58 protein-coding genes and 1 pseudogene (1 of these 59 only partly in view) are annotated in these 56,923 nt (G+C 69.7%); 53 read left to right on the top strand and 6 right to left on the bottom strand.

Going from position 1 to position 56,923, the window contains the following annotated elements; genetic code table 11:
- The 42 genes and pseudogenes from J0911_RS06610 to rplQ all read left to right on the top strand — a co-directional run.
- Positions 1–117, top strand: the end of a protein-coding gene (locus tag J0911_RS06610) for a S8 family peptidase (RefSeq protein ID WP_207274648.1). Its footprint begins 1,344 nt before the window's first position; 117 of the gene's 1,461 nt are visible here — the last part of the coding sequence; its start codon lies beyond the left edge, outside the window; it ends in the stop codon at positions 115–117.
- 10 nt (positions 118–127) lie between these two features.
- Positions 128–2,710, top strand: coding sequence for a CHAT domain-containing protein (locus tag J0911_RS06605; RefSeq protein ID WP_207274647.1), 2,583 nt, complete (start codon positions 128–130; stop codon positions 2,708–2,710).
- A gap of 377 nt (positions 2,711–3,087) precedes the next feature.
- The gene (gene rplJ / locus J0911_RS06600; protein ID WP_207274646.1) at positions 3,088–3,618 is read left to right on the top strand and encodes a 50S ribosomal protein L10; all 531 of its coding nucleotides are present in this window, start codon (positions 3,088–3,090) and stop codon (positions 3,616–3,618) included.
- An 81-nt stretch (positions 3,619–3,699) separates the two neighbouring features.
- Positions 3,700–4,089, top strand: a complete 390-nt coding sequence (gene rplL / locus J0911_RS06595) for a 50S ribosomal protein L7/L12 (protein WP_207274645.1) — start codon at positions 3,700–3,702, stop codon at positions 4,087–4,089.
- Between the two features lie 398 nt (positions 4,090–4,487).
- A complete protein-coding gene (gene rpoB, locus J0911_RS06590; RefSeq protein WP_207274644.1) occupies positions 4,488–8,000 on the top strand; it encodes a DNA-directed RNA polymerase subunit beta in 3,513 nt (1,170 codons plus the stop codon).
- Between the two features lie 59 nt (positions 8,001–8,059).
- Positions 8,060–11,941: a DNA-directed RNA polymerase subunit beta' gene (locus J0911_RS06585; protein WP_207274643.1), complete on the top strand. Its 3,882-nt coding sequence runs from the start codon at positions 8,060–8,062 to the stop codon at positions 11,939–11,941.
- Positions 11,942–12,354: 413 nt separating this feature from the next.
- The gene (rpsL, locus tag J0911_RS06580) at positions 12,355–12,729 is read left to right on the top strand and encodes a 30S ribosomal protein S12 (protein ID WP_123815741.1); all 375 of its coding nucleotides are present in this window, start codon (positions 12,355–12,357) and stop codon (positions 12,727–12,729) included.
- Positions 12,729–13,199, top strand: coding sequence for a 30S ribosomal protein S7 (gene rpsG, locus J0911_RS06575; RefSeq protein WP_192860854.1), 471 nt, complete (start codon positions 12,729–12,731; stop codon positions 13,197–13,199). The genes rpsL and rpsG overlap by 1 nt, the downstream gene beginning before the upstream one ends.
- Positions 13,200–13,282: 83 nt before the next feature.
- Positions 13,283–15,385, top strand: coding sequence for an elongation factor G (gene fusA / locus J0911_RS06570; RefSeq protein WP_207274642.1), 2,103 nt, complete (start codon positions 13,283–13,285; stop codon positions 15,383–15,385).
- Between the two features lie 119 nt (positions 15,386–15,504).
- The gene (gene tuf / locus J0911_RS06565; protein WP_207274641.1) at positions 15,505–16,701 is read left to right on the top strand and encodes an elongation factor Tu; all 1,197 of its coding nucleotides are present in this window, start codon (positions 15,505–15,507) and stop codon (positions 16,699–16,701) included.
- 469 nt (positions 16,702–17,170) lie between these two features.
- Positions 17,171–17,479: a 30S ribosomal protein S10 gene (rpsJ, locus tag J0911_RS06560; RefSeq protein WP_043498203.1), complete on the top strand. Its 309-nt coding sequence runs from the start codon at positions 17,171–17,173 to the stop codon at positions 17,477–17,479.
- A gap of 17 nt (positions 17,480–17,496) precedes the next feature.
- On the top strand, positions 17,497–18,150 hold the full coding sequence (gene rplC / locus J0911_RS06555) for a 50S ribosomal protein L3 (protein WP_192860857.1): 654 nt from the start codon (positions 17,497–17,499) through the stop codon (positions 18,148–18,150).
- A gap of 7 nt (positions 18,151–18,157) precedes the next feature.
- Positions 18,158–18,856, top strand: a pseudogene (gene rplD / locus J0911_RS06550) (50S ribosomal protein L4); the annotation flags it as partial.
- A gap of 30 nt (positions 18,857–18,886) precedes the next feature.
- Complete coding sequence (locus J0911_RS21270; RefSeq protein ID WP_372434851.1) at positions 18,887–19,138, top strand: helix-hairpin-helix domain-containing protein; 252 nt, start codon at positions 18,887–18,889, stop codon at positions 19,136–19,138.
- Positions 19,135–19,437: a 50S ribosomal protein L23 gene (gene rplW / locus J0911_RS06545; RefSeq protein WP_207274640.1), complete on the top strand. Its 303-nt coding sequence runs from the start codon at positions 19,135–19,137 to the stop codon at positions 19,435–19,437. The genes J0911_RS21270 and rplW overlap by 4 nt, the downstream gene beginning before the upstream one ends.
- Before the next feature lie 32 nt (positions 19,438–19,469).
- Positions 19,470–20,306 (top strand): 50S ribosomal protein L2, encoded by an 837-nt coding sequence (rplB, locus tag J0911_RS06540; RefSeq protein WP_207274639.1) that lies wholly within the window; start codon positions 19,470–19,472, stop codon positions 20,304–20,306.
- Between the two features lie 14 nt (positions 20,307–20,320).
- Positions 20,321–20,602, top strand: a complete 282-nt coding sequence (gene rpsS / locus J0911_RS06535; protein ID WP_192860861.1) for a 30S ribosomal protein S19 — start codon at positions 20,321–20,323, stop codon at positions 20,600–20,602.
- Positions 20,603–20,673: 71 nt separating this feature from the next.
- Entirely contained in the window at positions 20,674–21,030 is a 357-nt protein-coding gene (gene rplV / locus J0911_RS06530; RefSeq protein ID WP_207274638.1) for a 50S ribosomal protein L22, read from the top strand.
- 2 nt (positions 21,031–21,032) lie between these two features.
- Complete coding sequence (gene rpsC, locus J0911_RS06525; protein WP_207274637.1) at positions 21,033–21,863, top strand: 30S ribosomal protein S3; 831 nt, start codon at positions 21,033–21,035, stop codon at positions 21,861–21,863.
- A gap of 2 nt (positions 21,864–21,865) precedes the next feature.
- Positions 21,866–22,285 (top strand): 50S ribosomal protein L16, encoded by a 420-nt coding sequence (gene rplP / locus J0911_RS06520; protein WP_192860864.1) that lies wholly within the window; start codon positions 21,866–21,868, stop codon positions 22,283–22,285.
- Positions 22,285–22,524 (top strand): 50S ribosomal protein L29, encoded by a 240-nt coding sequence (rpmC, locus tag J0911_RS06515; RefSeq protein ID WP_207274636.1) that lies wholly within the window; start codon positions 22,285–22,287, stop codon positions 22,522–22,524. The genes rplP and rpmC overlap by 1 nt, the downstream gene beginning before the upstream one ends.
- A gap of 7 nt (positions 22,525–22,531) precedes the next feature.
- Positions 22,532–22,816, top strand: coding sequence for a 30S ribosomal protein S17 (rpsQ, locus tag J0911_RS06510; protein WP_192860866.1), 285 nt, complete (start codon positions 22,532–22,534; stop codon positions 22,814–22,816).
- Positions 22,817–22,952: 136 nt separating this feature from the next.
- On the top strand, positions 22,953–23,321 hold the full coding sequence (rplN, locus tag J0911_RS06505; protein ID WP_207274635.1) for a 50S ribosomal protein L14: 369 nt from the start codon (positions 22,953–22,955) through the stop codon (positions 23,319–23,321).
- Positions 23,322–23,323: 2 nt separating this feature from the next.
- Complete coding sequence (gene rplX, locus J0911_RS06500; RefSeq protein WP_207274634.1) at positions 23,324–23,668, top strand: 50S ribosomal protein L24; 345 nt, start codon at positions 23,324–23,326, stop codon at positions 23,666–23,668.
- Positions 23,668–24,240, top strand: coding sequence for a 50S ribosomal protein L5 (gene rplE, locus J0911_RS06495; RefSeq protein ID WP_207274633.1), 573 nt, complete (start codon positions 23,668–23,670; stop codon positions 24,238–24,240). The genes rplX and rplE overlap by 1 nt, the downstream gene beginning before the upstream one ends.
- 1 nt (position 24,241) lies before the next feature.
- Positions 24,242–24,427: a type Z 30S ribosomal protein S14 gene (locus tag J0911_RS06490; protein ID WP_013837851.1), complete on the top strand. Its 186-nt coding sequence runs from the start codon at positions 24,242–24,244 to the stop codon at positions 24,425–24,427.
- A 70-nt stretch (positions 24,428–24,497) separates the two neighbouring features.
- Positions 24,498–24,896, top strand: a complete 399-nt coding sequence (gene rpsH / locus J0911_RS06485) for a 30S ribosomal protein S8 (RefSeq protein WP_207274632.1) — start codon at positions 24,498–24,500, stop codon at positions 24,894–24,896.
- A 19-nt stretch (positions 24,897–24,915) separates the two neighbouring features.
- Positions 24,916–25,452 carry a 50S ribosomal protein L6 gene (rplF, locus tag J0911_RS06480; protein WP_207274631.1) on the top strand — a complete coding sequence of 179 codons (537 nt, stop codon included), beginning with the start codon at positions 24,916–24,918 and terminating at the stop codon, positions 25,450–25,452.
- A gap of 2 nt (positions 25,453–25,454) precedes the next feature.
- Entirely contained in the window at positions 25,455–25,826 is a 372-nt protein-coding gene (gene rplR / locus J0911_RS06475) for a 50S ribosomal protein L18 (protein ID WP_207274770.1), read from the top strand.
- Between the two features lie 31 nt (positions 25,827–25,857).
- The gene (rpsE, locus tag J0911_RS06470; protein ID WP_207274630.1) at positions 25,858–26,523 is read left to right on the top strand and encodes a 30S ribosomal protein S5; all 666 of its coding nucleotides are present in this window, start codon (positions 25,858–25,860) and stop codon (positions 26,521–26,523) included.
- Positions 26,523–26,705 carry a 50S ribosomal protein L30 gene (gene rpmD, locus J0911_RS06465; RefSeq protein WP_201845197.1) on the top strand — a complete coding sequence of 61 codons (183 nt, stop codon included), beginning with the start codon at positions 26,523–26,525 and terminating at the stop codon, positions 26,703–26,705. The genes rpsE and rpmD overlap by 1 nt, the downstream gene beginning before the upstream one ends.
- A 2-nt stretch (positions 26,706–26,707) precedes the next feature.
- Positions 26,708–27,169: a 50S ribosomal protein L15 gene (gene rplO / locus J0911_RS06460; RefSeq protein ID WP_242636341.1), complete on the top strand. Its 462-nt coding sequence runs from the start codon at positions 26,708–26,710 to the stop codon at positions 27,167–27,169.
- A 267-nt stretch (positions 27,170–27,436) separates the two neighbouring features.
- The gene (gene secY / locus J0911_RS06455) at positions 27,437–28,732 is read left to right on the top strand and encodes a preprotein translocase subunit SecY (protein ID WP_207274629.1); all 1,296 of its coding nucleotides are present in this window, start codon (positions 27,437–27,439) and stop codon (positions 28,730–28,732) included.
- A 77-nt stretch (positions 28,733–28,809) separates the two neighbouring features.
- On the top strand, positions 28,810–29,367 hold the full coding sequence (locus tag J0911_RS06450) for an adenylate kinase (protein WP_207274768.1): 558 nt from the start codon (positions 28,810–28,812) through the stop codon (positions 29,365–29,367).
- A gap of 150 nt (positions 29,368–29,517) precedes the next feature.
- The gene (gene map / locus J0911_RS06445; RefSeq protein WP_207274767.1) at positions 29,518–30,357 is read left to right on the top strand and encodes a type I methionyl aminopeptidase; all 840 of its coding nucleotides are present in this window, start codon (positions 29,518–29,520) and stop codon (positions 30,355–30,357) included.
- Between the two features lie 55 nt (positions 30,358–30,412).
- The gene (locus tag J0911_RS06440; RefSeq protein ID WP_207274628.1) at positions 30,413–30,814 is read left to right on the top strand and encodes a hypothetical protein; all 402 of its coding nucleotides are present in this window, start codon (positions 30,413–30,415) and stop codon (positions 30,812–30,814) included.
- A gap of 240 nt (positions 30,815–31,054) precedes the next feature.
- Positions 31,055–31,276, top strand: a complete 222-nt coding sequence (gene infA / locus J0911_RS06435) for a translation initiation factor IF-1 (RefSeq protein WP_123815718.1) — start codon at positions 31,055–31,057, stop codon at positions 31,274–31,276.
- Positions 31,277–31,288: 12 nt separating this feature from the next.
- Positions 31,289–31,402: a 50S ribosomal protein L36 gene (rpmJ, locus tag J0911_RS06430; protein ID WP_003956441.1), complete on the top strand. Its 114-nt coding sequence runs from the start codon at positions 31,289–31,291 to the stop codon at positions 31,400–31,402.
- Between the two features lie 169 nt (positions 31,403–31,571).
- Positions 31,572–31,946 (top strand): 30S ribosomal protein S13, encoded by a 375-nt coding sequence (gene rpsM, locus J0911_RS06425; RefSeq protein ID WP_207274627.1) that lies wholly within the window; start codon positions 31,572–31,574, stop codon positions 31,944–31,946.
- An 80-nt stretch (positions 31,947–32,026) separates the two neighbouring features.
- Positions 32,027–32,416, top strand: coding sequence for a 30S ribosomal protein S11 (gene rpsK / locus J0911_RS06420; protein ID WP_123815716.1), 390 nt, complete (start codon positions 32,027–32,029; stop codon positions 32,414–32,416).
- 179 nt (positions 32,417–32,595) lie between these two features.
- Positions 32,596–33,615 carry a DNA-directed RNA polymerase subunit alpha gene (locus J0911_RS06415; RefSeq protein WP_207274626.1) on the top strand — a complete coding sequence of 340 codons (1,020 nt, stop codon included), beginning with the start codon at positions 32,596–32,598 and terminating at the stop codon, positions 33,613–33,615.
- Between the two features lie 76 nt (positions 33,616–33,691).
- Positions 33,692–34,201: a 50S ribosomal protein L17 gene (gene rplQ / locus J0911_RS06410; protein ID WP_207274625.1), complete on the top strand. Its 510-nt coding sequence runs from the start codon at positions 33,692–33,694 to the stop codon at positions 34,199–34,201.
- A gap of 198 nt (positions 34,202–34,399) precedes the next feature.
- On the opposite strand, the gene J0911_RS06405 is transcribed toward rplQ, so the two are convergent.
- Positions 34,400–35,158: an ROK family protein gene (locus J0911_RS06405; protein ID WP_307864948.1), complete on the bottom strand. Its 759-nt coding sequence runs from the start codon at positions 35,156–35,158 to the stop codon at positions 34,400–34,402.
- Positions 35,159–35,330: 172 nt separating this feature from the next.
- Between J0911_RS06405 and truA the strand changes: the two genes are divergently transcribed.
- Positions 35,331–36,248, top strand: a complete 918-nt coding sequence (truA, locus tag J0911_RS06400) for a tRNA pseudouridine(38-40) synthase TruA (protein WP_207274623.1) — start codon at positions 35,331–35,333, stop codon at positions 36,246–36,248.
- Positions 36,249–36,278: 30 nt separating this feature from the next.
- Here the strand turns inward: truA and J0911_RS06395 are convergent, their stop codons facing one another.
- Complete coding sequence (locus J0911_RS06395; RefSeq protein WP_207274622.1) at positions 36,279–36,692, bottom strand: DUF5709 domain-containing protein; 414 nt, start codon at positions 36,690–36,692, stop codon at positions 36,279–36,281.
- A gap of 268 nt (positions 36,693–36,960) precedes the next feature.
- Between J0911_RS06395 and rplM the strand changes: the two genes are divergently transcribed.
- The 4 genes from rplM (at position 36,961) to J0911_RS06375 (ending at position 40,384) form a co-directional block, all read left to right on the top strand.
- The gene (gene rplM / locus J0911_RS06390) at positions 36,961–37,410 is read left to right on the top strand and encodes a 50S ribosomal protein L13 (protein WP_192860881.1); all 450 of its coding nucleotides are present in this window, start codon (positions 36,961–36,963) and stop codon (positions 37,408–37,410) included.
- 43 nt (positions 37,411–37,453) lie between these two features.
- On the top strand, positions 37,454–37,939 hold the full coding sequence (gene rpsI, locus J0911_RS06385; protein ID WP_207274621.1) for a 30S ribosomal protein S9: 486 nt from the start codon (positions 37,454–37,456) through the stop codon (positions 37,937–37,939).
- Positions 37,940–38,173: 234 nt separating this feature from the next.
- Entirely contained in the window at positions 38,174–39,538 is a 1,365-nt protein-coding gene (glmM, locus tag J0911_RS06380) for a phosphoglucosamine mutase (protein WP_207274620.1), read from the top strand.
- A 162-nt stretch (positions 39,539–39,700) separates the two neighbouring features.
- Entirely contained in the window at positions 39,701–40,384 is a 684-nt protein-coding gene (locus tag J0911_RS06375) for a DedA family protein (protein ID WP_207274619.1), read from the top strand.
- Between the two features lie 31 nt (positions 40,385–40,415).
- Here the strand turns inward: J0911_RS06375 and coaA are convergent, their stop codons facing one another.
- Positions 40,416–41,399 carry a type I pantothenate kinase gene (gene coaA, locus J0911_RS06370; protein ID WP_307864947.1) on the bottom strand — a complete coding sequence of 328 codons (984 nt, stop codon included), beginning with the start codon at positions 41,397–41,399 and terminating at the stop codon, positions 40,416–40,418.
- A gap of 122 nt (positions 41,400–41,521) precedes the next feature.
- On the opposite strand from coaA, the gene glmS reads away from it, so the two are divergent.
- The gene (glmS, locus tag J0911_RS06365) at positions 41,522–43,432 is read left to right on the top strand and encodes a glutamine--fructose-6-phosphate transaminase (isomerizing) (RefSeq protein ID WP_207274618.1); all 1,911 of its coding nucleotides are present in this window, start codon (positions 41,522–41,524) and stop codon (positions 43,430–43,432) included.
- Positions 43,433–43,462: 30 nt separating this feature from the next.
- Here the strand turns inward: glmS and J0911_RS06360 are convergent, their stop codons facing one another.
- Both J0911_RS06360 and J0911_RS06355 read right to left on the bottom strand, forming a co-directional pair.
- Positions 43,463–43,813: a holo-ACP synthase gene (locus J0911_RS06360; RefSeq protein WP_207274617.1), complete on the bottom strand. Its 351-nt coding sequence runs from the start codon at positions 43,811–43,813 to the stop codon at positions 43,463–43,465.
- The gene (locus J0911_RS06355) at positions 43,810–44,859 is read right to left on the bottom strand and encodes a TIGR03560 family F420-dependent LLM class oxidoreductase (protein ID WP_207274616.1); all 1,050 of its coding nucleotides are present in this window, start codon (positions 44,857–44,859) and stop codon (positions 43,810–43,812) included. The genes J0911_RS06360 and J0911_RS06355 overlap by 4 nt, the downstream gene beginning before the upstream one ends.
- Positions 44,860–44,996: 137 nt before the next feature.
- On the opposite strand from J0911_RS06355, the gene J0911_RS06350 reads away from it, so the two are divergent.
- The 5 genes from J0911_RS06350 to J0911_RS06330 all read left to right on the top strand — a co-directional run bounded on the left by J0911_RS06350 (position 44,997) and on the right by J0911_RS06330 (position 56,337).
- Positions 44,997–46,652, top strand: a complete 1,656-nt coding sequence (locus J0911_RS06350; protein WP_307864946.1) for a bifunctional ADP-dependent NAD(P)H-hydrate dehydratase/NAD(P)H-hydrate epimerase — start codon at positions 44,997–44,999, stop codon at positions 46,650–46,652.
- A gap of 98 nt (positions 46,653–46,750) precedes the next feature.
- Complete coding sequence (locus J0911_RS06345; protein ID WP_207274615.1) at positions 46,751–47,071, top strand: hypothetical protein; 321 nt, start codon at positions 46,751–46,753, stop codon at positions 47,069–47,071.
- Positions 47,072–47,345: 274 nt separating this feature from the next.
- Positions 47,346–49,676, top strand: a complete 2,331-nt coding sequence (locus J0911_RS06340; RefSeq protein WP_207274614.1) for a LuxR C-terminal-related transcriptional regulator — start codon at positions 47,346–47,348, stop codon at positions 49,674–49,676.
- A 422-nt stretch (positions 49,677–50,098) separates the two neighbouring features.
- Positions 50,099–54,793, top strand: coding sequence for a choice-of-anchor G family protein (locus tag J0911_RS06335; protein ID WP_207274613.1), 4,695 nt, complete (start codon positions 50,099–50,101; stop codon positions 54,791–54,793).
- Positions 54,794–55,011: 218 nt separating this feature from the next.
- On the top strand, positions 55,012–56,337 hold the full coding sequence (locus tag J0911_RS06330; RefSeq protein WP_242636340.1) for a copper amine oxidase: 1,326 nt from the start codon (positions 55,012–55,014) through the stop codon (positions 56,335–56,337).
- 12 nt (positions 56,338–56,349) lie between these two features.
- On the opposite strand, the gene J0911_RS06325 is transcribed toward J0911_RS06330, so the two are convergent.
- Complete coding sequence (locus J0911_RS06325; protein ID WP_207274611.1) at positions 56,350–56,832, bottom strand: glutathione peroxidase; 483 nt, start codon at positions 56,830–56,832, stop codon at positions 56,350–56,352.
- Between the last annotated feature and the right edge of the window lie 91 nt (positions 56,833–56,923).

Raw genomic sequence — 56,923 nt, 5'->3', positions numbered from 1 at the left:
CTCGCACAGCAGCTTCTCGACCAGCGGTACGGAGGCGAGGAGGGGCACCGGGTGAGGATGGCATGGCGGGCGGTGGAGGCCGTCACGGGTATGCCGGAACCTGTCGCCGCACGATGAGGCCGGGGCCATGACGGTGGACGACTCACGGCTGGAGTCGCTCGCCTCCCGGCTCAAGGAGGCGCGGGAGCTGAACAAGCGGGCGCGCTGGGCCGCCGGGGAGGCGGCGTTCCGCCGCGTGCTCGACGAGATCGAGGCGATCGACGTCGAGCGGCTCCCGGACGCGCGACGACGCGTGTGGGACGGCCTCGCCGTGCGGGGCCACCTGGGCCTCTCGAACTCGGTGCTCATGCGGACCGACTCGCTCGACGACGCCATGGAGCTGTGCTTCCAGGCCGAGAAGCTCGCCCAGGCGTCGTCGGACACGTCGCTCGCGACCTTGGTCCAGCTGCAACGCGGAGTTCTTCTGATCCGCACCGGCAGTACACGTGCCGCGCTCGACCACTTCTCCCAGGCCTGCGAGAACGCCGAGATGCTCGAGGACGAGGAACGGGCGATCCTGCTCCTGAACCGGGGCAACGCCCACAGCGAGCTCGGCATGTTCGACGCCGCCCTGCGGGACTACCAGGAGTCCTACGAGCACGCGGCACAGTCCGGCAACGTCATGTCCACCTCGTTCGCGCTGGGCAACATCGGCTATGCCCTGTACGCCATGGGAGACCTGCCCGGGGCGCTCGCGTCGATGGAGCGATCCCACGATCTGACGCCGGACCGGGACGACGGCATCCCGCTTCTGGCGCGCGCCGAGGTGCTCTTCGACAGCGGACTGCTCGAGGACGCCGAACGCCTCCTGCGGACGGCCGTCGAACAGCTCGCCACGGTGGGATGGCGGGCGGACCACGCCGAGGCCGAGTGGTTCCACGCCCGGTGCCTGCTCGGGCTCCGCCAGTACGACGCGGCTCGCCGGACGGCCCGGCGCGCGAGCCGGCGGTTCGCCGACGCCGGCAATCCGTCGATGGCGGCGCTCGCGCAGGTCCTGGAACTCGAGGCAGAGCTGGGAGCCACCCGGTTCGAGGCGCCGACCTCGGCGGTCGCCCGGCGTCGGGCGGAGTCGGCGCTGGAGGTGGCGCGAGAGGGCGACGGAACCGGCGCGTTCCTGGGCTACCACCCGGGCCACGCCGCCAGGCTCGTCGCCGCACGCTGGCTCGTGCTCGCCGGGGACATCCTCCGAGCCCGCCGGGAGTTCGACGTCGTCGGGAGGGACAGCCCCGGTACCCCGCTCACCTTCCGTATCCAGCGCCTGGTCGTGGCGGCGCAACTGGCCTTCGCCGAGCACAACCGCGCCCGGGGGCTTCGCGCGGTGCGCCAGGGGTTCCGGCTGCTCCGCGAGCACCGGTCACGGCTCGGCGCCGTCGAGTCCGTGACGGCAGCCGCCGTGCATGGGGTGGACCTCCAGCTCGTCGACGTCGGGGCGGCCCTGACGACAGGACGGCCGCACGCCTTGTTCGACGCGCTCGAACGAGGCCGCTCGACCTTCGCAGGCGCGGGCCGCGTCACACCGCCCGACGACCCGGCCGCCGCCGAACTTCTCGCCGAGGCGCGGGGCCTCCTCGGCCGCGCCCGGGAGCTGCCCGCCGACGGCGTCCACGCCGCCGAGCGCGAGGAGCTCACCCGCCGTGCCGGCTTGCTCCAGAACCAGGTGCGCGAGCGTTCCTGGTTGCACGCCGGGGACGCCGAGGTCGACCAGCCCGTCACCGCCCGCGAGACGGTGCGCGCTCTCGGCGCCGGTGCCGTGGTCGCCAACTTCGCGGTCTTCGGCGGTCGCCTGCGCGCCGTCCGGCTCGACGGCCACGGTGCCGCCCTCCTGGACCTCGGCGAACCCTCCGGCGTCGAGGAACGGGTACGCCGCGTCCGCGCCGACATCGCCGTGGCCGCCAACGAACACATCCCCCCACCCCTGCGCGCCGCGGCTCGGGCCTCTCTCGACCGGTCCCTCAAGAAGCTGGACGACGCCGTCCTGGCACCCCTGGGGGCGGACGAGGACCTGCACGTCGTGGCGCGCGAACCCCTGCTGGGCATTCCGTGGGCGGCGCTGCCGTCCCGGCGCGGGCAGCGCACGTCCGTCAACTCGCACGTGGCACGCGGCCGTCGCGACGCCCGTCCCGGTACCCGCCGTCGCCTGCTCGCCGCGTCCGGGCCCGGCGTCGCGCACGGAGCCGGCGAGGCGGACGCGGTGGGCCGGCAATGGCCGGGCGCGACGGTGCTCACCGGACGGGCCGCGACCACCGCGGCGGTCCGTGAGGCGTTCGCCACGCACGACGTCGTCCACCTCGCCGCCCACGGCCGGCACGACGCCGACAACCCCCTCTTCGCCTCGATCGAACTGGCCGACGGCCCTCTGTTCGCCCACGAGCTCGACGGGATGCGGCTGCCGGCCTCCGTGGTGGTGCTCGCGGCGTGCGAGGTCGGCGGCTCCTCGGAGGTGGTCGGGGGAGAGGTCCTGGGACTCACGTCGGTCCTGCTCCGGCTCGGCGCGCGGGCGGTCGTCGCGGCGGTGGCACCCCTGCCCGACGCCCTCGCCGCCCGGGTCATGCCCCGCTTCCACGCCCACCTCCGGGCCACCGACGACCCGGAGGCCGCGCTCGCGGCAGCCTGCGCGGAGGCGGACCAACCGGTCCCGCTGGTCTGCTTCGCCGCCCTGGAATCGCTGTGACGGTGCGGGGAGCGAGGTGCGGAGCGATGTCGTGCCGGTACGACGGCGTCGCTCCCGCGGGGCCGCACTCGCCCCGGGCGGCCGGGTGTGGTGAGGCGCACGCGGCCGCCGACCGCCGGCGTCGCGCGTCTCGTGTACTCTTGTGCGGTAACCACAGACCGCCGGTCGTCCGACGTTGCCCGGAAACGGGGAGCAGAGGGCCGAAGTCCCGCTGACACGCGGAGGCCTGCGCAGGTGAACGACGACGATCCGTGCGGCCCTCCGGCCGTATGTGTTCCGAGCCCCGTGCGCCTGCGCCGGGGCTCTTTTGTGTCGGTGGGGATCGTCCCGGGCCCCGTGCCCGAGGAAACGGCGGTACCACCACCGGAAGGATTGCCATGGCGAGGCCGGACAAGGCAGCCGCCGTCGCGGAGATCGCGGACAAGCTCCGCGAGTCCAACGCGGCCGTGCTGACCGAGTACCGCGGGCTCACCGTCGCGCAGCTCAAGGATCTGCGCCGGTCGCTCAGCGGCAACGCAACCTACGCCGTGGTGAAGAACACGCTGACGGGGATCGCGGCCAAGGAGGCCGGTGTCGAGGGTCTCGACGCCGACCTGAAGGGCCCGTCCGCCATCGCATTCGTGACCGGGGACCCGGTCGAGGCTGCGAAGGGTCTGCGTGACTTCGCCAAGGCGAACCCCGCGCTGGTCATCAAGGGCGGTGTCCTCGACGGGAACGCCCTGACCGCCGCGGAGATCACGAAGCTCGCGGACCTCGAGTCCCGCGAGGTCCTGCTGGCCAAGGTGGCCGGCGGCCTGAAGGCCACGCTGACCCGTGCGGCGTACGCGTTCACCGCCAAGCCGACCCAGGTCGCCCGCATCATCGATGCCCTGCGTCAGAAGCAGGAATCGGAGGGTGCCGCCGCGTGACCCGCGGTGGTACTGCGAACACAACCCCCTGCTTCTGGCGGGCGCACGCCCGCGAAGCGCTGAAGTGAAAGGAACGCCATCATGGCGAAGCTCAGCACCGACGAGCTCCTGTCCGCCTTCGAGGAGCTCACGCTCATCGAGCTCTCCGAGTTCGTGAAGGCCTTCGAGGAGAAGTTCGACGTCACCGCGGCCGCCCCGGCCGCCGTGGCCGTTGCCGCCCCGGTCGGCGGCGACGCCGGCGCCCCCGCCGAGGAGGAGAAGTCGGAGTTCGACGTCATCCTCACGGCGGCCGGCGACAAGAAGATCGGCGTCATCAAGGAGGTGCGCGCCCTCACGTCCCTCGGCCTGAAGGAGGCCAAGGACCTGGTGGACGGCGCTCCGAAGCCGGTCCTCGAGGGTGCCAGCAAGGAAGACGCGGAGAAGGCCAAGGCTGCCCTCGAGGGCGCCGGCGCCACCGTCGAGCTCAAGTGAGCCACGAGGTCGTGTGACCTCTGCCCGCCTCGGGCAGGTGATCGCCCGGCGCGGCCCGCGCCGTCGTCGGGTGGTCACCATGAGACACGAGGCCCGCACACCCGGACTCCCGGGAGTGCGGGCCTCGTCCCGTCTTGTCGTGTCGGTGCGGATGCGCACCAATTTCCGGATCAACCTCGATTCGGCGTGCGCGACAGGCGACGAGTAGACATACTTGAAGTGAATAGGTATGCTAGCGCTTTGCGCCCGCGTGTGCCCTCGACGCCGCCACACCGCTTCCCGAACGACCTGGTCAAACCCTTGGACGGGGTGTCCACGGACCATCGGTGAAGCCGGCCGAGCTTCCTGCCGCACCCGAGCGTACAGCGTTCACCCCGTACTGCAGGGAAGGACCCCTCTTGGCTGCCTCGCGCACCCCTTCAGCACCGTCCGCCGACGCCATCGCGAACCGTACCGCCTCCCGCCGCGTCTCCTTCGCCAAGATCCACGAACCGCTCGAAGTTCCCGACCTGCTCGGTCTGCAGACCGAGAGCTTCGACTGGCTGCTGGGTAATGCCGACTGGCAGGCCCGGGTCGAGGCAGCGAAGGCCGGTGGCCGGAACGACGTTCCCGAGGCCTCCGGTCTGGAAGAGATCTTCGAGGAGATCTCGCCGATCGAGGACTTCGGCCAGTCGATGTCCCTGTCGTTCTCCAACCACCGTTTCGAGCCGCCGAAGTACTCGGCCGACGAGTGCAAGGAGAAGGACTTCACGTTCGCCGCCCCGCTGTTCGTGACCGCGGAGTTCGTGAACTACACGACCGGTGAGATCAAGAGCCAGACCGTGTTCATGGGTGACTTCCCGCTCATGACCGAGCGCGGCACCTTCATCATCAACGGCACCGAGCGTGTCGTCGTCTCGCAGCTGGTGCGCAGCCCGGGTGTCTACTTCGAGCGTACGCCGGACAAGACCAGCGACAAGGACGTCTTCTCCGCGAAGGTGATCCCGTCGCGCGGTGCGTGGCTGGAGTTCGAGATCGACAAGCGCGACGCCGTCGGCGTCCGCGTCGACCGCAAGCGCAAGCAGCCGGTCACGGTGCTGCTCAAGGCACTCGGCCTGACCGAGGCCCAGATCCGGGAGGAGTTCGCGGACTTCCCGTCGGTGCTCGACACCCTGGAGAAGGACCACGTCCACACCGAGGACGAGGCTCTCGTCGACCTGTACCGCAAGATCCGCCCGGGCGAGCCGCCGACGGTCGAGGCCGGCCGCACGCTGCTGGAGAACTTCTACTTCAACCCCAAGCGGTACGACCTGGCGAAGGTCGGTCGCTACAAGCTGGGCAAGAAGGTCGGCACGGACGCGCCGCTGACGGAGTCGACCCTCTCCGTGAGCGACATCGTCGCGACCATCAAGTACCTCGCCGCCCTGCACGCCGACGTGGACACCATCCCCGGCACGCGCAACGGCGAGCCGGTCGACGTCCGCGTCGAGACGGACGACATCGACCACTTCGGCAACCGCCGCATCCGCGCCGTGGGTGAGCTCATCCAGAACCAGGTCCGTACGGGCCTGTCGCGGATGGAGCGTGTCGTGCGCGAGCGCATGACCACGCAGGACGTGGAGGCGATCACCCCGCAGACGCTGATCAACATCCGACCGGTCGTGGCGTCGATCCGCGAGTTCTTCGGTACCTCGCAGCTGTCGCAGTTCATGGACCAGAACAACCCGCTGGCCGGGCTGACGCACAAGCGCCGCCTGTCGGCGCTCGGCCCGGGCGGTCTCTCGCGTGACCGCGCCGGCATGGAGGTCCGTGACGTCCACCCGTCGCACTACGGCCGGATGTGCCCGATCGAGACGCCGGAAGGCCCGAACATCGGTCTGATCGGTTCGCTCGCGTCGTTCGGGCGGATCAACCCGTTCGGCTTCATCGAGACGCCGTACCGCAAGGTGGTGAACGGCCGGGTCACCGACCAGGTCGAGTACCTCACCTCCGACGACGAGGACCGCCACGTCATCGCGCAGGCGAACACGGCGCTCACCGCGGACGGCGCCTTCGAGACGGACCGTGTCCTGGTCCGTACCAAGGGCGGCGAGACGAACGACGTCCCGGCCACCGAGGTCGACTACATGGACGTCTCGCCGCGGCAGATGGTGTCGGTCGCGACCGCGCTCATCCCGTTCCTCGAGCACGACGACGCGAACCGCGCGCTCATGGGCGCGAACATGCAGCGCCAGGCGGTGCCGCTGGTCCGCTCCGAGATGCCGGTGGTCGGTACGGGCATGGAGCGTCGCGCCGCGATCGACGCGGGCGACGTCATCGTGGCGACCAAGCCCGGTGTCGTCACCGAGGTGTCCGCGGACCTGGTGCTGGTCGCGAACGACGACGGCACCACCGGTTCCTACCGCGTGCACAAGTTCATCCGGTCGAACCAGGGCACCAGCTACAACCAGCGGGTGCTCGTGGACGAGGGGCAGCGCGTCGAGGTCGGCTCGGTCCTGGCGGACGGTCCGGCCACCGACGAGGGCGAGCTCGCCCTGGGCAAGAACCTGCTCGTGGCGTTCATGTCGTGGGAGGGCCACAACTACGAGGACGCGATCATCCTGAGCCAGCGGCTCGTGGAGGACGACGTGCTCTCCTCGATCCACATCGAGGAGCACGAGGTCGACGCGCGCGACACGAAGCTCGGCCCCGAGGAGATCACGCGGGACATCCCGAACGTCTCCGAGGAGGTTTTGGGCGACCTCGACGAGCGCGGCATCGTCCGGATCGGTGCCGAGGTCGGCGCGGGCGACATCCTGGTCGGCAAGGTCACCCCCAAGGGCGAGACGGAGCTGACCCCCGAGGAGCGCCTGCTCCGCGCGATCTTCGGTGAGAAGGCGCGTGAGGTGCGCGACACCTCGCTGAAGGTGCCCCACGGCGAGTCGGGCACGGTCATCGCGGTGCGCGAGTTCAACCGGGAGGACGGCGACGAGCTGCCCGCCGGGGTGAACCAGCTGGTGCGCGTCTACATCGCGAACCGCCGCAAGATCACCGTGGGCGACAAGCTGGCGGGCCGCCACGGCAACAAGGGCGTCATCTCGAAGATCCTGCCGGTCGAGGACATGCCGTTCCTCGAGGACGGCACCCCGGTCGACGTCATCCTGAACCCGCTGGGCGTGCCCGGCCGGATGAACGTGGGTCAGGTCCTGGAGACGCACCTCGGGTGGGTCGCCAAGCAGGGCTGGGACGTCTCCGCGGCCGAGGACCCGAACGCCGCGTGGCTGGAGAACGTGCCGGAGATCGCGCGGTCGAGCAAGCCGGGCGACCCGGTCGCCACGCCGGTGTTCGACGGTCTGCAGGAGGACGCACTGCGCGGCCTCATCACGACCACCCTGCCGAACCGTGACGGGCAGCGCATGGTCGGTCTGGACGGGAAGGCACGCCTCTTCGACGGCCGCTCCGGCGAACCGTTCCCGGAGCCGATCTCGACGGGCTACATGTACATCCTGAAGCTCCACCACCTGGTGGACGACAAGATCCACGCCCGTTCGACCGGTCCGTACTCGATGATCACGCAGCAGCCGCTGGGTGGTAAGGCCCAGTTCGGTGGTCAGCGGTTCGGCGAGATGGAGGTGTGGGCCCTGGAGGCGTACGGCGCCGCCTACACGCTGCAGGAGCTGCTCACCATCAAGTCCGACGACGTCCCCGGCCGTGTCAAGGTCTACGAGGCCATCGTCAAGGGCGAGAACATCCCCGACTCGGGTATCCCGGAGTCCTTCAAGGTGCTCCTGAAGGAGATGCAGTCGCTCTGTCTGAACGTGGAGGTGCTGTCCAGCGACGGCGCCGCCATCGAGATGAAGGAGTCCGACGACGAGGTGTACCGCGCCGCGGAGGAGCTCGGGATCGACCTGTCCCGCCGGCCCAACTCGGCGTCCACCGTCGACGAGATCTGAAACCGGGCATGCCCGGAACACCAGGATTTTTCGAGAACGCTTTGAGGAAGTAGGACACCTTGCTCGACGTCAACATCTTCGACGAGCTGCGCATCGGCCTCGCCACGGCCGACAACATCCGCGCCTGGTCGCACGGCGAGGTCAAGAAGCCCGAGACCATCAACTACCGCACCCTGAAGCCGGAGAAGGACGGGCTCTTCTGCGAGAAGATCTTCGGCCCGACCCGCGACTGGGAGTGCTACTGCGGCAAGTACAAGCGCGTGCGCTTCAAGGGCATCATCTGCGAGCGCTGCGGTGTGGAGGTCACGCGCTCCAAGGTTCGCCGTGAGCGCATGGCCCACATCGAGCTGGCCGCCCCGGTCACGCACATCTGGTTCTTCAAGGGCGTGCCCTCGCGCCTGGGCTACCTGCTGGACCTCGCGCCGAAGGACCTGGAGAAGGTCATCTACTTCGCCGCGTACATGATCACCTCGGTCGACGAGGAGGCGCGCCAGGAGGACCTGCCCAACCTGCAGAACGAGATCGACCTCGAGAAGAAGGAGATCACGGACCGCAGGGACAACGAGATCAACTCCCGGGCGACCAAGCTCGAGCAGGATCTCGCCGAGCTGGAGGCCGAGGGCGCCAAGGCGGACGCGCGCCGCAAGGTCCGTGACTCGGCCGAGCGCGAGATGGCTCAGCTGCGCAAGCGTGCGGACCAGGAGCTGGACCGGCTGGAGCAGGTCTGGGACCGGTTCAAGAACCTCAAGGTCGCGGACCTCGAGGGCGACGAGCTGCTGTACCGCGCCCTGCAGGACCGCTACGGCACGTACTTCGAGGGCGCCATGGGCGCGGCCGCGATCCAGAAGCGCCTGGAGACCTTCGACCTGGAGGCCGAGGCGGAGTCGCTGAAGGAGACCATCCGCACCGGCAAGGGCCAGCGCAAGACGCGTGCCCTCAAGCGCCTCAAGGTCGTCAACGCGTTCCTCACCACGACGAACTCGCCGACGGCGATGGTGCTCGACGCCGTCCCGGTCATCCCGCCGGACCTGCGCCCGATGGTGCAGCTCGACGGTGGCCGGTTCGCGACGTCGGACCTGAACGACCTGTACCGCCGCGTGATCAACCGGAACAACCGCCTCAAGCGGCTGCTCGACCTGGGCGCGCCAGAGATCATCGTCAACAACGAGAAGCGGATGCTCCAGGAGGCCGTGGACTCGCTGTTCGACAACGGCCGTCGTGGCCGGCCCGTCACGGGCCCGGGCAACCGCCCGCTGAAGTCGATCTCCGACATGCTCAAGGGCAAGCAGGGCCGGTTCCGCCAGAACCTGCTCGGCAAGCGCGTCGACTACTCGGGCCGTTCGGTCATCGTGGTCGGTCCGCAGCTCAAGCTGCACCAGTGCGGTCTGCCCAAGCAGATGGCGCTCGAACTGTTCAAGCCGTTCGTGATGAAGCGTCTGGTCGAGCTGAACCACGCGCAGAACATCAAGTCGGCGAAGCGCATGGTCGAGCGGACTCGCCCGGTCGTGTGGGACGTGCTGGAGGAGGTCATCACCGAGCACCCGGTCCTGCTGAACCGTGCGCCGACGCTGCACCGCCTCGGTATCCAGGCGTTCGAGCCGCAGCTCGTCGAGGGCAAGGCCATCCACCTGCACCCGCTCGTGTGCGCGGCGTTCAACGCCGACTTCGACGGTGACCAGATGGCGGTCCACCTGCCCCTGAGCGCCGAGGCGCAGGCCGAGGCCCGCATCCTCATGCTCTCGAGCAACAACATCCTCAAGCCGTCGGACGGCCGCCCGGTGACCATGCCCTCGCAGGACATGATCATCGGCCTGCACCACCTGACGAGCGACCGTCCGGGCGCCGACGGCGAGGGCCGGGCGTTCGCGTCGGTGGCCGAGGCTCTCATGGCGTTCGACCGCCACGAGCTGGACATCAACGCCAAGATCCGGCTGCGCATCGACGACCTGGTCCCGCCGAAGGGCTTCGAGACCCCGGAGGGCTGGGAAGAGGGTCAGCCGATCCTGTTCGAGACGACGCTCGGCCGTTACCTGTTCAACGAGACGCTCCCCGTCGACTACCCGTACGAGAACGGTGTCGCCGACAAGAAGCGCCTCTCCGCGATCGTGAACGACCTGGCGGAGCGGTACCCGAAGGTCGAGGTCGCCGCGGCGCTGGACGCGCTGAAGGACGCCGGCTACTACTGGGCCACCCGCTCGGGCGTCACGATCGCGATCAGCGACGTGGCCGCACCGGTGGAGAAGTCCCAGATCCTCGACGAGCACGAGGCGCGCGCCCTCAAGGTGCAGCAGCAGTTCGAGCGCGGTCTTATCACCGACGACGAGCGCCGTCAGGAGCTCATCGAGCTGTGGACGCAGGCGACGGACAAGGTCGCGCAGGTCATGCGCGACAACCTGGAGTCCGACTCGCGCAACACGGTGCTGCGCATGGTGGGTTCCGGTGCGCGTGGTAACTGGATGCAGGTGCGCCAGATCGCCGGTATGCGTGGTCTCGTGGCCAACCCGAAGGGCGAGATCATCCCCCGCCCGATCAAGTCCAACTACCGCGAGGGCCTGTCCGTCCTCGAGTACTTCATCGCCACCCACGGTGCGCGAAAGGGTCTCGCGGACACGGCCCTGCGTACGGCGGACTCGGGTTACCTGACCCGTCGCCTGGTGGACGTCTCGCAGGACGTGATCATCCGTGAGGAGGACTGCGGCACCCAGCGTGGTCTCACCCACCCGGTCGCCGAGAAGCTCGACGACGGTTCGCTGATCCCGCACCCGCTGGTGGAGACGAGCGTCTACGGCCGCACGTTCGCCACCGATGTGGTCGACGCGGACGGCAACGTCGTGGCCGGCGCCGGCGAGGACTGCGGCGACGTGGCCATCGCGGCCGTCGTCGCGGCGGGCGTCGCCGACGTCAAGGTCCGCTCGGTGCTCACCTGCGAGTCGCGCGTGGGCGCCTGCGCCAAGTGCTACGGCCGCTCCCTGGCCACGGGCAAGCTCGTGGACATCGGCGAGGCCGTCGGCATCATCGCGGCGCAGTCGATCGGTGAGCCGGGTACCCAGCTCACGATGCGCACGTTCCACACCGGCGGTGTGGCGGCGGCCGAGGACATCACCCAGGGTCTGCCGCGTGTCACCGAGCTCTTCGAGGCCCGCACCCCCAAGGGTGAGGCGCCGATCGCGGAGTTCACCGGCACGGTCTCGATCGAGGACACGGAGCGGACGCGGCACATCGTCCTCAAGCCGGACGACGGCGCCGAGGAGATCAAGTACCCGGTCACCAAGCGCGCGACGCTGCTCGTGCACGACGGCGACCACGTGGCGGTCGGCACCCAGTTCGTCAAGGGCGCCGTCGACCCGAAGAAGGTGCTGCGCATCCTCGGACCGCGTGCGACGCAGAGCCACCTGGTGGAGCAGGTCCAGGAGACGTACCGTTCGCAGGGCGTGGACATCCACGACAAGCACATCGAGGTCATCGTGCGGCAGATGCTGCGCCGGGTGACCGTGCTCGACTCGGGTGACTCCGACCTCCTGCCGGGTGAGCTCGCGGAGCGCATCCGCTTCGAGGACGCGAACCGCAAGGCCGTGGCGGAGGGTGGCCAGCCGGCTGCCGGACGTCCGGAGCTGATGGGTATCACCAAGGCGTCGCTCGCCACCGACTCGTGGCTCTCGGCGGCCTCCTTCCAGGAGACCACCCGCGTGCTCACGGAGGCGGCGATGAGCGGCCGGCGTGACCCGCTGCTCGGCCTCAAGGAGAACGTCATCATCGGTAAGCTCATCCCCTCCGGCACGGGCCTGGCCCGCTACCGGAACGTGGAGGTCGAGCCGACGGAGCAGGCCAAGGCGGAGCTGTACCCGAGCTTCGGGTACGACGACATCGACTTCCCGACGCTCGGTATGGGCTCGGGCGAGGCGATCCCGCTGGAGGACCTGGACTTCGGCGACTTCCGCTGACAGGTGTCACCGTCCGACGGCGGTCGGGGCCGCGTTCTTCCGGAACGTGAACCCGGCCGCCGTCGGGCATCTGAGGTCATGGACCTCACAGTCATTTCGTTTTGACCGCCCGCGAGGCCGCGGGTAGCCTTGTTCAACGTGCCAGCGCCGTCTGGCCGCACAATTCTGCGGATCGCCTCCTCGTGATCCGGCGGGAGCGGCTGACGTGAGTGCGCAGGCATCCCGGAGAAATCTCCCGCAGGGTTCTGCGTTGCAGGTGAGATCGACCGGGCCATCGAGCCGGTGGTAGGTGGCGTTGCGGACCCGTAAGGGCCGCGGGTGCCGCGTGCGATCGGCACGCACCAGCCACAGACCAACGAAGGGCGTCGGCGGCACCCGCCGGCACCACCAGCTCGAGAGACGACGGAGACGTAGTGCCTACGATCCAGCAGCTCGTCCGCAAGGGCCGGAGCTCCAAGGCCGGGAAGTCGAAGACCCCGGCCCTCAAGGGTTCCCCCCAGCGGCGCGGCGTGTGCACCCGTGTGTACACCACCACCCCCAAGAAGCCGAACTCCGCGCTCCGGAAGGTCGCGCGCGTGAAGCTCTCCACCGGCATCGAGGTCACCGCGTACATTCCCGGTGTCGGCCACAACCTGCAGGAGCACTCCATCGTGCTCGTGCGTGGCGGCCGTGTGAAGGACCTCCCGGGTGTTCGTTACAAGATCATCCGCGGCGCCCTCGACACGCAGGGCGTGAAGGGCCGCCAGCAGGCGCGCTCCCGCTACGGCGCCAAGAAGGAGAAGAGCTGATGCCCCGCAAGGGACCGGCCCCGAAGCGGCCGCTCATCGTCGACCCGGTGTACGGGTCCCCGGTCGTCACGCAGCTGATCAACAAGGTGCTGCTCGACGGGAAGAAGTCCACCGCCGAGGCGATCGTGTACGGCGCGCTCGAGGGTGTCCGCGGGAAGACGGACCAGGATCCGGTCGTCGTGCTGAAGCGCGCGCTGGACAACGTCCGCCCCGCGCTCGAGGTGCGTTCCCGCCGTGTCGGTGGCGCCACGTACCAGGTGCCGGTCGAGGTGCGCCCGTCGCGCTCGACGACGCTGGCACTGCGCTGGCTCACCGACTTCTCCCGGGCCCGCCGCGAGAAGACGATGACCGAGCGTCTGATGAACGAGATCCTCGACGCGTCGAACGGTCTCGGTGCGGCGGTCAAGCGCCGCGAGGACATGCACAAGATGGCCGAGTCCAACAAGGCCTTCGCGCACTACCGCTGGTAATAATTGCTCCGACGGCCCCGGTCACCACCGGGGCCTTCGGTGGATCCGGATCCCGGACCAGACCCACAGAGGGGTAAGAGACCGTGGCACTCGACGTGCTGACCGACCTGAAGAAGGTCCGCAACATCGGCATCATGGCCCACATCGATGCCGGCAAGACCACTACGACCGAGCGCATCCTGTTCTACACGGGTGTGAACTACAAGATCGGTGAGACGCACGACGGCGCCTCGACGATGGACTGGATGGCCCAGGAGCAGGAGCGCGGCATCACGATCACGTCCGCCGCGACGACGTGCTACTGGAACGACAACCAGATCAACATCATCGACACGCCCGGCCACGTCGACTTCACGGTCGAGGTGGAGCGCTCGCTCCGCGTGCTCGACGGCGCCGTCGCGGTGTTCGACGGCAAGGAGGGCGTGGAGCCGCAGTCCGAGACGGTGTGGCGCCAGGCCGACAAGTACGACGTCCCGCGCATCTGCTTCGTCAACAAGATGGACAAGCTGGGTGCGGACTTCTACTTCACGGTGAAGACCATCGTGGAGCGCCTCAAGGCGAAGCCCCTCGTGATCCAGCTGCCGATCGGCGCGGAGAACGACTTCGAGGGCGTCGTCGACCTCGTCGAGATGAAGGCGCTCACCTGGCGTGGCGACACGAAGATGGGCGAGGAGTACGAGGTCGAGGACATCCCGGCCGACCTGCAGGAGAAGGCCGACCAGTACCGCGAGGAGCTCGTCGAGGCCGTCGCCGAGGCGGACGACGAACTGATGGAGAAGTACCTCGGCGGCGAGGCGCTGACCAAGGACGAGATCAAGGCGGGTATCCGCAAGCTGGTCATCGCGTCCGAGGCGTTCCCGGTGCTGTGCGGCTCCGCGTACAAGAACAAGGGCGTCCAGCCCATGCTCGACGCGGTGATCGACTACCTGCCGTCCCCGCTCGACGTGCCCTCGATCGAGGGGCACGACGTCAAGGACGCCGAGAAGGTCGTCGAGCGTCACGCCGACGCGACGGAGCCTTTCTCGGGTCTGGCGTTCAAGGTCGCGACGCACCCGTTCTTCGGCAAGCTCACCTACGTGCGCGTGTACTCCGGCAAGGTCTCGCAGGGTGCCCAGGTGTACAACACCACCAAGGGCAAGCGGGAGCGCATCGGCAAGCTGTTCCAGATGCACTCCAACAAGGAGAACCCGGTCGAGGAGGCCCAGGCGGGCCACATCTACGCGTTCATCGGCCTCAAGGACGTCACCACCGGTGACACCCTGAGCGACCCGAACGACCAGGTGATCCTCGAGTCGATGTCCTTCCCGGAGCCCGTCATCGACGTGGCGATCGAGCCGAAGACGAAGGCCGACCAGGAGAAGATGTCCACGGCGATCCAGAAGCTCCTCGACGAGGACCCGACGTATCGCATCTCCCTGGACGAGGAGACCGGTCAGACCGTCGTCGGCGGTATGGGCGAGCTCCACCTCGACATCCTCGTGGACCGCATGCGCCGCGAGTTCAAGGTCGAGGCCAATGTCGGTAAGCCGCAGGTGGCGTACCGCGAGACGATCCGTCGCAAGGCGGAGAAGATCGACTACACCCACAAGAAGCAGACGGGTGGCTCGGGCCAGTTCGCGAAGGTCCAGGTGACCTTCGAGCCGCTGGAGACCACGGAGGGCGAGCTCTACGAGTTCGCCAACGAGGTGACCGGTGGGCGTATCCCGCGCGAGTACATCCCGTCGGTGGACGCGGGTATCCAGTCCGCCATGGAGCAGGGCGTGCTGGCCGGATTCCCGGTGGTCGGTGTCAAGGCGACGCTGCTCGACGGCGCGTACCACGACGTCGACTCCTCGGAGATGGCGTTCAAGATCGCCGGCTCGATGGTGTTCAAGGAGGGCGTGAAGCGGGCCGACCCGGTGCTGCTCGAGCCCGTCATGGCCGTCGAGGTCCGCACGCCCGAGGAGTACATGGGCGACGTGATCGGCGACCTGAACTCGCGTCGTGGGATGATCCAGTCCATGGAGGACGCCACCGGTGTCAAGGTCGTTCGTGCCGCCGTACCGTTGAGCGAGATGTTCGGGTACATCGGTGACCTTCGGTCCAAGACGCAGGGGCGCGCCGTGTACTCGATGCAGTTCGACAGCTATGCCGAGGTTCCCAAGGCGGTTGCCGACGAGATCATCAAGAAGACCCGGGGCGAGTGAGTCCCCACAGGTCGAACCGTACAACCAACCTGTAGGAAGCCCGACGCCCCGCGGTTGTAGGCTCTCTCGCCGACACCCGCAACGTTCGGAACATCTACCCAAGTCCCAGGAGGACCCAAGTGGCTAAGGCCAAGTTCGAGCGGACCAAGCCGCACGTCAACATCGGCACGATCGGTCACGTCGACCACGGTAAGACGACGCTGACCGCCGCGATCTCGAAGACGCTCGCCGACAAGTACCCGGACCTGCCGGCGAACACGCAGCGCAACTTCGACGAGATCGACGCCGCGCCGGAGGAGAAGCAGCGCGGTATCACGATCAACATCGCGCACATCGAGTACGAGACGCCGAAGCGCCACTACGCGCACGTTGACGCCCCCGGTCACGCCGACTACATCAAGAACATGATCACCGGTGCCGCCCAGATGGACGGCGCGATCCTGGTGGTCGCCGCGACCGACGGTCCGATGGCGCAGACGCGTGAGCACGTGCTGCTCGCCCGCCAGGTGGGCGTGCCCTACCTGCTGGTCGCGCTCAACAAGGCCGACATGGTCGAGGACGAGGAGCTCCTCGAGCTCGTCGAGATGGAGGTCCGCGAGCTGCTGTCGTCGCAGGAGTTCCCCGGCGACGACGTCCCGGTGGTCCGCGTCTCCGGCCTCAAGGCCCTCGAGGGTGACCCCGAGTGGACGGCCAAGGTCGTCGAGCTCATGGAGGCCGTCGACGAGAACGTCCCGGAGCCGCAGCGCGACCTGGACAAGCCGTTCCTCATGCCGATCGAGGACGTCTTCACGATCACCGGTCGTGGCACCGTCGTCACCGGCAAGGTGGAGCGCGGCGCGCTCGACATCAACTCCGAGGTCGAGATCGTGGGTATCCGCGAGCCGCAGAAGACCACGGTCACCGGTATCGAGACGTTCCACAAGCAGATGGACCAGGCGCAGGCCGGCGACAACACCGGTCTGCTGCTGCGCGGTACCAAGCGCGAGGACGTCGAGCGCGGCCAGGTCGTCGTGAAGCCGGGTTCGATCACGCCGCACACCAACTTCGAGGCGCAGGTTTACATCCTGGGCAAGAACGAGGGTGGCCGCCACAACCCGTTCTTCTCGAACTACCGCCCGCAGTTCTACTTCCGCACCACGGACGTCACCGGCGTCATCACGCTGCCCGAGGGCACCGAGATGGTCATGCCGGGCGACAACACCGAGATGACGGTCGAGCTGATCCAGCCGATCGCCATGGAAGAGGGCCTCGGCTTCGCCATCCGCGAGGGTGGTCGCACGGTCGGTTCCGGCCGCGTCACCAAGATCCTCAAGTGATCTCGGCCTGACGCCCTTTCGACGGGGGCCCGGACGTCTCGGCGTCCGGGCCCTTCGTCGTGCGCGTGCCATATCACACCGGTCCCGCTTGGAGTTCCGCGGAATCGTATGGCAGACTTGAGCAGTTGCCTGTTACGGGCGCGCTCTTTCTTGTGTCGAACAGTGTGCGAAGCCGCAGCCGCCATGTTGGCTGGGCGGTCCTCTCCCCCGGAGAGGCTGCGGGGTTTTGCGTCTGAGTATCGACGCCAGAAATGTGCCCCGCGGAGCACACGCCGACGGTTGTCACCGACGGCACTGTTCCGAGCAGGCTCGGCAAACGTCGTGGTCCGAGCGAGATGCCTCGCAGGAGATCACTTCCCAACGGCCCCGCACCGGGTAGGTGCGTGTGCACGGGTGCGCCGCACAGCGCGACACGCCCGAGCGCGGGGGTCGGACAGTAGCGGTTCGAGAGAGAGAGTCAGACGACGCCATGGCGGGACAGAAGATCCGCATCCGGCTCAAGTCCTACGACCACGAGGTGATCGACAGCTCGGCGCGCAAGATCGTCGACACGGTCACTCGCGCTGGTGCGACGGTCGTGGGCCCGGTGCCGCTGCCGACGGAGAAGAATGTCTTCACCGTCATCCGGTCGCCTCACAAGTACAAGGACAGCCGCGAGCACTTCGAGATGCGTACGCACAAGCGGCTCATCGACATCGTCGACCCGACGCCCAAGGCCGTCGATTCGCTCATGCGTCTCGACCTGCCTGCGGACGTGAACATCGAGATCAAGCTCTGAGGCTGGAGGACATCATCATGACCAACCAGCAGAAGAACGTGACCGCGGTGCTCGGGACCAAGCTCGGCATGACCCAGACCTGGGACGAGGCCGGCCGCCTCGTGCCGGTGACGGTCGTGTCGGTGGGCACGAATGTCGTGACCCAGATCCGTACCGAGGAGACGGACGGCTACGCCGCCGTCCAGCTCGCGTACGGCCAGATCGACCCGCGCAAGGTCACCAAGCCGATGAAGGGCCACTTCGACAAGGCCGGCGTGACGCCGCGCCGTCACGTGGCCGAGGTGCGCACCGAGAACTCCGCGGAGTTCTCGCTCGGTCAGGAGATCACCGCCGAGGCCTTCGAGGCCGGTGCCGTGGTCGACGTGACCGGCACGACCAAGGGCAAGGGCACCGCGGGTGTCATGAAGCGCCACGGCTTCGCCGGTGTCGGCGCCTCGCACGGTTCGCACCGCAACCACCGCAAGCCCGGCTCGATCGGTGGCGCCTCGACGCCGTCGCGCGTGTTCAAGGGCCTGCGCATGGCCGGTCGCATGGGTAACGCCCGCAAGACCGTCCAGAACCTGACCGTTCACGCGGTCGACGCCGAGAAGGGTCTGCTGCTCGTCAAGGGCGCGGTTCCCGGTAACAAGGGTGGCGTCGTCCTCGTCCGTACCGCCGCGAAGGGAGCGTGACGCCACCATGTCTGCTCAGACCGCACTGTCGGTGGACGTCCTTGACGCCTCCGGCAAGAAGTCGGGCACGGCGGAGCTCCCCGCCGAGGTCTTCGACGTCGCCGTGAACGTCCCGCTGATCCACCAGGTCGTCGTCGCCCAGCGCGCGGCGGCCCGCCAGGGCACGCACGCCACCAAGACCCGCGGCGAGGTCCGCGGCGGTGGCAGGAAGCCGTACAAGCAGAAGGGCACCGGTCGCGCCCGTCAGGGTTCGACACGCGCCCCGCAGTTCGCCGGTGGTGGCACCGTCCACGGCCCGCAGCCGCGCTCGTACGACCAGCGCACCCCGAAGAAGATGAAGGCCGCCGCTCTCCGCGGCGCCCTGTCCGACCGCGCTCGTGCCGGTCGCGTCCACGTCGTGTCCGGCTTCGGCATCGAGGGCACGCCCTCCACGAAGAAGGCGCTGGCCACCATCAAGTCCCTGACTCCCCGCGAGCACGTGCTCGTCGTGCTGGAGCGTTCGGACGAGGTGTCGCACAAGTCGCTGCGCAACGCGCCCGAGGTGCACGTCCTGGTCGCCGACCAGCTGAACACCTACGACGTGCTCGTCGCCGACGACGTCATCTTCACCGAGTCCGCGCTCTCCGCGTTCCTCGCGGGTCCCGCCGCGGGCAAGGGCGCGAAGGCCGTCGCCACCGAGTCCGAGGCCGTTGCGGCCCCGGCCGCGCAGGCTGCTTCCGCCGACGAGTCCGCCCCGGTGGACCTGAAGCGGCTCGAGGGCATCGGCCCGAAGATCGCCGCCGCGCTCACGGGCGCCGGCTACACCACGTGGGCCAAGCTCGCCGCGGCCACCGAGGACGAGATCCGCGCCGCGCTGACCGAGGCCGGCGTCAAGGTCCCGTCGAGTGCCGGCAACTTCGCCAAGCAGGCCCAGTTCCTGGCCGACGGTGACGAGGACGGCCTGGCCGAGTTCCAGGACAACCTCTCCGCCGAGGAGGACGCCAAGTGACCACCGTGCAGAAGGACCCGCGCGACATCCTGATCGCGCCGGTCGTCTCCGAGAAGAGCTACAACCTCCTCGACGAGGGCAAGTACACCTTCGTCGTGGACCCGAGGGCCAACAAGACCGAGATCAAGATCGCCATCGAGAAGGTCTTCGACGTGAAGGTCGCCTCGGTGAACACGATCAACCGCAAGGGCAAGACGCGGCGCACGCGTTACGGCCTTGGCAAGCGCAAGGACACCAAGCGTGCGATCGTCACCCTCCGCGAGGGGTCGATCGACATCTTCGGCGGGCCGGTCGGCTGAGCCGGACGAGAGCAGATTGAGGACAGGTTTCCATGGGAATCCGTAAGTACAAGCCGACGACGCCGGGCCGCCGCGGCGCGAGCGTCGCCGACTTCGTCGAGATCACGCGCTCGCAGCCGGAGAAGTCGCTGCTCCGCCCGCTGTCCAAGACGGGTGGTCGCAACAACTCCGGCCGCATCACGACGCGTCACAAGGGCGGCGGTCACAAGCGCGCGTACCGCGTCATCGACTTCCGCCGTCACGACAAGGACGGGGTGCCGGCCAAGGTCGCTCACATCGAGTACGACCCCAACCGCACGGCTCGCATCGCGCTGCTGCACTACGCGGACGGCGAGAAGCGCTACATCGTCGCGCCGAACAAGCTGAGCCAGGGCGACGTCGTCGAGGCCGGTGCCGGTGCCGACATCAAGCCCGGCAACAACCTGCCGATGCGCAACATCCCGACGGGTACGGTCATCCACGCCGTCGAGCTGCGGCCCGGTGGCGGCGCGAAGATCGCCCGCTCGGCCGGTGCCTCCGTGCAGCTCGTCGCGAAGGACGGCCCGTACGCGCAGCTGCGCATGCCGTCCGGCGAGATCCGGAACGTCGACCTGCGCTGCCGCGCGACGGTCGGCGAGGTGGGCAACGCCGAGCAGTCGAACATCAACTGGGGCAAGGCCGGCCGTAACCGCTGGAGGGGCAAGCGCCCGACCGTCCGCGGTGTGGTCATGAACCCGATCGACCACCCGCACGGTGGTGGTGAGGGCAAGACCTCCGGTGGCCGTCACCCGGTGAGCCCCTGGGGCAAGCCCGAGGGCCGCACCCGCCGCCCGAAGAAGGCGAGCGACAAGCTGATCGTCCGCCGTCGCCGTACCGGCAAGAAGCGCTGATAGGAGCCTGACTGATGCCTCGTAGCCTGAAGAAGGGCCCCTTCGTCGACGACCACCTGCAGAAGAAGGTGGACGCCCAGAACGAGAAGGGGACCAAGAACGTCATCAAGACCTGGTCCCGTCGGTCGGTCATCACGCCCGACTTCCTGGGCCACACATTTGCCGTGCACGACGGCCGGAAGCACGTCCCGGTGTTCATCACCGAGGCGATGGTCGGCCACAAGCTCGGCGAGTTCGCCCCCACGCGGACCTTCCGCGGCCACGTGAAGGACGACAAGAAGGGCCGTCGCCGCTGAGCGGAGGGCGCGAGCCCCTCGCACAGCGAAGCGACAGCCCTGACTGTCTGAGAAAAGGAAGCAGGACAGCAATGGAAGCCAAGGCGCAGGCGCGGTTCGTCCGTGTCACGCCCCAGAAGGCCCGGCGCGTCATCGACCTCATCCGTGGCAAGCAGGCCCAGGAGGCCGTTGCGGTGCTGAAGTTCGCGCCGCAGTCGCCTGCCGAGCCGATCCGGAAGGTCGTCGAGAGCGCCATCGCCAACGCGCGTGTGAAGGCCGACCGGGACAGTGTCCGGTTCGTCGAGGACGAACTGGTCGTCAAGGAGGCGTACGTGGACGAGGGCCCGACGCTCAAGCGGTTCCGGCCGCGGGCGCAGGGCCGTGCGAACCGGATCCTCAAGCGCACGAGCCACATCACCGTGGTGCTCGCCGACAAGGAAGGGGCCTGACAGTGGGTCAGAAGGTACACCCGCACGGGTACCGCCTGGGCATCACCACCGACCACAAGTCGCGGTGGTTCGCGGACAGCACGAAGCCCGGTCAGCGGTACCGCGACTACGTCCGTGAGGACGTGGCGATCCGCAAGCTCATGAGCACCGGCCTCGAACGGGCCGGTATCGCCAAGGTCGAGATCGAGCGCACGCGTGACCGCGTCCGCGTGGACATCCACACGGCGCGTCCCGGCATCGTGATCGGACGCCGTGGCGCCGAGGCCGACCGCATCCGCGGCGAGCTCGAGAAGCTCACGGGCAAGCAGGTGCAGCTCAACATCCTCGAGGTCAAGAACGCCGAGATCGAGGCCCAGCTCGTCGCGCAGGGTATCGCCGAGCAGCTCGCGAGCCGCGTCTCGTTCCGTCGCGCCATGCGCAAGGGCATCCAGTCCGCGCAGCGCGCCGGGGCGAAGGGTATCCGCGTGCAGGTCTCCGGCCGCCTGGGCGGTGCCGAGATGAGCCGTTCGGAGTTCTACCGCGAGGGGCGCGTGCCGCTGCACACGCTCCGCGCGTACATCGACTACGGCTTCTTCGAGGCGCGTACGACCTTCGGCCGCATCGGCGTGAAGGTGTGGATCTACAAGGGCGACACCACCGAGAAGGAGTTCGCCGCGCAGCAGGCCGCCGCCGCGCCCCGTCAGGGTCGTGGCCGGGGTGAGCGTGGCGACCGTGACCGTCGTGGTGGCCGCCGCAACGAGCGTTCGGCCGAGCGCAAGCCCGAGGCCGCTCCCGCCGCTGCCGCGGCGGAGGCTCCGGCCGCGCCGGCCGCAGAGTCCGGAACGGAGGCCTGACCATGCTGATCCCGCGCAAGGTCAAGCACCGCAAGCAGCACCACCCCAAGCGCGGTGGTGCCGCCAAGGGCGGTACGCAGATCGCCTTCGGTGACTTCGGGATCCAGGCTCTCGAGCCGGCCTACGTCACCAACCGCCAGATCGAGGCGGCGCGTATCGCGATGACCCGTCACATCAAGCGTGGCGGAAAGGTCTGGATCAACATCTACCCGGACCGCCCGCTGACCAAGAAGCCCGCCGAGGTCCGCATGGGTTCCGGTAAGGGCTCGCCCGAGTGGTGGGTCGCCAATGTCAAGCCCGGCCGCGTCGTCTTCGAGCTGGCCGGTGTCGATGAGGAGCTGGCACGTGAGGCCATGCGTCGCGCGATGCACAAGCTCCCGATGAAGTGCCGTTTCGTGGTGCGCGAGGGGGGTGCGATCTGATGGTGATCGGTACCAAGGGCCTGCAGCCCGTCGACCTCGACGGTATGGACGACGAGACCCTCGTCGCCAAGCTGAAGGAGTCGAAGGAGGAGCTCTTCAACCTCCGCTTCCAGTCGGCCACGGGCCAGCTGGAGAGCCACGGTCGTCTCAAGGCCGTGCGCCGCGACATCGCGCGGATCTACACGATCCTGCGCGAGCGTGAGCTCGGCATCCGTACGGCTCCGAGCGTGAGTGAGTGAGGCAAGGATGAGCGAGAACACCGAGGTCCAGGCGACCACAGAGCGCAACACGCGCAAGGTGCGCCGCGGGTACGTCGTCAGCGACAAGATGGCCAAGACCATCGTCGTCGAGGTCGAGGACCGCAAGAAGCACCCCCTCTACGGCAAGGTCCTGCGCACCACCAACAAGGTGAAGGCGCACGACGAGGAGAACACCGCCGGCATCGGCGACCTGGTCGAGATCATGGAGACGCGACCCCTGTCCGCGACCAAGCGGTGGCGGCTGGTGTCGATCCTGGAGAAGGCCAAGTAACACCTTCGCGAGGTCGCGGCGGCGGGGTGCGAGTCCCGCCGCCTCCGGCCCACCGAAGGAGCCACACAGTACTTATCCGTTCGGCAAGGCTCACCCGCACGGGTGAGAACCAGCACGACGCAAGGAGATCACTCAAATGATCCAGCAGGAGTCGCGACTTCGGGTCGCCGACAACACGGGTGCCAAGGAGATCCTGTGCATCCGCGTTCTCGGTGGCTCCGGCCGTCGCTACGCCGGTATCGGCGACACGTTCGTCGCCACCGTCAAGGACGCGATCCCGGGCGGGAACGTCAAGAAGGGCGAGGTCGTCAAGGCCGTCGTCGTCCGCACCGCCAAGGAGCGCCGTCGTCCGGACGGTTCCTACATCAAGTTCGACGAGAACGCCGCCGTCATCCTCAAGAGCGACGGCGAGCCGCGCGGTACCCGCATCTTCGGCCCCGTGGGCCGCGAGCTGCGCGACAAGCGTTTCATGAAGATCATCTCGCTGGCTCCGGAGGTGCTCTGACCATGGCGAAGATCAAGAAGGGCGACCAGGTCCTCGTCATCTCGGGCAAGGACAAGGGCAAGACCGGTCGCGTGCTCGAGGTCATCACCGGCCGCGACCGCGTCGTGGTCGAGGGTGTCCAGCGCGTCACCAAGCACACCAAGATGGGCCAGTCGCAGCGCGGCACCCGTACCGGTGGCATCGAGACGGTCGAGGCGTCGATCCACGTGAGCAACGTGATGGTCGTCGACCCGGAGACCAAGAAGGGCACCCGCGTCGGGTACCGCCTCGAGGAGGTCGACCGCGACGGCCGCACCAAGACCGTGCGCGTCCGCGTGGCGAAGCGCTCCGGGAAGGACATCGACTGATGAGCGAGACCACGATCGAGGCCCCGGCCCAGCCGCGCCTCAAGCAGAAGTACCGCGAGGAGATCCTCCCGGCGCTGGTCGAGGAGTTCGGCCACCAGAACATCCACCAGGCCGGCGGTCTGACGAAGATCGTCGTCAACATGGGTGTCGGTGACGCCGCCAAGGACTCGAAGCTGATCGAGGGCGCGATCCGCGACCTGACCGCCATCACCGGTCAGAAGCCGCAGGTCGCGCGCGCCAAGAAGTCGATCGCGCAGTTCAAGCTGCGCGAGGGCATGCCGATCGGGGCGCACGCGACGCTCCGTGGCGACCGGATGTGGGAGTTCCTCGACCGCCTGCTGGCGATCGCGCTGCCGCGCATCCGCGACTTCCGCGGTCTGTCGCCGAAGCAGTTCGACGGCAACGGGAACTACACGTTCGGTCTCACGGAGCAGTCGATGTTCCACGAGATCGACCAGGACAAGATCGACCGTGTCCGGGGTATGGACATCACGATCGTGACCACGGCGACGACGGACGACGAGGGCCGCTCCCTCCTGCGCCGTCTCGGCTTCCCCTTCAAGGAGAACTGACATGGCGAAGAAGGCCCTGATCAACAAGGCGAACGCCAAGCCCAAGTTCGCCGTGCGCGCCTACACCCGGTGCCAGCGGTGCGGTCGCCCGCACTCCGTGTACCGCAAGTTCGGCCTGTGCCGGATCTGCTTGCGGGAGATGGCCCACCGCGGCGAGCTCCCCGGCGTCACCAAGAGCAGCTGGTAACAACTACGCCGTAGGTCCGCGCCGTGCCCGGCACGGTGCGGATACCCCGGCGAGGAAGGGCTAGAGCCCGATGACTATGACCGACCCGATCGCAGACATGCTGACCCGTCTGCGGAACGCGAACTCGGCTCACCACGACACGGTTTCCATGCCGTCGTCGAAGCTGAAGTCGAACATCGCGAAGATCCTCCAGGCCGAGGGCTACATCACCAGCTGGAACGTCGAGGACGCCCAGGTGGGCAAGGTCCTGACGCTGCAGCTGAAGTACGGCCAGAACCGTGAGCGCGCCCTCTCGGGCGTGCGCCGCGTGTCGAAGCCCGGTCTGCGCGTCTACGCGAAGTCCACCAACCTGCCCAAGGTTCTGGGTGGCCTCGGCGTGGCGATCCTGTCCACGTCCTCCGGCCTCCTGACGGACCGGCAGGCCGAGTCCAAGGGCGTCGGCGGCGAAGTGCTCGCCTACGTCTGGTAATCGGAAGGGAGAAAGAAGCATGTCTCGTATCGGCAAGCTCCCCGTTCCGGTCCCGGCCGGCGTGGACGTCACCATCAGTGGTGCGCTCGTGACCGTCAAGGGCCCGAAGGGGACCCTGGACCACACGGTCGCCGCACCCATCACGGTCGCTCTGGACGACGGCGCCATCACGGTGTCCCGCCCGAACGACGAGCGGCTCTCGAAGTCGCTGCACGGCCTGACCCGCACGCTGCTGGCGAACATGATCACCGGCGTCACGGACGGCTACGAGAAGAAGATGGAGATCGTGGGCACGGGTTACCGCGTGCTCGCGAAGGGCTCCAACCTCGAGTTCGCGCTCGGCTTCTCGCACCCGGTCGTCGTGGAGGCGCCCGAGGGCATCACGTTCAAGGTCGACGGCGCGACGAAGTTCTCCGTGTCCGGCATCGACAAGCAGCAGGTCGGCGAGGTCGCGGCCAACATCCGCAAGATCCGCAAGCCCGAGCCGTACAAGGGCAAGGGCGTGCGCTACGCCGACGAGCACGTCCGGCGCAAGGTCGGAAAGGCTGGTAAGTGACGATGGCCATCAAGATTCTTGGCAAGGGCAAGATCGTTGCCCGCAAGCGCCGTCACGCGCGTGCCCGCAAGAAGGTCACCGGCACCGCCGTCCGGCCTCGCCTGGTCGTGACGCGTTCCTCGCGCCACATGGTCGCGCAGGTCGTGGATGACACCGTCGGCAAGACCGTCGTGTCGGCCTCCACGCTGGAGGCGGACCTGCGTGCGTTCGACGGCGACAAGACGGCCAAGGCCCGCAAGGTGGGCGAGCTGGTCGCCGAGCGCGCCAAGGCCGCCGGCGTCGAGACCGTGGTGTTCGACCGCGGTGGCAACAAGTACCACGGTCGGGTGGCGGCAGTCGCCGACGGGGCCCGCGAAGGCGGGCTGACCCTGTGACGACCGACGCACGGAAGAAGAGGACTCTCTGATGGCTGCAGGGCAGCGCAGCGGCGCCCCCCAGGGTGCCGCCAACGGGAACGAGAAGAAGAACGACGGCCGTCGTTCGGGTCGCCGTGACGACCGCCGCGGTGGCGGCGGCCGCGGCGAGGAGAAGAGCGCCTTCGTCGAGCGCGTGGTGACCATCAACCGTGTCGCCAAGGTCGTCAAGGGCGGTCGCCGCTTCAGCTTCACCGCGCTCGTCGTGGTGGGCGACGGCGACGGCACGGTCGGCGTCGGCTACGGCAAGGCCAAGGAGGTGCCCTCGGCGATCGCCAAGGGTGTCGAGGAGGCGAAGAAGAACTTCTTCCGCGTCCCGCGCATCCAGGGCACCATCCCGCACCCCATCCAGGGTGAGGAGGCCGCCGGTGTTGTGTTCCTCCGTCCGGCGTCGCCGGGTACCGGTGTGATCGCCGGTGGTCCGGTCCGCGCCGTGCTGGAGTGCGCCGGCATCCACGACGTGCTGAGCAAGTCGCTCGGTTCGTCCAACGCGATCAACATCGTGCACGCCACGGTGGCGGCGCTCCGCGGGCTCGAGCAGCCCGAGGCCGTCGCCGCGCGTCGTGGTCTGCCGCTGGAGGACGTGGCCCCGGCCGCACTCCTGCGGGCGCAGGCCGCCGGTATCGCGGCGGCCGCCGAGGCGAAGGCGGGTGCGTGATGGCTCGACTGAAGGTCACCCAGGTGAAGTCCACCATCGGTGGCAAGTTCAAGCAGCGTGAGACGCTGCGGACCCTCGGCCTCAAGCGGATCGGCGACACCGCCGTGAAGGAGGACCGTCCGGAGGTCCGCGGCATGGTCAAGACGGTGTCGCACCTTGTCACCGTCGAGGAGGTCGAGTGATCATGGCGGACAGCAAGCCGCTGAAGGTCCACCACCTCCGTCCGGCCCCGGGCGCCAAGACCGCCAGGACCCGCGTGGGTCGTGGTGAGGCGTCGAAGGGTAAGACGGCGGGCCGTGGTACCAAGGGCACGAAGGCCCGCTACCAGGTTCCCGCGGGCTTCGAGGGCGGGCAGGTTCCCCTGCAGATGCGTCTTCCGAAGCTGCGTGGGTTCAAGAACCCGTTCCGCGTCGAGTACCAGGTCGTGAACCTGGACAAGCTCTCGGAGCTGTACCCCGCCGGTGGCTCGGTCACCGTCGAGGACCTCGTCGCCAAGGGCGCGGTTCGCAAGAACCAGCCGGTGAAGGTGCTCGGCAACGGAGACGTCACCGTCAAGCTCGAGATCGCGGTGGACCGCGTCTCGGCGTCGGCCCGGGAGAAGATCCTGGCCGCCGGTGGCTCCGTGGCCGAGCCCACGGAGAACTGAGCAGGTCGCACGGGACCGGCAGCGCGTCAGCGCGGCCGGTCCCGTGTCGTCTACCAGGGCCGATGACGGCGTGGCGGGCGCGTCCCATGGTGGTGTCGCGCCCGAAGTCGGGCAGACTAGGCCCGTGCGTGGTCCGACGGACTCCGCAGGCAACGTAGAATCCGACAGGTCCCGTACGTCGACGAAGAACGGCAACGGGCGACGACGACATCTCGCCGGGGAGATCCGGCGACACGAGACCCCGCGCACGCGGGCCAGGAGGACAGGGTGCTCAGCGCATTCGGCCGGGCTTTCCGGACGCCAGACCTGCGGCGCAAGCTGCTGTTCACGATCGCGATCATGTCGCTGTTCCGCGTCGGGTCGTTCATCCCGACCCCAGGCGTGGACTATGGGAACGTCCAGCAGTGCATCGAAGGTCAGCAGGACAACTCGCTGCTCGGGCTGATCAACGTGTTCAGCGGCGGGGCGCTCCTGCAGCTGTCGGTGTTCGCGCTCGGGATCATGCCCTACATCACGGCGAGCATCATCGTCCAGCTCCTGCGCGTGGTGATCCCGCGGTTCGAGGCCCTCCACAAGGAGGGGCAGTCGGGCCAGACGAAGCTCACGCAGTACACCCGCTACCTGACGATCGCGCTGGCGATCCTGCAGTCGACGACGGTCATCACGACCGCGCGCCAGGGTCTCCTCTTCCCGGGCTGCGACCTGGCCGTGATCGCCGACGACACCGTGCTCACCGCGGTCCTCATGGTCATCACCATGACCGCTGGTACGGGCCTGGTCATGTGGCTCGGCGAACTCATCACCGAGCGGGGTGTCGGCAACGGCATGTCGCTGCTGATCTTCACGTCGATCGCGGCGAGCTTCCCGACGGCGCTCTGGTCCATCGCCGGTGGCGCCAACGGCGTCCTGAACTTCACGATCATGATCGTGGTCATCGTCCTGGTGGTCGGCCTGGTCGTGTTCGTCGAGCAGTCGCAGCGCCGGATCCCGGTGCAGTACGCGAAGCGTATGGTCGGCCGTCGCATGTACGGCGGCACGAGCACCTACATCCCGATCAAGATCAACATGTCCGGTGTCATCCCGGTCATCTTCGCGGCGTCGATCCTCGCGCTGCCCGGCCTGATCGCCCAGTTCGGGGACCAGCAGTCCGACTGGGTCATCTGGATCTCGAACAACCTGGTCCAGCCGTCGGAGCCGCTGTACATCGCGCTCTACACGCTGATGATCATCTTCTTCTGCTTCTTCTACACGTCGATCACGTTCAACCCGGACGAGGTCGCGGACAACATGAAGAAGTACGGCGGCTTCATCCCGGGCATCCGGGCGGGCCGGCCCACCGCGGAGTACCTCGACTACGTGATCACCCGGATCACCTCCGCCGGTTCCCTGTACCTCGCGCTGGTGGCGCTGATCCCGACGCTGGTGCTCGTCTTCCTGGGCGTCACCACCAACCTGCCGTTCGGCGGCAGCTCGATCCTCATCGTGGTCGGCGTCGGGCTCGAGACGGTCAAGCAGATCGACTCCCAGCTCCAGCAGCGTCACTACGAAGGATTCCTCCGTTGAGCCAGACTCCCACCACTTCTCGCAGCGACCTGCACGTCCACGAGGGCCCGGAGGGTCGCATCACGCGACTCGTCATCATGGGCCCGCAGGGCGTCGGGAAGGGCACGCAGGCCGCACGGCTCGCCGAGACCTTCGGGATCGTGACGATCTCCACGGGAGACATCTTCCGCGCGAACATCGAGGGCGACACCGAGCTCGGCCGCACGGCGAAGGCCTACACCGAGAAGGGCGAGCTCGTGCCGGACGAGGTCACGAACGCCATGGTGCGTGACCGCCTGAGCCGGCCCGACGTCGTGGACGGCTTCCTGCTCGACGGGTACCCCCGCAACGCCGCCCAGGTGGCCGAGCTGGACCACATCCTGTCGGATCTCGGCTGGGAGCTGGACGGCGTCATCGAGCTCACGGCCGACCGGGACGAGCTCCTGGCGCGTCTCGCGAAGCGGGCCGAGGACGAGGGGCGCACCGACGACACCCCGGAGGGCATCAGGAAGCGCCTGGAGATCTACGACGCGCAGACCGCTCCGCTCACGGAGGCCTACGCCGAGCGAGGGCTGCTGGCCAAGGTCGACGGCGTCGGGCCCATCCCCGACGTCACCGACCGGATCGTGACGTCCCTCGCGGCACAACTCGGATGACGTCGGCGACGGGTGAGCCGAGGGCGGGCGCCGAGGAACGCGGCGCTCACCCTCCGCGGGATCCCGAGAAGACGTCGGGGCAGGCCTGATCGCGTGCTCGGACTCGGCCGGGAGCGCATCGAGCACAAGACTCCGGAACAGGTGCGCCTCATGCGGCGTGCCGGCCTCGTGGTAGCCGACACGCTCCACGCCGTCCGGGACGCCGCCCGCCCGGGCATGACCACCGCGGACCTCGACTCCGTCGCGTCGGACGCCATTCGTGGCGCCGGCGCGACGCCGTCGTTCCTCGGCTACGAGGGGTTCCCGGCCACGATCTGCGTATCGGTCGGCGACGAGGTGATCCACGGCATTCCCGGCGGCCGGGTGCTGGGCGTCGGTGACCTCGTCTCCGTGGACTGCGGGGCGATCGTCGACGGCTGGCACGGGGACTCCGCGATCTCGTTCGTGCTCGGAGCGGACGGCGCCGTGGCGGTGGACGCGCCGGACGACGCCGTGGAGGCCGTGGGCGGCTCCGTCGCCCATGCCCAGCTCGTGCGAGCCACGGAGGCCGCGATGTGGGCGGGCATCGCCGCTCTGGCCGGCGGCCGGCGGCTGAACGACGTGGGCCGCGCGGTCGAGGCGAGTGTCGAGCTGGCCGGTGAGCTGATCGGTGTCGAGTACGGGATCGTCGAGGAGTACGTCGGCCACGGCATCGGGAGCGCGATGCACCAGCCGCCGGACGTGGTGAACTTCCGGGTCCGGGAGGCCGGGCCACGGCTGCGGCCGGGGATGTGCCTGGCGATCGAGCCGATGGTCACGCTGGGTACCGGCGACACGCACGTGCTCGACGACGAGTGGACGGTGGTCACCGCCGACGGTTCACGTGCCGCGCACTGGGAGCACACCGTGGCGATTCTCGAGGACGGCATCTGGGTGCTGACCGCGCCGGACGGGGGAGCGGAGCGCCTGGGCGACCTCGGCGTGGACGTGCGGCCGCTCGGCCGATCCTGACGGTTCCTCGCGGAGGCTTACTTAGCTGGAGTCAGTTGGTCTATGCTCCCGTGGCATGACCGATGACGCTCATGCCGTCCGGCCCGGCCCGCCGATCCGGACACCCGCCGACCCCGGCGTCCCGCTGCTCCGGCGTGCTACGGCGGTTCTCGGCGGGAGGTTCGCGCGGCTCGGCCGGTGGTCCGGCCGCTGGGCGCGGCGTCTGGTCCTCGGCGTCTGGTTCTGGGTGGGCCTCGTCGTCGGCTTCGGGACCTCGCTGCGGTTGTGGGAGTCGGTCCTGCTGCTCGCCGTCGTGGGCTGGGCCGCCGGCGTGTGGCTGTGGCGCCGCGGGCGCCGCACGGAGCTGGTCGCGGTGTCGGTGGGCGTCCTGCTGGGCTGGGTGCCCATGCTCGTCCTGTTCGTCGGTGCGCTCCCGCACACGATGATCGGCCCGCCCGGAGTCGAGTACGACCTCTGATAAGATGGGCCGTTGGGTGTAGTCCGCGCTTCCGGCGCCGAAGGACGTAGTCCCATCAGGTTCGGCCTCCAGCGGTGTTTCGGCAGGTCGATCGCTGACGGTTCGGCCTTGGCCGGGTGCTGGTCCGCCATCGGGCCGGCGTCTGCGGCTGCACGCGACATCCTCGTCCTGACGGCGGCATGCTTCTCGCGTGCCCCGGAGCAGGCTCGAGGAACAGGCCGACGAGAGTTAGCGGAGGATATGGCTAAGAAGGACGGTGTCATCGAGATCGAGGGCAGCGTGGTCGAGGCTCTGCCGAACGCGACGTTCCGCGTGGAGCTGGAGAACGGTCACAAGGTGCTCGCCCACATCTCGGGCAAGATGCGCCAGAACTACATCCGAATCCTTCCCGAGGACCGGGTCGTGGTCGAGCTCAGCCCGTACGACCTGTCCCGCGGCCGGATCGTCTACCGCTACAAGTAGTCAGAGGAAACCATGAAGGTCAAGCCGAGCGTCAAGAAGATCTGCGACAAGTGCAAGGTGATTCGCCGGCACGGTCGCGTCATGGTGATCTGCGACAACCTGCGCCACAAGCAGCGCCAGGGCTGATCACCTCCCGGGGCAACCCCGGGCCGGTGGCCACGGCCACCACCAGCGCACCACCTCGAACCCGCCGCGCAGGCGGGGGAACCCTCGGCCCGGAGGCCGGGGCCCGCGGATCTCGCGGGATGGCGGTGCGGCAGACCTCCGGACGAGAAGTACAGGAGCCGTCAGGCACATGGCACGTCTTATCGGCGTCGACCTCCCTCGCGAGAAGCGGGTCGAGATCGCGCTCACCTACATCTTCGGGGTCGGCCGGACCCGCGCCAAGGAGACCCTTGCCGCGACCGGGATCAACCCCGACACCCGCGTGAAGGACCTCGGCGACGCCGAGCTCGTCGCGCTCCGCGACCACCTCGAGTCGAGCTACCAGCTCGAGGGTGACCTCCGCCGCGAGGTCGCGTCCGACATCCGCCGCAAGGTGGAGATCGGTACCTACCAGGGTCTGCGTCACCGTCGCGGGCTGCCGGTGCGCGGTCAGCGCACCAAGACCAACGCGCGTACCCGCAAGGGTCCGAAGCGCACCGTCGCCGGCAAGAAGAAGGCCCGCTGACAAGCAGTCCGAGGTGCGGGCAGCGCCCTTCGGGGAAGCGCCCGCCCCGGTCCGACCAGACCAGGAGATAGAGAGCACCAATGCCTCCCAAGACCCGCAAGCCGCGTCGCAAGGACAAGAAGAACGTCCCGCTCGGCCAGGCGCACATCAAGAGCACGTTCAACAACACCATCATCTCGATCACGGACCCCTCGGGTGCCGTGGTCTCGTGGGCGTCCGCCGGCCACGTCGGCTTCAAGGGCTCCCGCAAGTCCACGCCGTACGCCGCGCAGCTCGCCGCCGAGTCGGCCGCACGCCGTGCCCAGGAGCACGGCGTGAAGAAGGTCGACGTCTTCGTCAAGGGCCCGGGCTCCGGTCGTGAGACCGCCATCCGCTCCCTGCAGGCGACGGGCCTCGAGGTGGGCTCGATCCAGGACGTGACGCCGCAGGCGCACAACGGCTGCCGCCCCCCGAAGCGTCGCCGCGTCTGACCCCGTCGCGCGTGGCGCGCCTCCGCCCGCTCGGGTCGGGGCACTCCGCGAACGCGACACCCGCTCACCCCACACGGTGAGCACCTTCGCCCGGCGAGCGGACAGAGTCTCGCCGGGCCGCGAGAGATCGCGATCCGTGATGCGTCATATAGCGGACGCACGCTGAAAGGACACCCACAGTGCTCATCGCACAGCGCCCCACGCTGACCGAAGAGGTCATCTCGGAGTACCGTTCGCGGTTCTCCATCGAGCCGCTCGAGCCCGGCTTCGGCTACACGCTCGGCAACTCGCTGCGTCGTACGCTGCTGTCGTCCATCCCGGGCGCGGCCGTGACGTCCATCCGCATCGACAACGTGCTGCACGAGTTCAGCACGGTGGCGGGCGTGAAGGAGGACGTGACCGAGATCATCCTCAACATCAAGAACCTCGTCGTCTCCTCGGAGAACGACGAGCCCGTCGTGATGTACCTGCGCAAGCAGGGCGCCGGTGTGGTCACCGCCGCGGACATCGTGCCGCCGGCGGGGGTCGAGGTGCACAACCCCGATCTGCACATCGCCACGCTCAACGAGAAGGGCAAGCTCGAGATCGAGCTGACCGTCGAGCGGGGCCGTGGGTACGTGTCCGCCGCGCAGAACAAGTCGTTCGACGCGGAGATCGGCCGCATCCCGGTCGACTCGATCTACTCGCCCGTTCTCAAGGTCACGTACAAGGTCGAGGCCACCCGAGTCGAGCAGCGCACCGACTTCGACAAGCTCATCGTCGACGTCGAGACCAAGTCGGCCATCGCGCCGCGTGACGCGCTCGCCTCGGCCGGCAAGACGCTCGTCGAGCTGTTCGGCCTTGCCCGTGAGCTGAACGTCGAGGCTGAGGGTATCGAGATCGGTCCGTCGCCCACGGACACCGCGCTCGCCGCGGACCTGGCGCTGCCGATCGAAGAGCTCAACCTCACCATCCGGTCGTACAACTGCCTCAAGCGCGAGGGCATCCACCAGGTCGGTGAGCTCGTCGCGCGCAGCGAGGCGGATCTGCTCGACATCCGCAACTTCGGCGCCAAGTCCATCAGCGAGGTGAAGGAGAAGCTCGCCGAGCTGAACCTGAGCCTGAAGGACTCGCCCCTGGACTTCGACTCCGGGGCGAACTACTTCAGCGGTGACGACGCGGCGCCCAGCTACAGCGGCGGCGACGAGCAGTCGTACTGACACCCGCGCCGCGGGCGCGTCCCGGCCATCCGGGAGCGCGCCCGCGGCGGCGGTACATCCCTAAGGAGCACATGCAATGCCTACCCCTACCAAGGGTGCGCGCCTCGGCGGTAGCCCGGCTCACGAGCGTCTGATCCTCGCGAACCTCTCCACCGCGCTGTTCGAGCACGGCCGCATCACGACCACCGAGACGAAGGCGAAGCGCCTGCGCCCGCTGGCCGAGAAGCTGATCACCTTCGCGAAGAAGGGCGACCTGCACGCACGGCGCCGGGTCCTTCGCGTCGTCCGTGACAAGGGCGTGGTCCACACGCTGTTCACCGAGATCGCGCCGACCATGGCCGAGCGTGACGGTGGCTACACGCGCATCACCAAGATCGGCGCCCGCAAGGGCGACAACGCGCCGATGGCGGTCATCGAGCTCGTCACCGAGCCGGTGAGCCCGAAGCAGGCCGTGGTCAAGGAAGCGACCAAGGCCACGGAGAAGGCGGCTCCGGCCGAGCCGCAGGCCGAGGAGGCCACCGAGGCTCCCGCCGCCGAGAGCGCCGAGGCCCCTGCCGAGGAGCCGGCGGAGAAGAAGGACGCCTGACGCGTCCACACCTCTTCCACGACGGAGCCCTGCCGCGCACCAGGATGCGGCGGGGCTCCGCTGTTCGTCGGCGCGGCCCGGCGATCGCGCTGATCGGTCCGTTCGTGAGCCGTCGGTCGTTCGAACTGCCGATCACTCACGAGGGGACCGAATGGCTGGGGCTGTTGCCTGACGCTGCCGGGCGTCGTGCCCGGCGTGTTATTGCGGCGGGAGGTCCCAGGCGCGGGCGCCGCCGACCAGGCCCGCGGAGTTCGGTACGACGACGACGTCGTCGCCCAGGCGGGCCAGCGCCGACGGCGTGATGTTGCGCGAGTTGCCCCCGCCCAGGTACAGCCGGTCCCAGTGGAAGACGGGCCGGAGTCCCTCCACGACGTTCACCACACGCCGTGACCAGAGTCCGTCCCCGAGCCGACGGCGTTCCGGTTCGCCGATGTACTCGTCGTAGGTGAGGCTGCGGCGAATCGGGGCCCGGGACCACTCCAGGTGCGGCGCCAGCCGGCCGCCGTGGAAGTGTGCCGACCCGAGGCCGGTCCCGAGCGTCAGGACCAGTTCGAGGCCGGAGGCCGCGATCACCCCCGCACCGTGCACCTCGGCGTCGTTCAGGACCAGGGCGGCCATGCCCAGCCGGTCCGCCACGGCAGCCTGCATGTCGAAGTTCGCCCAGGCGGCGGCCAGCGCCGGGTCGACGCGCGAGCGGGGCCCGGATCGCGTGACGTAGTGCGGCGTGTGCACGACGACGCCACTACGGATCATCCCCGGCATCCCCACCGTCACCCGCTGCGCGCCCGGGAGGTCGGCGGCAATCCTCGCGATCACGTCGACCAGGAGTTCCGGGGCGAGCGGGTACGGTGTCGGGACGCGCACGGGCTGGGCGTGGGCGGTTCCGGCGGCGTCCAGCACGGCGGCCTTGATCCCGCTCCCGCCGCAGTCCACGGCCAGCGTCAGCACGTCGTTCACGCCCCCACGGTACGCACTGCGGCGGGGCGACGGCGGCCGCGGCCGGGGGGCGGGGAGGGCTTGTGCGCCGGTGCGGCGCGACATCGACCCGCCGGCCGGTCCGTCGGCAGGGGGAGGGCGCGCTGGACCTCGGGCTCAGCCGGCTGGTCCGCCGGGAGGGGAGAATGTCGTCGTGGACGATCTCATCCGGATCAGGCTCGATCTCGCCTACGACGGCACCAAGTTCGCCGGCTGGGCGCGCCAGCCCACGGAACGCACCGTGCAGGGTGTCCTGGAGGACGGGCTCGCGACGATCCTGCGCACTAAGCCGCTCGGGCTTCCCGCGCCGCGGCTCACTGTCGCGGGGCGCACGGACGCCGGCGTGCACGCGCGCGGGCAGGTCGCCCACGTGGACGTCCCGGTGAGTCGCTGGGAGCAGATGCCCGGACGATCCGATCGCTCGCCGGGGGAGGCGATGGTGACGCGCCTGGCCGGGGTGCTCCCGGCGGACGTCGTCGTGCAACGGGCCTCTCCCGCGCCGGAGGGGTTCGACGCCCGCTTCTCCGCGCTGCACCGCCGGTACTCGTACCGCATCGCCGACGACCTCACGTACCGGGATCCGCTGCGCCGCACGCACGTGCTGTTCAATCGCCGGCCGCTCGACGTCCCCGCGATGGACGCGGCCGTCAGGCCGCTCGTGGGACTGCACGACTTCGCCGCCTACTGCAAGCCGCGCCCCGGGGCGACGACGATCCGCGAACTGCTCGACGTGGGCTGGGAGCGCACTGGACCGGGGGCCGACGCGGGGCTCGTCGTCGCCCGGATCGTCGCCGACGCGTTCTGCCACAACATGGTGCGGGCGATCGTGGGCGCCTCGATCGCGGTCGGGGAGGGGCGCCGTCCCGTCGAATGGCCCGCCGAACTGCTCGCGAGCCGGGCACGGACCGCGGGCGCGGCGGTCGTGCCGCCGCAGGGCCTCGTGCTGGAGGAGGTCACCTACCCGGCCGACGGCGAGCTCGCCGAGCGGGCCGACCGCATCCGAGCCAGGCGGATGGACGAGGAGGTCTGGACGGACACGGCTCGGCCGGGTTCGTACCGCCCTGGCTCGTAGCGGGCCGGCGAGCAGCCGGACGAGGGTCGATCAGGGTTCCTCGACCCAGTGGACCGCCGCCTCCTCGGCGCTCGCCCCGGCGCCGTCGATGCCGGCGTCGTCCCCGTACAGGTCGTTCTCACGACTGCCGGACTCGCCGGGATCGGCGTCGTCGTCCTCGACGAGGCGTCCTGCCCGCGAGGTGTCCGGGCGGGCCAGCGGATCGCCGTCCCAGCTCTCGGGTTCCTCCTCGGCCAGCCGCCGGTCGAGGGGCTCGCCGTGGGACTCCTCCCACGCCGTCTCCCCCCAGTGGTTCTTCCGGGGGTAGTCCGGCGGGGAATAGCCTTCGTCGAGCACGTCCTGGGTTCCCCGATCGAGCAAGGTGTCGGACTGCTGCAACTGGTTCGTGTCGCCCTCGGCGCCGTACTCAGGATCCGGCGACGTGGCGGTCGTATCGCCGCTCATGGATCTACGGTGACATACTCGTGGCCTCGGGGCGAGGGCGTGTCGAACGCCACGTGGGTGGTCCACCTCGCTCGCTTTGACCCTGCTCGGAACGCACGGGTATTCTGGGTCGTCGTTGTGCTATGTCTCCGACGTCCTGCACCGGCAGCGCCCCACTCGCACGCCGATGTCTGGCCCGGACGTCACCGTGAGCTCCCGCGCACAATGACCCTGACTCATCGGGCGCCGCTTCTCGCCCGACGACACCGAGAACAGAAGGTTACGAACCGTGCGTACGTACACCCCCAAGCCCGGCGACGTCCAGCGTGACTGGCACGTCGTCGACGCGACCGACGTCGTCCTGGGCCGCCTGGCCTCCCAGGTCGCCACGCTGCTGCGCGGGAAGCACAAGCCGACCTTCGCTCCGCACGTCGACGGCGGCGACTTCGTCATCGTCATCAACGCGGAGAAGGTCGCCCTCAGCGGCAACAAGCGCGAGAACAAGATGGCGTACCGCCACTCCGGCTACCCGGGTGGTCTGACCGCCACGCCGTACGGCGAGCTGATCGAGAAGAGCCCGCGCAAGGCCATCGAGAAGGCCGTCCGCGGGATGCTCCCGAAGACGACGCTCGGCCGCGAGCAGATCAAGAAGCTCAAGGTCTACGCGGGTGCCGAGCACCCGCACGCGGCGCAGCAGCCGAAGCCGTTCGAGATCACCCAGGTTTCGCAGCAGGCCTGAGGCCGCTGCAGGATCGCAACGCGAAGGACGCGAGGACTACACAGTGGCTGAGACCACCGTCGACACCGAGCTGGACGAGACGACGCCCAGCACCTACACCAGCGAGACGGTCGCCCCCGCAACGGGCGGCTCGTCCCTCACCGCACCCGGCCAGGCCGTCGGGCGCCGCAAGGAGGCCGTGGCGCGTGTGCGTCTGGTCCCCGGCACCGGTCAGTGGAAGATCAACGGCCGCACCCTCGAGGAGTACTTCCCGAACAAGGTGCACCAGCAGCTGGTCAACGACCCGCTGAAGCTGGTCGAGGTCGAGGGCCGCTTCGACGTGATCGCGCGCATCAACGGCGGCGGCAGCTCCGGCCAGGCCGGCGCGCTGCGCCTGGGCATCGCCCGGGCGCTGAACGCCATCGACGCCGAGTCGAACCGCCCGGCCCTGAAGAAGGCCGGCTTCCTCACGCGTGACGACCGTGCGGTCGAGCGCAAGAAGGCCGGTCTCAAGAAGGCCCGCAAGGCGCCGCAGTACAGCAAGCGCTGACGAAGGGCGCGGCGCGCGGTACGGGCCGAGGTACGAGTCACGTGCCGCGCGCGGAACCCGAGAAAGCGCTCTGGCGGACGGTGCGCTGACGAAGGGCGCAGCGCAGGGTACGGGCCCAGGCACGTTCCCGGTGGCCCCGCACGGCACTGCCGTGCGGGGCCACTGCGCTTCTCACCCTCTTCGTGAGCCCATTAATCTTGGGCGCACATCTTTCGGCACGGAAGGACACCACACATGGGCAGGCTGTTCGGCACCGACGGCGTGCGAGGGCTCGCCAATCGCGACATCACGGCGGAGCTGGCGCTCTCGCTGGGAAGCGCGGCGGCCCGGGTGCTGACCGCCCAGGGCGAGATCCTGGGCCCGCGTCCCCGAGCGGTCGTCGGGCGGGACCCGCGGGCGTCGGGCGAACTCCTCTCCGGTGCCGTGGCGGCCGGGCTGGCCTCGGCAGGGGTCGACGTGATCGACCTCGGCGTCCTCCCGACCCCGGCCCTCGCCTACCTCGTCAGCGAGCTGGACACGGACCTCGGCGTCATGATCTCGGCGTCCCACAACGCGATGCCGGACAACGGCATCAAGTTCTTCCAGCGAGGGGGACTCAAGCTGGACGACGCCGTCGAGGACGCCGTCGCCGCGGTGCTGGACGACGAATGGGAACGTCCGGTCGGCGCCGACGTCGGCCGTATCCGTCTGGACCCGGGGCTCGCCGCCGCGAAGTACGTGAAGCATCTGACCGAGAGCATCGGGACCACCCTGGAGCACCGCCCGCTGGAGGGACTGCGGATCGCGCTGGACTGCGCGAACGGTGCGGCCAGTGAGGTGGGGCCGCAGGCGTTGCGGGACGCGGGGGCCGACGTCGTCGTCATCAACGCCAGCCCCGACGGGCGCAACATCAACGAGAAGTGCGGGTCCACCCACCCCGAGCAGCTGCAGGCGGTGGTCGTGGCCTCCGAGGCGGACTTCGGGGTGGCGTTCGACGGCGATGCCGACCGGTGCATCGCGGTGAGCCACGCGGGGGACATCGTCGACGGCGACCAGATCCTCGGCATCCTGGCCTCCGCGCTGAAGGACGAGGGGCGGCTGCCGGACAGCACGCTGGTCGTCACCGTGATGTCGAACCTCGGCCTGATCCTCGCGATGCGTGAGGCCGGGATCAACACCGTGCAGACCGCGGTCGGGGACCGGTACGTGCTGGAGGAGATGCGAGCGAAGGGCTACGGGCTGGGCGGTGAGCAGTCCGGTCACATCATCCTCGCCGACCATGCCACCACCGGCGACGGCGTCCTGACCGCGCTGCACCTGGCCGCACGGGTGAAGACGGCCGGACGTCGGCTCGCCGACCTGGGGGCGGACATCCGGCGGCTGCCGCAGATCCTCGTGAACGTGAAGGGCGTGGACAAGTCGCGCGCCGGGAGCCACGACGGTGTCAAGGCGGCCGTGGTCGCGGCGGAGGAGCGGCTCGGTGCCACCGGGCGGGTACTCCTGCGCCCGAGCGGGACGGAGCCCGTGGTCAGGGTTATGGTCGAGGCGGCGACGCAGGACCAGGCCGAGGCGGAGGCGGAACACCTGGCGTCGGCAGTGCGGGAGCATCTCGCGCTCTGACCGGGCGGGCGACCCGCCGGGCAGGCGGCCGGCCGGACGGGTGACGCCGTGTCCGGGTCGGCGCCCCGGTTGGGGACGTACCGGAGGGACCCTGGGTCAGGGGCGCGAATCAGGGGCGAACCCTGGTGACAATCAGGGTGTCCGCCTGCTTACGCTTAGCGCGTGCTGGAACCGATCTATGCCTTCCTGGAAGCCCTGGAGCTCTGGGTCCTCGACCTCGCGGCGTCGCCCTGGGTCTATCCCGCCATGTTCGGATTCGCGACCGTGGACGGGTTCTTCCCGCCGCTGCCGAGCGAGTCGGTTCTCATCACGCTGGCCGTGGCGGCGCACAGCGGCGGAGTCCCCTGGCTGCCGCTGGTCCTCGTGATGGGTGCGCTCGGGGCCTGGACCGGGGACCAGATCGCCTACCACATCGGACGTGCGATCGGAACCGAGCGAGTACCGTTCCTGCGTTCCGAGCGCGGCCGGCGGATGGTGGCGCGAGCGGAGAACGTCCTCGCGCGGCGGGGTGCGTCGTTCATCCTGGCGGCGCGGTACGTCCCGATCGGCCGGGTGGCGGTGAACATGACGGCGGGAGCCGTGCACTACCCGCGGCGCCGGTTCATGGTCATCGCGGCGATCGCCTCGGTGATGTGGTCGCTGTACTCGGCGGGCATCGGGATCCTGGCGGCGGCGTGGCTCGGCCACGAACCGCTTCTGGCGATCGGTGTCGGGATCGTCTTCGGCGTCACGGCGGGCTTCCTGATCGACAAGGTCGTGATGTGGTTCCAGCGCCGCCGTCCGGACGCGGAGGACGAGGAACAGGACCGCGCCGGCGAGACGTCCGGCGAACGCGCGGCGGCGTAGCACCCGTGCCCGGCGGCTCCGGAGGCCGCTGTCAGAGCTTGCGCAGGCGGACCCGCTGGACCTTGTGGTCCGCACCCTTGGTGAGGACCAGGGTGGCGCGGCCCCGTGTGGGCAGGATGTTCTGCTCCAGGTTCGGCGCGTTGATGGACTCCCAGATGCTCAGCGCACGAGTCACCGCCTCGTCGTCGGAGAGGTCGGCGTACTTGCGGAAGTAGGACTCCGGACGCTGGAAGGCCGTGCGTCGCAGCTGCAGGAACCGGTCGACGTACCACTGGCGGATGTTGCGGGTGCGGGCGTCGACGTAGATGGAGAAGTCGAAGTAGTCGCTGACCGCGACGGTCGACTCGTCGACCGCGGAGGGCCGGGCCGGCTGCAGCACGTTGAGGCCTTCGACGATGAGGACGTCCGGTTTGCGGATGACGACCTCCTCGCCGGGGACGATGTCGTAGATCGTGTGGGAGTAGCGCGGGGCCCGCACCTCCTCCTGCCCGGCCTTGATGCGCGACAGGAAGCGGATCAGGGCCCGCCGGTCGTACGCCTCGGGGAAGCCCTTGCGCTCCATGAGACCGCGCCGTGCGAGCTCGGCGTTGGGGTACAGGAACCCGTCCGTCGTGAGCAGTTCGACCCGGGGGGTGGAGGGCCAGCGGGCCAGCATCTCGCGCAGGATCCGGGCCGTGGTCGACTTCCCCACGGCGACCGAGCCGGCGACGCCGATGACGTACGGGGTGCGCGGCGGCTGCTCGTGCAGGAACGCGGCCGTGGCGCCGTGCAGGCCGGTCACCGCGTTCACGTAGAGGTTGAGGAGGCGGGAGAGCGGACGGTAGACGGCGTCGACCTCGTCCAGGTCGATCGGGTCACCGAGCCCCCGGAGCCGGTCGACGTCGTCGTCGGTCAGCGGGAGGGGCGTCGAGGCGGACAGACGGCTCCAGGCCGCGCGGTCGAGGTCCACGTAGGGCGATGCCGGCGCCAGCGACAGCAGGTGCTCGGGGATCGTGGTCGATGACTGATGTGCCACTCGCACGATTCTGCACCACCCGCCGCCGTGGTCGTGCCCCGGTGGCGCGCGGGTGAAAGCCCGTCCGGCACCTTGTAAGGGCCGTGAACTTATGGTATGGCGGCGCGGGTAGACTCGCGACCATGTGCGGAATCGTCGGGTACACGGGTCTCAGCGGCGGCGGCGCGGAAGGGCGGAGCGACGAGGGCGGCCAGGAGGCCGCCGGGTCGGCCACTCCGCTGGCGGTCGCGCTCGAAGGGCTGCGGCGGCTGGAGTACCGCGGCTACGACTCCGCGGGCGTGGCGCTCGTCGGCCCCGGGATCGACGGCGTGGCCACCGCGAAGAAGGCCGGAAAGCTCGCCAACCTCGTGGAAGAGCTCGGCCTGCGGCCGCTCCCGGCGGCGACGTCGGCCATCGGCCACACGCGCTGGGCGACGCACGGCGGGCCGACGGACACGAACGCCCACCCGCACCTCGCCGACGGCGACCGTCTCGCCGTGATCCACAACGGGATCATCGAGAACTTCGGTGAGCTGCGGACCGAGCTCGCCGCCGGAGGGGTGCAGTTCCGGTCCGAGACCGACACCGAGGTGGCGGCCCACCTCGTCGCGCGCGAGTACCGCGCGACCAAGGACCTGACCCGTGCCATGGCCACCGCGGCCACGCGCCTCCAGGGCACCTTCACGCTGCTCGCCGTCCACGCGGACCACCCCCGCACGGTGGTGGGGGCGCGGCACGACTCGCCGCTCGTCGTCGGTATCGGCGACGGCGAGAACTTCCTGGGGTCGGACGTCGCGGCGTTCATCGCGCACACGAACGAGGCGATGGAACTGGGCCAGGACCAGGTGGTGACGATCACCCCGTCGTCGGTCGAGGTGACGGACTTCGCCGGGAACCCGGCCGAGGCGAAGCGCTACACGGTCGACTGGGACGCCGCGGCCGCCGAGAAGGGCGGATTCGACTCGTTCATGGACAAGGAGATCCACGACCAGCCGCACGCCGTCGCCGACACGCTGCTCGGCCGGACCGACGCGGCCGGACGCCTCGTCCTGGACGACCTCAGGATCGACGAGTCCGTGCTCCGCGCCGTGAACAAGATCATCGTGGTCGCCTGCGGGACCGCCGCGTACTCCGGTCACGTGGCGAAGTACGCGATCGAACACTGGTGCCGGATCCCGGTCGAGGTGGAGCTCGCGCACGAGTTCCGCTACCGGGACCCCATCGTGGACGAGAGGACGCTCGTCGTCGCCGTGACGCAGTCCGGCGAGACCATGGACACGCTGATGGCGGTCCGGCACGCGCGGGAGCAGGGTGCCAAGGTCGTCTCCATCGTCAACACCCACGGCTCCACCATCCCGCGGGAGTCCGACGCCGTGCTCTACACCCACGCGGGGCCGGAGATCGCCGTCGCCTCCACCAAGGCGTTCCTGGCACAGATCACGGCGGCGTATCTGCTCGGGCTGTACCTGGCGCAGCTGCGCGGGAACAAGTTCCCCGACGAGATCGCGGCGCTGCTGGACGACCTGCGCGACATGCCGCGCAAGATCCAGACCGTGATCGAGCGCGGAGAGTACGTGCGCGCCACCGCCCGCTCGATGAGTTCGAGCGACAAGGTGCTGTTCCTCGGCCGGCATGTCGGTTTCCCCGTCGCGCTGGAGGGCGCGCTCAAGCTCAAGGAGCTGGCCTACATCCACGCCGAGGGCTTTGCCGCGGGCGAGCTCAAGCATGGCCCGATCGCTCTGATCGACGAGGGCCAGCCGGTGTTCGTCGTCGTTCCCTCGCCGCGCGGGCGGGACTCGTTGCACTCCAAGGTGGTCTCGAACATCCAGGAGATCCGGGCGCGTGGCGCCCGGACCCTGGTCATCGCCGAGGACGGCGACGACGAGGTGCGCGACTACGCCGACGAGGTGTTCTGGATCCCCAAGGCGCCGACGCTGCTGCAGCCCCTGCTCGCCGTCGTCCCCCTGCAGATCTTCGCCATGGCCCTGGCCACGGCCAAGGGGCTCGACGTCGACCAGCCGCGCAACCTCGCGAAGTCGGTCACGGTGGAGTGAGCGGACCGGTCCGCCCCGGGCCGCGGCGCTTCACCCCTCGGCGATGACCATCGCCGAGCTGATGCCCGCGTCGTGGGAGATCGTCAGGTGCCAGTGCCGCACGCCGAGCTCGTCCGCACGTGCGGCGACCGTCCCGACGAGCTCGACCTCGGGCGGGCCGCCGACGACGCGATGGACGGTCGCGTCGTGCCAGCGCAGGCCGTCAGGGGCGCCCAGCGCCTTGGCGATCGCCTCCTTCGCGGCGAACCGGGCGGCCAGCGACGACGGCGGCAGGTCCCGCTCGGCGGGGGTGAACAGCTTCTCGCGGAGCCGGGGCGTGCGCTCCAGCGCCGCCATGAACCGGTCGACGTCGACCACGTCGATCCCCACCCCGATGATCACCGCAGCTCCGGGACGACCTGCTTCTCGAACAGCTCGATACCGGACTGGTCGTAGGCGGCCTCCAGGAAGTAGGTGATGGCGTACGTCATGCCGAGCTTCTCGACCGCCCGTAGCTTCTCGACGATCTGCTCCGGGGTGCCGGCCAGATACGCGCCCCGCCACACGCCGATCTCGTGGTCGGCGCGCTCCGGTGCCCACCGGCGCAGGTGGGCCTCGATCCACGCCAGCCGGTCCGAGACCTCCTTCTCGGTCGCCCCGATCACCACGTTGTAGTTGGCCGACCGCGTGATCTCCCCGAAGTCACGGCCCACGGCCTCGCAGTGCCCCTGGAGCACCGACGACTTGTGCGCGAAACCCTCCGGGTCCCCGGCGAAGTTCGTGTACTGCGCGTGCTGCGCGGCGATGCGGAGGGTCTTCTTCTCGCCCCCACCCGCGATCCACAGCGGGATGCTCGGCACCTCGGCGCCGCCGTCGCCCACCGGCAGCTGCTGCAACGGCTGCGGGTGGCAGCGGGCGCCGTCGACCTGGTACCGCCTGCCCTCGAACCGGCCGGACGAGCCGGTGCGCCACATGTTCGCCATGATCTGCACACCCTCGTCCAACGCGCGCAGGCGCTCGCCGGCCGTCGGGAACCCGTAGCCGTAGGCGCGCCACTCGTGCTCGTACCAGCCCGCACCGATCCCCATCTCGACACGCCCGCCGGAGATCACGTCCGTCGTCGAGGCCACCTTCGCGAGATAGGTCGGCTCCCGGTAGGCCATGCACGTGCACATCTGCCCCAGGCGCACCCGCTGCGAGGCCGCCGCGAACGCCGCCATCAGCGTCCAGGCCTCGTGCGTCGCCTCACTCGTGGGCACCGGCACGGTGTGGAAGTGGTCGTAGACCCAGGCCGACTCCCAGGCGAACGCACCGCCGGGGACGGCCTCACCCGCCGCCTGGTTCTCGGCCCGGTGCAGCAGTGACAGCATCGTCGACCAATGGTCCTCGGGAGCGATGTCCACGAGGTCCAGGCGCCAGCCCTGTGGGATGAAGAGTCCGAATCGCATGCCCTGAGCCTAGGAGGTCGCGCGGGCACGTGTCGCCCCTTGTCCGCGGGCGCCCGAAGTCCCGGACGGAGGCCGTTGCCGGTCCACCGCGCACCCCACGTACCGGACCGTGACAAAAAGCGGGCATCATAGGGCGCGTGATCGAGGCATGGACGGCAGATGAGATTCGCGCGGTGGAGAAGCCGCTGCTCGACGCGGGCGCACCCCTCATGGACCGTGCCGCCCGCGCGCTCGCTCGGACGGCGCTCGCGGACATCGCCCGCCGGCGGTCCGGCGGTGGTGGTCGCCGGCTCCGGCTCGCGGGCGCCGTCGGTTCCGACGGCCTGTCCGGCCCGGGTCACGTCCGGCCTCCCCGCCGAGGCGTCGCCAGGAACGCCGCCCACGGCGGGCGGGCGGTGCTGCTCGTCGGCGCGGGGAACAACGGCGGGGACACGCTCTTCGCCGGTGCCCACCTGGCGCGGTCCGGCGTCCACGTCACGGCGTTCCTCGTGGCGAGTGCGGTGCACGGCGAGGGCCTCGCCGCGCTCGAGGCCGCCGGTGGCGAGGTGATCGCCCGTTCGGAGCTGCGTGTTCCCGCCGTCGTCGAACGGGTCGCCGCAGCGGACGTGGTTCTCGACGGCCTCGTCGGAATCGGTTCCCGTGGTGCGCTCCGGCCTCCCTCCGGCGGGATCGTCCGGGCGCTCGTGGAGTCGCGGGCGGTGGCCGAGGCGGCCGGGAACCCGTGGCCGTGGGTGATCGCCGTCGACGTCCCCAGCGGTATCGGGGTCGACGACGGGTCCGTTCCCGGCCCGGTGCTTCCCGCCGACCGGACCGTGACGTTCGGGGCTCGCAAGCCGGGCCTGCTCCTGCCGCCCGCCGCCCACCTCGCCGGTGCCGTGCAGGTCGTCGACGTCGGACTCGGCGCGGCCCACGGGCAGCAGGTCCCCGGGACCGTGCGTCTCGAAGCCTCCGACGTCGCGGAGGTGTTGCGCGTTCCCGGCGTGCGCGACCACAAGTACACGCGGGGTGTCGTGGGCGTCGTGGCGGGCACGGAGAAGTACCCGGGGGCGGGAGTTCTCGTGACGGCGGGTGCGGTCCGCGCCGGCGCGGGTATGGTGCGCGCGCTCGGACCCACGACGGTCACCGACCGGATCCTGACACGGCATCCCGAGGTGGTCACCGCGGGAGGCCGTGTCCAGTCGTGGGTGCTCGGCCCGGGCATCCCGTCGGACGGCTCGGACGCCGGGCAGGACCGCCGGGTCTACGGTGCGCTGGCCGCCGTGACCGGGGTGCTCGACGCCGAGGTCACCGGCGGCGTGGTGCCGGCGGTCATCGACGCCGGCGCGATGGCGATGCTCGAGCACCGGCTCCCGGAGATCGCCGTCCTCACCCCCCACGCCCGGGAGCTCGCCGAGCTCATGCGGGGGCTGGGACACGAGGTGGACCGGGCGGACATCGAGGCGGAGCCCGTCCGCTGGGCGCGCGCGGCGCAGCGCGCGACCGGTGCGACGGTCCTGCTGAAGGGTGCGGTGACCGTGATCGTCGGCTCCGGTGCGACGTTCGCACAGGCCGACGCGCCTGCCTGGCTCGCCACGGCGGGTGCGGGCGACGTGCTGGCGGGCCTGCTCGGCACGCTCCTCGCCTCCCGGGCGGACGACGTACTCGCGGATCCCACGCTGACGAGCCGGATCGCGGCGGCCGCCGTCGTGCTGCACGGCCGGGCGGCCGCGCTGGCCAGCGGTGGAGGCCCGGTGTCCGCCTCGGAGGTGGCGGACGCCGTCCCCCGGGTGATCGCCGACGTCCTGGCGGGCTGAGGCGGTCAGGAGGACCGCCGTCCGCTCCTTGCTGGAAGCTGCCTCAGGAATTTTCCCCGAGTGCTGTGACATCTCCGGCGCTTCCGCGTCTGGGGTGCATGAGCATCGACGCGGAGTTCCGGTTCCACGAGGTCATCGACAGTTTCGCGCGCCTGGACAGCCTCGCCCTGCGCGTCCAGCCGGAGCTGGTGGAGGTGTCCCCCGGCGACGAGCAGAGCGAGCCGATACGGATCCAGGGGCTGACCGTGTACGTGACGCTGAACGACGAGGGGGCCGCGAAACGGCTCGCGGTACGCCACCGTCTTGCCCCGGGGCCGCGGTCACCGTTGGACCTGAGCCGGACGTGGTGCGGGTGGCTGCCCGCGGCGTCGCGGCTGTTGCCGGTCTCGGTCCAGCTGACGCTGGTGACGGACCGCTGAGCGGGACGCGCTCGGCACCGTGAATGCCGAGCACAATTCCGGCAAGGGCCCATTAATCCCACCTGCACCACTTGTATGGACCAAGCAAGATCTCAATTTCGTCATACACTCGCATCGCACCCCCAGGAAAAGTAACCGCTGCCACAAAAGGGGGTGGGTGCGCGTGAGGACACGGACGGTATCACCTCGGGTGCTCGATGGTGAGCCTCGACAGATCGCCGGCATGACGACGGAGAACGTGCGCGAATACGGACTTCACGGACGAGACCGAGAAATGCGGACCATTGCCGGGGTCGCATCGGAGATCGATCCCCGGACATTGATGGTGGTCGGGCCGAGCGGATCCGGGAAGACCGCGACGGTCATGCACGCGCTGCGCGCGCTGGGCCCGGACATCCCCGTGCTCCGCGTGCAGAGGATCTGGTCCCGTCGCCCGCACGCACGATTTCTCGGTGACACGGAGCGCTCCGAACTCACCGTCGTGCCGTCCGGCGCCGATGTCAGCGCCGCGACCGGGTTCTTCGAGAGCTTGACGGCGAACCTCGGCGCAGCGGTCCCGCGCGTGGTGTTCGTCGACGACGCCGGAGTGCTGACCGAGGAGCGGCTCGCATGGCTGCAGCACCTGGCCGACGAGGCGTTCGCGCTGGACTGCCGGTTGGTCGTCGCCGCGGAGGAGCTCGCGCCCGGCGCACTCCCGGACGAGCTCGACGTCCTGCGCCTCGGCCCGCTCGCCCCACCCGCACTGCGTCAGTTCCTCACCGACGCGCTCGGCCTGTCCATCGCGGCGGATGTCGTGGAGCGGATCACCTGGTGGAGTGCGGGCAACCCCCGGCTCGCCCTGGAGCTGGCCCAGGACCTGTCCGTGGCGCAGCTGCGCGGTGGGGCGCTCTGGCACGGTCCCGACAGTGCTGGCTCCGCGGCGCGCCGCACTTATCGCCACGCGCTCGAGGGCATCGACGAGCCGGGGGCTGACCTCCTGGCCTCGCTCGTGATGCGCCAGTCCGGGTCCGGGCTCGGCGAGGAGCCGTGGGACGGCGCCGAGGGCCTCGGCGACGACCCGACTCTCGGCCGGCTTGCCGAGCGGGGTCTTGTCGAGCTGCGCGCCGGCACCTGGTTCCTGCGCCATCCGCTGGCCGCGGTGCTTTGCGCGGAGCGGAGCGGGATCGGGCGGCCGGCCGTGCCGACGGCGGAGCGCAGGAGCGAGGCGATGCTGCGCGGGCTGCACATGCAGGAGCTCAACCCCGTGCTGCGGGCAGGGCCCCTGTCGGTGGAATGCCCGAACAACCGTGCCCTGGCATTCACCATGTCGGTGCTGACAGGGCAGACATGGGGTATCCCGCGGGGCGGGTCGGCGGGTGTCACCGACTGCCGGGAGTGGGCCGACCACGTCTGGTGGCGCGCGACCCCGGGGCTCGGTGAGGCGGTGCGCGCCGCGTCCGGCCGCCTGGCAGCCGCCGCACTGGCGGTCGAGGCCGAGGGCGTGGTGCAGGACCCGGATCAGCTGCGTGCCGACCTGGAAACCATCGGCGAGACCTCCGGCCAGCACTGGCTGGGACTGCACCTGCAGACACGGATGCGGCTCATGCTCGGTGACGTGTCCGGCGCGCGGGCACTGGTGGCGGCGCACGTGGACGACGACGCCCGGGGCGCGGCCGAGCAGGTCGCGCGAAGTCTCAGCGCCGCCATGGTCGCGGCGGTCGAGGGACAGTTCCATGATGTGCGCCGTCATCTCGACGCGGTCCGCCGGCTGCGCCCCGGCTGCGACGGGTGGCTGGTGCTCCGGGGACTGACGGCCCTCGCCGACGCGGCCATCGACGGACGCGTCCCGGACGTCGGCGTCCCCGAGGTTCTCGGCAACTGGTCCGCGCGCGCCGCGGCGGAGTTCGCCGCCGACGTCGGGGCCGCCCATCTGCTCCTGGGGCGTGCGCGAGAAGCCGTGTCGCTCCTGGCCGTCTCCGTCGAGCAGTGCCGATGGCCGTACCAGTGCCCCGTCATGGTCCGTGCCGATCTGGTGGACGCGGCGGTGGCCGCGGGTGACGTGCAGGCGGTTCCCGCCGTCACCGGCGGTGCCGGGGTCACCGAGTGCGGCGCCCTGTCGGCGGACCTCCGGGCCGCCGGCGCGCGCGGTGCCGCGTTGCTCGCGGACGGCGACCGGGCGCTCGTCGCCTTCGACGAGGCGGTTCGGGCCTCGACCCCTCCGGCCTCGATCCGCCAGCACGTGCGGACGCTCGTGGCCTACGGGCGCTTCCGCGCGGGACGAGGGGACGCCGGTGTCGCGGTGGCCGCCTTCGACCGCGCACGGACCCTCGCGCAGCTGGCCGGGCTGGCGGGATGGACCCGCGGGATCGACACGGCGCAGACCGCTTCGGGAGGCGCGGTGGCGAGCAACCGGTGGGAGGGGCTCCGCCGGGACGAGCGCACCATGGTGCGGCTCGCCCTGAAGGGCGCCACGAACTCGAAGATCGCCGAGTCCGTGTTCGTGTCCGAGCGGACCGTCGTCAACCGGCTGCGGCAGGTGTACCACCGACTGGGCATCCGCGACCGGAGGGACCTCATCCGCCTCGCGGAGGAATGCCCGCCGAGGTGGGCGTCCGCCGAGGTGTAGTGCGCAGGCCCGGACCGCCCCGGCCGGGGAGGCCCGGGCTTGCCGCATCCCGCGACGGGTGAAATTCTTTTCTGCAGTACTTTCCGTCGTGGGAAATGCCGGGGAAAGATCGGTCTATTTCCCCATAGCTCGCCTCCTATGGCTTGAGTGCGCCATGTTGCCTTAGCGTGCGCTGGGGCATATCTGATGACAGGGCATGCAAATCCCCTGGATCTTGTGTTCGCTGAACGTGGGTCTCCTGTGACTTTTTCGTGGTCCTGGTCCCACCGTCATTCCGCCGCCGCCCAGACGGCGCAACCTGTGAGGAGTGAGTTCCTTTGAGGCGAACACCGTTGTCTCCACGACGACACAGATTGCGAGGTCGCGCCAGATGGCAGCGCCCGGTCGCAATCGGCGCTGGCGCCGCGCTGCTGGTCGCCGGCTTGAGCGTCCCCGCACAGGCGGCGCTCGACACCTACCCCGACGACCCCGCTGAGGCCGGGGCCAGTGTCCTGAACTCGGAGCTCATGGAACAAGAGCTCCTCGGCGCCGCCACCTCGGTCGCGGGCTGGGACACCGACCCGGGACCCAACACCGAGAACCTGGACGTCGACCTGCTCGGATCCCAGCTGCTCTCGCTGGGAGACATCGCGATCCCGGTCGACCAGTTCATGGATCTGGGACAGCTCGGGGCACTCGCCAGCACGAGCGAGGCCAGTTCGCCGACCGACGCCCGGGCAGCGACCGGCGTGATCGGTCCCGACGGCGGCGTGACCATCGACGGCACCGCCGAGGGCGACTGGGGGACGACGACGCTCGACCTGCTCGCGCTCGCGGACACTGCCGGCGTGGGCGGGATCACCGACCTCGCGGTCGACCAGCTCGACCTCCAGCTCGGTGCGCTGGGTTCCGAGGTGATCGCGGAGGACGGCGTCTTCCTCGACCCGGACGGCGGGGTGACCGGCCCGGGGCAGTACGTCCTGGGTGACGCATCGCTGCTGATGCACTCCCCGCTGATCGAGGACGCCGCCGCGCAGATCTACGACCTGGGCGCCCTGGTGGACACGACGGCCGAGGACCTGGTCAACCAGGTGTTCGACGTCACCGCACTCGTCGGTGCGCTCGACCTCCCGGGCGTTCCGACCCCGGAGTGCTCCGTCGACTCGAACATGCAGGAGACGATCGTCAACGCCGTGGTGGGGGAGCCGCTCACGTCGGCGAACCAGCTGGTGACGATCGACTTCTCGACGGGCCAGGCGGAGATCCACCTGGAGCACCTGGTCGAGGGCAACGACCCCTGGGCGGGTGGTGACGACGCCGGTATGAACGGCCTCGCGCCCAACTACGAGGTCATCGACGACCAGACGTACCCGCAGATCGCCGAGGGCGTGCACGAGCTGATGGAGGAGGCCGTGCAGATCATGACGACCGCCATCGAGGAGTCGCTGAGCGCCGTCTCGATCAGCTGCCAGTTCCTCGGGACGGGCCCGCTTCCCGGCGACGTGTTCGACGTGTCGTGGACGGTCAACCTCGCGGACGCGGCCAGCGGCGACTTCCCGCCGGTCGAGCAGAACTGCAGCGGTACCGCCGCCGTCACGTGCCAGCTGCTGGCCACGACGATCAACACCTCGGGCGCGCTGCTGACGCCGATCTTCGCAACGGTGTACGACTTCCTCATCAGCGATGAGGGCGCCCAGGTGTTCGAGCTGTTGATCACCGACATCAAGACCGGACTCGTGACCGAGACCATCGGCACCGCGCTGTCGCCGGTGTTCGACGTGATCACGCAGTTCATCTCCCTGCAGATCAACCACCAGGAGACCGCGACCTGTACGACCGACACGGGTGAGGAAGCGCTCGCGTCGCTCGAGGTGTCGGCCCTCTGGCTGGGCCTCATGCAGGGCGAGTTGGGGAGCATCGGGCTGGGCAACTCCGGTGTCCGGATCGACGCCTGCGGACTGGCCGCCATCGAGCCGGTCATCACTGCCGACCCGACGGAGTTCCCGGCGGGTGAGTGCACGGTGGTGTCCGGTGAGGGGTACACCCCAGACAGCACCGTGACGGTGCAGCTCACCGACGCCGACGGCAACCCCGTGGGCGACCCGATCACGGCGGAGACGGACGCGGACGGCGCGTTCACGATCGATCTCTGCACGACTCCGGACACTCCGCCCGGCGACTACACGATCATCGGCACGGACGACGAGACCGGGACCCCGGCCGAGACGCCTGTCGTGATCCAGCCGGTGGACGCGATCACGCCGTCGATCACGGTCGACCCGACCGTGGTCGCTCCGGGTGAGTGCACCGTGGTGTCGGGTGAGGGCTACACGCCGAACTCGACGGTGACGGTGCAGCTGACGGACGCCGACGGCAACCCGGTGGGTGACCCGGTCACGGCCGAGACGGACGAGACGGGTGCGTTCACCGTGGACCTGTGTGTTCCGGAGGACGCCGAGCCGGGCGACTACACGGTGATCGGCACGGACGACGAGACCGGTACGCCCGCGGAGACCCCGCTGACCGTGACGCCGGTGGACGCGATCACGCCGACGATCACGGTGGACCCGACCGAGGTCGCCCCCGGTGAGTGCACCGTGGTGTCGGGTGAGGGATACACGCCGAACTCGACGGTGACGGTGCAGCTGACGGATGCCGACGGCAACCCCATCGGTGACCCGGTCACGGCCGAGACCGACGACACGGGTGCGTTCACCGTGGACCTGTGCGTGCCGGAGGACACGGCGCCGGGCGAGTACACGGTGATCGGCACGGACGACGAGACCGGTACGCCCGCGGAGACCCCGCTGACCGTGACGCCGGCCCCCGTCGAGCCGACGATCGCCGTCGACCCGACCGAGGTCGCCCCCGGTGAGTGCACCGTGGTGACCGGTGAGGGGTACACGCCGGACAGCACGGTGACGATCCAGCTCACCGACGCCGACGGCAACCCGGTGGGTGACCCGGTCACCGCCCCGACGGACGAGACGGGTGCGTTCACCGCGGACCTGTGCGTGCCTGAGGACGCCGAGCCGGGCGACTACACGGTGGTCGGTACCGACGACACCACGGGCACCCCGGCGGAGGCTCCGCTGACGGTGACGCCGGTCGACGGCATCACGCCGTCGATCTCGGTGGACCCGACCGTGGTCGACCCCGGTGAGTGCACCGTGGTGTCGGGTGAGGGCTACACGCCGAACTCGACGGTGACGGTGCAGCTGACGGATGCCGACGGCAACCCGGTGGGTGACCCGGTCACGGCCGAGACCGACGAGACCGGTGCGTTCACCGTGGACCTGTGTGTTCCGGAGGACGCCGAGCCGGGTGACTACACGGTGATCGGCACGGACGACGAGACCGGCACGCCCGCGGAGACCCCGCTGACGGTGAACCCGGAGGGCGACATCAGCCCGACGATCGTCGCCGACCCGGACGTGGTGGCGCCCGGCGACACCACGGACATCATCGGTGACGGGTACACCCCCGACAGCACGGTGACGATCCAGCTCGTCGACCCCGACGGCAACCCCGTCGGTGACCCGGTGACCGCCGCCACGGACGAGACGGGCAGCTTCGTGCTTCCCGCCGTGATCATGGAGGAGACCGAGCCGGGCGAGTACACCGTGATCGGCACGGACGACACCACCGGGATCGCGGCGGACACGCCGTTGACGGTGACGCCGGTGGACGGGATCGACCCGACGCTGTCGGTGGACCCGTCGGAGGTTGCCGCGGGTGAGTCCACGGAGGTGACCGGTGAGGGGTACACGCCGGACAGCACGGTGACCGTGCAGCTGGTCGACGCCGACGGCAACCCCGTGGGTGACCCGGTCGAGGATGTTCCGACGGACGAGAACGGCATGTTCACCGTGTCGCTGACCGTTCCGGAGGACGCCGAGCCAGGCGACCACACGGTCGTCGGTACCGACGACACCACGGGAACCCCGGCGGAAGCACCGCTGACGGTGACCGACGGTGACGGCGGTTCCGGTGACGTCGACCCGGCCATCACGGCCGACCCGGTCGAGGTCGCTCCCGGCGACTCCACGGAGATCACCGGTACGGGCTACACGCCGAACGGCATGGTGACCCTGTACCTGATGGACCAGGACGGGAACGTGCTCGGTGAGCCGGAGCCGTTCGAGGCGGAGGACGACGGAACGTTCGTCATGCCGCTGAACGTGCCGGCGGATGCCGAGACCGGTCCGTACACGGTCGTCGGGGTCGACGAGACCACTGGTCTCGAGGCCACCACGATGATCTACGTGACGCCCGGCGACGGGGGCGGCGACGTCTGCTCCGACCCGGCCCTGTTCGCCACGACCGAGGTCGTGACGGTCGGCGACGACGTGCTCGTCACCGGTATGGGCTTCGAGGCCGGCGCCGAGGTCGAGGTGCAGCTCTACGGCCCGGACGGGGAGCCCTTGGGCGACCCGGTCATGGTCACCGTGAACGAGCAGTGCGGTTTCCAGGTGACGATCACGGTGCCGGAAGGCTCGGACCCGGGTCTGCACGAGATCATCGCCACGCCGGAGGACGGCGGTGACGGCGCCTCGGTGCCGATCGCGGTCTGCGGTCCGGAAGGCGTGGCCCGTGCCCTGGACGCGTGGTTCGAGCACGGCACGGTCGAGCCGGGTGACAGCCAGACGTTCTACGCGTCGGGCTTCGAGCCGGGCGAGGTCGTCGTCGGACTCATCCACTCGTCGCCGATCGCCCTGCAGGGCACGGCGGCGGACGAGGAGGGCGTCGTCAGCTGGACCTTCACGGTTCCCGCCGACTTCGCCGCAGGTCCGCACGTGGGCATCGCGACGAGCACCGTCCACGGTGACCACGCCATCGCCGGCTTCGACGTCGTCGTCCACGACGACAACGGCAACGGTGACGGGAACGGCGACTGCGAGTGCGACGACGGCGACGGGGACGGCAACGGCTCCGGCGACGACGGCAACGGCGCGGGCGACGGCAACGGCACCGACGGCAACGGCACCTCGGGCAACGGCACCTCGGGCAGCGGCAACGGCGGGGGTCACCTCGCCGCGACCGGCTCGGACGCGTCGATGCTCGCGGCGCTGTCGTTCCTGCTGCTCGCAGCTGGTGCGGTGCTGGTCCGGCGGCGGCAGGTGATGAGCCGCCGGTGACGGACCGTCCGGGCCGCTGACCGCACGGCGGTCGGCGGCCCGGGCCACCACGGGAGAGATGCCGGCCCGGTGTGACGTGAGTCGCGCCGGGCCGGTCCGTGCCTCAAGATCGGTGAGGGCAGGGGGCCCGTAGCGATCTTTCAGGGGGTAGAAGGGTGCCGGAACAGAGCGGCGCACGACGGCGGTCGTGGCCGGGTCAGAGAGGGATGGTGGCGGTCATGGTGGTCTGCCTGGCCGCCATCGCCGCGGTGGCGATCACGCTGCTGGTGGTGTCGGCCGGTGCGACCACGGGGGGCGAGCGAGCGCCCCGGGCGGGAGCGGTGTCGTCGGCGGCGGTGGAGGAGCCGGAGTGCGCCGAGAACGCGCCGATCACCCAGGTCCTCAGCAGCGGTTCGGCCTGGACGATGTGCTGGCGCGTCGATCACAACACCGGGCTCGTGCTGGAGGACGTGACGTTCGCGCCCGCCGGGCACAAGCAGATGCAGGTCCTGGCCTCGCTGACGATCGGACAGCTCGAGGTGCCGTACGACACGGGTGTGCGCACCACCGAGGACATCACGGCCCAGGGGTTCGGCGGGCGGTCGATGCTCACGCTCGGCGAGAAGTCGTGCGGCGGGGAGCGCGTCACGGCGGACGTGCCCCTGGTCGGGGACGGCAGCGTGGGCGGCGTCGAGACGCGTGAGGTGCTGTGCCGGGAGACCGTCGACGGCGGCATCGCGTACCACGCGACCGCCGACACGCCGGGAGCGGAGGCGGTGGTGGAACGCCGGACGGACCTGCGGCTGTCGACCGTGTCGAAGGTCGGCTGGTACGAGTACGTCACGCAGTACACGTTCGGCGCGGACGGATCGATCACCCCGGAGCTGGGTGCCACCGGGGACCTGTCACCCGCGGACTACACCGACAAGGCGCACGGCTGGGCTGTCGGGGAGGGCGATCACCACCACGCCGCGAGCCACTCGCACAACGCGGTGTGGAAGGTGCACTGGGCACTCGGCGGGCGCGGCGGGCAGCGCGTCGAGCAGTACGACGCCCGGGACACGGACGAGATGGGGCCGAAGTCCCGCGTCGTGGCCGGAAGCCTGCAGGCGATCGAGCGTGAGGGCACCCGCGAGATGGGAAACCGTCGCTGGTGGCGCGTGCTGAACCCCGCTCGTCTGAACGAGGACGGGCACCCCGTCAGCTACGAGATCGGTCTGGGAGCGTCGTCGTCGTTCACGTTCACCCGTGACGACGGGCACGAGCACGGGGGCTACGACATCGCGTTCACCGAGGCGACGGACTGCCAGCTGTTCGCGACGGCGAACCGCGACGGCCACTGCGGCCGCGGCGTACCGGACTACGTGTCGGACCGCGAGGTGCTCGACGACGTCGTGGCCTGGGTGGCGGTCGGCTTCCACCACGTGCCGCGGGACGAGGACCAGAGTCCGATGGAGTCCCACTGGCAGGGCTTCACGATGATTCCCCGGGACGTCACGGCGACCAGGCCGGACGTGCCGCCGGGGCACGAGTCCGTCAACGGCAGCCCGCCGCCCGCCGGATAGCGCGGGCCTCGCTCAGCGGGGGAGGTGAGCCTCGATCTGCTCGATCACCTCGGGGGCGTCGGGAACCGTGCGCGGGTCGAAGCGGCGTACCGTGCCGCCCGGCAGGACGAGGAACTTCTCGAAGTTCCAGCGCACCCGGCCGGAGTGTCCGTCCGCGTCGGCGGTCTTCTTCAGCTCGGCGTACAGCGGATGGGTGTTGCGCCCGTTCACCTTCACCCGGTCCACCACGGGGAACGTCACGCCGTAGGTGGCCGAGCAGAACTCCGCGATCTTCTCGTTGCTGCCCAGCTCCTGGAAGAACTGGTTGCTCGGGAACCCGATCACGGTGAAGCCCCGTGCGGAGTACGTCTTCTGGAGCTGCTCGAGCGCCGTGTACTGCGGCGTCAGACCGCAGCGGGACGCCACGTTGACGACGAGGACGACGTCGTCGGCGTGGTCGGCGAGCGTGGTCTCGCTGCCGTCCATCCGCCGGAAGGGAATGTCGTAGAGGCTCATGCGTCCATCCTGGCACCGGCGGGCACGGCTCCGGAACCTGGCCTGCGGTAGGGCCGGCCGTGCCGGCGACGTGCGGCCGGCGCGCCGCGGG

This window comes from Myceligenerans salitolerans (assembly GCF_017349295.1).
GTDB classification, from domain to species: Bacteria; Actinomycetota; Actinomycetes; order Actinomycetales; family Cellulomonadaceae; genus Myceligenerans; species Myceligenerans salitolerans.
This window is presented reverse-complemented; position numbering and strand designations above follow the sequence as displayed.

What these genes read in the sequence shown, in the direction of transcription:
- J0911_RS06605 (WP_207274647.1), top strand. Translation starts at nt 128, where the DNA reads ATGACGGTGGACGACTCACGGCTGGAGTCGCTCGCCTCCCGGCTCAAG.
- rplJ (WP_207274646.1), top strand. Translation starts at nt 3,088, where the DNA reads ATGGCGAGGCCGGACAAGGCAGCCGCCGTCGCGGAGATCGCGGACAAG.
- rplL (WP_207274645.1), top strand. Translation starts at nt 3,700, where the DNA reads ATGGCGAAGCTCAGCACCGACGAGCTCCTGTCCGCCTTCGAGGAGCTC.
- rpsG (WP_192860854.1), top strand. Translation starts at nt 12,729, where the DNA reads ATGCCCCGCAAGGGACCGGCCCCGAAGCGGCCGCTCATCGTCGACCCG.
- rpsJ (WP_043498203.1), top strand. Translation starts at nt 17,171, where the DNA reads ATGGCGGGACAGAAGATCCGCATCCGGCTCAAGTCCTACGACCACGAG.
- rplC (WP_192860857.1), top strand. Translation starts at nt 17,497, where the DNA reads ATGACCAACCAGCAGAAGAACGTGACCGCGGTGCTCGGGACCAAGCTC.
- rplB (WP_207274639.1), top strand. Translation starts at nt 19,470, where the DNA reads ATGGGAATCCGTAAGTACAAGCCGACGACGCCGGGCCGCCGCGGCGCG.
- rpsS (WP_192860861.1), top strand. Translation starts at nt 20,321, where the DNA reads ATGCCTCGTAGCCTGAAGAAGGGCCCCTTCGTCGACGACCACCTGCAG.
- rplV (WP_207274638.1), top strand. Translation starts at nt 20,674, where the DNA reads ATGGAAGCCAAGGCGCAGGCGCGGTTCGTCCGTGTCACGCCCCAGAAG.
- rplP (WP_192860864.1), top strand. Translation starts at nt 21,866, where the DNA reads ATGCTGATCCCGCGCAAGGTCAAGCACCGCAAGCAGCACCACCCCAAG.
- rpmC (WP_207274636.1), top strand. Translation starts at nt 22,285, where the DNA reads ATGGTGATCGGTACCAAGGGCCTGCAGCCCGTCGACCTCGACGGTATG.
- rpsQ (WP_192860866.1), top strand. Translation starts at nt 22,532, where the DNA reads ATGAGCGAGAACACCGAGGTCCAGGCGACCACAGAGCGCAACACGCGC.
- rplN (WP_207274635.1), top strand. Translation starts at nt 22,953, where the DNA reads ATGATCCAGCAGGAGTCGCGACTTCGGGTCGCCGACAACACGGGTGCC.
- rplX (WP_207274634.1), top strand. Translation starts at nt 23,324, where the DNA reads ATGGCGAAGATCAAGAAGGGCGACCAGGTCCTCGTCATCTCGGGCAAG.
- rplE (WP_207274633.1), top strand. Translation starts at nt 23,668, where the DNA reads ATGAGCGAGACCACGATCGAGGCCCCGGCCCAGCCGCGCCTCAAGCAG.
- J0911_RS06490 (WP_013837851.1), top strand. Translation starts at nt 24,242, where the DNA reads ATGGCGAAGAAGGCCCTGATCAACAAGGCGAACGCCAAGCCCAAGTTC.
- rpsH (WP_207274632.1), top strand. Translation starts at nt 24,498, where the DNA reads ATGACTATGACCGACCCGATCGCAGACATGCTGACCCGTCTGCGGAAC.
- rplF (WP_207274631.1), top strand. Translation starts at nt 24,916, where the DNA reads ATGTCTCGTATCGGCAAGCTCCCCGTTCCGGTCCCGGCCGGCGTGGAC.
- rplR (WP_207274770.1), top strand. Translation starts at nt 25,455, where the DNA reads ATGGCCATCAAGATTCTTGGCAAGGGCAAGATCGTTGCCCGCAAGCGC.
- rpsE (WP_207274630.1), top strand. Translation starts at nt 25,858, where the DNA reads ATGGCTGCAGGGCAGCGCAGCGGCGCCCCCCAGGGTGCCGCCAACGGG.
- rpmD (WP_201845197.1), top strand. Translation starts at nt 26,523, where the DNA reads ATGGCTCGACTGAAGGTCACCCAGGTGAAGTCCACCATCGGTGGCAAG.
- rplO (WP_242636341.1), top strand. Translation starts at nt 26,708, where the DNA reads ATGGCGGACAGCAAGCCGCTGAAGGTCCACCACCTCCGTCCGGCCCCG.
- J0911_RS06450 (WP_207274768.1), top strand. Translation starts at nt 28,810, where the DNA reads ATGGGCCCGCAGGGCGTCGGGAAGGGCACGCAGGCCGCACGGCTCGCC.
- map (WP_207274767.1), top strand. Translation starts at nt 29,518, where the DNA reads ATGCGGCGTGCCGGCCTCGTGGTAGCCGACACGCTCCACGCCGTCCGG.
- J0911_RS06440 (WP_207274628.1), top strand. Translation starts at nt 30,413, where the DNA reads ATGACCGATGACGCTCATGCCGTCCGGCCCGGCCCGCCGATCCGGACA.
- infA (WP_123815718.1), top strand. Translation starts at nt 31,055, where the DNA reads ATGGCTAAGAAGGACGGTGTCATCGAGATCGAGGGCAGCGTGGTCGAG.
- rpmJ (WP_003956441.1), top strand. Translation starts at nt 31,289, where the DNA reads ATGAAGGTCAAGCCGAGCGTCAAGAAGATCTGCGACAAGTGCAAGGTG.
- rpsM (WP_207274627.1), top strand. Translation starts at nt 31,572, where the DNA reads ATGGCACGTCTTATCGGCGTCGACCTCCCTCGCGAGAAGCGGGTCGAG.
- rpsK (WP_123815716.1), top strand. Translation starts at nt 32,027, where the DNA reads ATGCCTCCCAAGACCCGCAAGCCGCGTCGCAAGGACAAGAAGAACGTC.
- rplQ (WP_207274625.1), top strand. Translation starts at nt 33,692, where the DNA reads ATGCCTACCCCTACCAAGGGTGCGCGCCTCGGCGGTAGCCCGGCTCAC.
- J0911_RS06395 (WP_207274622.1), bottom strand. Translation starts at nt 36,692, where the DNA reads ATGAGCGGCGATACGACCGCCACGTCGCCGGATCCTGAGTACGGCGCC.
- glmM (WP_207274620.1), top strand. Translation starts at nt 38,174, where the DNA reads ATGGGCAGGCTGTTCGGCACCGACGGCGTGCGAGGGCTCGCCAATCGC.
- glmS (WP_207274618.1), top strand. Translation starts at nt 41,522, where the DNA reads ATGTGCGGAATCGTCGGGTACACGGGTCTCAGCGGCGGCGGCGCGGAA.
- J0911_RS06355 (WP_207274616.1), bottom strand. Translation starts at nt 44,859, where the DNA reads ATGCGATTCGGACTCTTCATCCCACAGGGCTGGCGCCTGGACCTCGTG.
- J0911_RS06345 (WP_207274615.1), top strand. Translation starts at nt 46,751, where the DNA reads ATGAGCATCGACGCGGAGTTCCGGTTCCACGAGGTCATCGACAGTTTC.
- J0911_RS06340 (WP_207274614.1), top strand. Translation starts at nt 47,346, where the DNA reads ATGCGGACCATTGCCGGGGTCGCATCGGAGATCGATCCCCGGACATTG.
- J0911_RS06330 (WP_242636340.1), top strand. Translation starts at nt 55,012, where the DNA reads ATGGTGGTCTGCCTGGCCGCCATCGCCGCGGTGGCGATCACGCTGCTG.
- J0911_RS06325 (WP_207274611.1), bottom strand. Translation starts at nt 56,832, where the DNA reads ATGAGCCTCTACGACATTCCCTTCCGGCGGATGGACGGCAGCGAGACC.